This window comes from Pedobacter frigidisoli, assembly GCF_032678525.1.
In the GTDB taxonomy this organism is placed as follows: Bacteria; Bacteroidota; Bacteroidia; order Sphingobacteriales; family Sphingobacteriaceae; genus Pedobacter; species Pedobacter frigidisoli_A.
Window position 1 is genome coordinate 288358 of record NZ_JAVTSE010000005.1, and the last position, 57671, is coordinate 346028.

44 protein-coding genes and 2 tRNA genes (2 of these 46 only partly in view) are annotated in these 57671 nt (G+C 42.8%); 11 read left to right on the plus strand and 35 right to left on the minus strand.

Annotated elements, in window-relative coordinates; all coding sequences use genetic code 11:
- Window positions 1–173, minus strand: the 5' portion of a protein-coding gene (locus tag R2Q80_RS15785; protein WP_047800640.1) for an SDR family oxidoreductase. It extends 727 nt beyond the left edge of the window; only the first 173 of its 900 coding nucleotides appear in the window; it begins with the start codon at window positions 171–173; its stop codon lies off the left edge, out of view.
- Window positions 174–429: 256 nt separating this feature from the next.
- On the opposite strand from R2Q80_RS15785, the gene R2Q80_RS15790 reads away from it, so the two are divergent.
- Complete coding sequence (locus R2Q80_RS15790; protein ID WP_316800525.1) at window positions 430–1914, plus strand: alpha-amylase; 1485 nt, start codon at window positions 430–432, stop codon at window positions 1912–1914.
- A gap of 117 nt (window positions 1915–2031) precedes the next feature.
- Here R2Q80_RS15790 and R2Q80_RS15795 read toward each other — a convergent pair whose 3' ends face one another.
- The 3 genes from R2Q80_RS15795 to R2Q80_RS15805 all read right to left on the minus strand — a co-directional run bounded on the left by R2Q80_RS15795 (window position 2032) and on the right by R2Q80_RS15805 (window position 5807).
- Complete coding sequence (locus R2Q80_RS15795; RefSeq protein ID WP_316800526.1) at window positions 2032–4251, minus strand: peptidase domain-containing ABC transporter; 2220 nt, start codon at window positions 4249–4251, stop codon at window positions 2032–2034.
- Complete coding sequence (locus R2Q80_RS15800) at window positions 4248–5453, minus strand: HlyD family secretion protein (protein ID WP_316800527.1); 1206 nt, start codon at window positions 5451–5453, stop codon at window positions 4248–4250. Before R2Q80_RS15800 ends, R2Q80_RS15795 begins: the two co-directional genes overlap by 4 nt.
- A 120-nt stretch (window positions 5454–5573) precedes the next feature.
- Window positions 5574–5807, minus strand: a complete 234-nt coding sequence (locus R2Q80_RS15805; protein ID WP_316800528.1) for a hypothetical protein — start codon at window positions 5805–5807, stop codon at window positions 5574–5576.
- Window positions 5808–6144: 337 nt separating this feature from the next.
- Between R2Q80_RS15805 and R2Q80_RS15810 the strand changes: the two genes are divergently transcribed.
- Entirely contained in the window at window positions 6145–6747 is a 603-nt protein-coding gene (locus R2Q80_RS15810; RefSeq protein WP_316800529.1) for a Crp/Fnr family transcriptional regulator, read from the plus strand.
- Here the strand turns inward: R2Q80_RS15810 and R2Q80_RS15815 are convergent.
- The 12 genes from R2Q80_RS15815 to R2Q80_RS15870 form a co-directional block, all read right to left on the minus strand.
- A complete protein-coding gene (locus R2Q80_RS15815; protein WP_316800530.1) occupies window positions 6725–8098 on the minus strand; it encodes a PAS domain-containing protein in 1374 nt (457 codons plus the stop codon). The genes R2Q80_RS15810 and R2Q80_RS15815 overlap by 23 nt on opposite strands.
- Window positions 8099–8246: 148 nt before the next feature.
- On the minus strand, window positions 8247–9308 hold the full coding sequence (locus R2Q80_RS15820) for a phytase (protein WP_316800531.1): 1062 nt from the start codon (window positions 9306–9308) through the stop codon (window positions 8247–8249).
- 1 nt (window position 9309) lies between these two features.
- Window positions 9310–10572, minus strand: coding sequence for a right-handed parallel beta-helix repeat-containing protein (locus R2Q80_RS15825; protein WP_316800532.1), 1263 nt, complete (start codon window positions 10570–10572; stop codon window positions 9310–9312).
- Window positions 10573–10593: 21 nt separating this feature from the next.
- Window positions 10594–12732, minus strand: a complete 2139-nt coding sequence (locus tag R2Q80_RS15830; RefSeq protein ID WP_316800533.1) for a TonB-dependent receptor domain-containing protein — start codon at window positions 12730–12732, stop codon at window positions 10594–10596.
- Complete coding sequence (locus tag R2Q80_RS15835) at window positions 12711–13370, minus strand: carboxypeptidase-like regulatory domain-containing protein (protein WP_316800534.1); 660 nt, start codon at window positions 13368–13370, stop codon at window positions 12711–12713. Before R2Q80_RS15835 ends, R2Q80_RS15830 begins: the two co-directional genes overlap by 22 nt.
- Window positions 13371–13634: 264 nt before the next feature.
- A complete protein-coding gene (locus R2Q80_RS15840) occupies window positions 13635–15230 on the minus strand; it encodes a tetratricopeptide repeat protein (RefSeq protein WP_316800535.1) in 1596 nt (531 codons plus the stop codon).
- 109 nt (window positions 15231–15339) lie between these two features.
- Entirely contained in the window at window positions 15340–16695 is a 1356-nt protein-coding gene (locus R2Q80_RS15845) for an ectonucleotide pyrophosphatase/phosphodiesterase (protein ID WP_316800536.1), read from the minus strand.
- A gap of 137 nt (window positions 16696–16832) precedes the next feature.
- The gene (locus R2Q80_RS15850) at window positions 16833–17837 is read right to left on the minus strand and encodes a metallophosphoesterase (RefSeq protein ID WP_316800537.1); all 1005 of its coding nucleotides are present in this window, start codon (window positions 17835–17837) and stop codon (window positions 16833–16835) included.
- 1 nt (window position 17838) lies between these two features.
- Window positions 17839–19356, minus strand: coding sequence for a RagB/SusD family nutrient uptake outer membrane protein (locus tag R2Q80_RS15855; protein WP_316800538.1), 1518 nt, complete (start codon window positions 19354–19356; stop codon window positions 17839–17841).
- A gap of 20 nt (window positions 19357–19376) precedes the next feature.
- Window positions 19377–22316, minus strand: coding sequence for a SusC/RagA family TonB-linked outer membrane protein (locus R2Q80_RS15860; RefSeq protein WP_316800539.1), 2940 nt, complete (start codon window positions 22314–22316; stop codon window positions 19377–19379).
- Between the two features lie 75 nt (window positions 22317–22391).
- Window positions 22392–23408, minus strand: a complete 1017-nt coding sequence (locus R2Q80_RS15865; RefSeq protein ID WP_316800540.1) for a FecR family protein — start codon at window positions 23406–23408, stop codon at window positions 22392–22394.
- Window positions 23409–23466: 58 nt separating this feature from the next.
- Complete coding sequence (locus tag R2Q80_RS15870; RefSeq protein ID WP_316800541.1) at window positions 23467–23997, minus strand: RNA polymerase sigma factor; 531 nt, start codon at window positions 23995–23997, stop codon at window positions 23467–23469.
- A 484-nt stretch (window positions 23998–24481) separates the two neighbouring features.
- Between R2Q80_RS15870 and R2Q80_RS15875 the strand changes: the two genes are divergently transcribed.
- The 4 genes from R2Q80_RS15875 (at window position 24482) to R2Q80_RS15890 (ending at window position 28765) form a co-directional block, all read left to right on the plus strand.
- Entirely contained in the window at window positions 24482–24826 is a 345-nt protein-coding gene (locus tag R2Q80_RS15875) for a hypothetical protein (RefSeq protein ID WP_156166775.1), read from the plus strand.
- 110 nt (window positions 24827–24936) lie between these two features.
- Entirely contained in the window at window positions 24937–25941 is a 1005-nt protein-coding gene (locus R2Q80_RS15880) for an ABC transporter transmembrane domain-containing protein (RefSeq protein ID WP_316800542.1), read from the plus strand.
- Complete coding sequence (locus R2Q80_RS15885) at window positions 25934–27295, plus strand: HlyD family secretion protein (protein WP_047800657.1); 1362 nt, start codon at window positions 25934–25936, stop codon at window positions 27293–27295. Before R2Q80_RS15880 ends, R2Q80_RS15885 begins: the two co-directional genes overlap by 8 nt.
- Before the next feature lie 15 nt (window positions 27296–27310).
- A complete protein-coding gene (locus R2Q80_RS15890; RefSeq protein ID WP_316800543.1) occupies window positions 27311–28765 on the plus strand; it encodes a TolC family protein in 1455 nt (484 codons plus the stop codon).
- Window positions 28766–28822: 57 nt separating this feature from the next.
- Here the strand turns inward: R2Q80_RS15890 and R2Q80_RS15895 are convergent, their stop codons facing one another.
- The 12 genes from R2Q80_RS15895 to R2Q80_RS15945 form a co-directional block, all read right to left on the minus strand.
- Window positions 28823–30241 carry a hypothetical protein gene (locus R2Q80_RS15895; RefSeq protein WP_316800544.1) on the minus strand — a complete coding sequence of 473 codons (1419 nt, stop codon included), beginning with the start codon at window positions 30239–30241 and terminating at the stop codon, window positions 28823–28825.
- Between the two features lie 297 nt (window positions 30242–30538).
- Window positions 30539–30623, minus strand: a tRNA-Leu gene (locus R2Q80_RS15900).
- 67 nt (window positions 30624–30690) lie between these two features.
- Window positions 30691–30763: transfer RNA gene (locus tag R2Q80_RS15905), tRNA-Gly, on the minus strand.
- Between the two features lie 241 nt (window positions 30764–31004).
- The gene (locus R2Q80_RS15910) at window positions 31005–32753 is read right to left on the minus strand and encodes an ATP-binding protein (RefSeq protein ID WP_316800545.1); all 1749 of its coding nucleotides are present in this window, start codon (window positions 32751–32753) and stop codon (window positions 31005–31007) included.
- Between the two features lie 32 nt (window positions 32754–32785).
- Window positions 32786–33916 carry a sensor protein KdpD gene (locus tag R2Q80_RS15915; RefSeq protein ID WP_316800546.1) on the minus strand — a complete coding sequence of 377 codons (1131 nt, stop codon included), beginning with the start codon at window positions 33914–33916 and terminating at the stop codon, window positions 32786–32788.
- 66 nt (window positions 33917–33982) lie between these two features.
- Window positions 33983–35053, minus strand: a complete 1071-nt coding sequence (locus R2Q80_RS15920) for a porin (RefSeq protein WP_316800547.1) — start codon at window positions 35051–35053, stop codon at window positions 33983–33985.
- A 121-nt stretch (window positions 35054–35174) separates the two neighbouring features.
- A complete protein-coding gene (gene kdpC, locus R2Q80_RS15925) occupies window positions 35175–35735 on the minus strand; it encodes a potassium-transporting ATPase subunit KdpC (RefSeq protein ID WP_316800548.1) in 561 nt (186 codons plus the stop codon).
- Between the two features lie 20 nt (window positions 35736–35755).
- Window positions 35756–37783, minus strand: a complete 2028-nt coding sequence (gene kdpB / locus R2Q80_RS15930) for a potassium-transporting ATPase subunit KdpB (RefSeq protein WP_316800549.1) — start codon at window positions 37781–37783, stop codon at window positions 35756–35758.
- 8 nt (window positions 37784–37791) lie between these two features.
- The gene (gene kdpA / locus R2Q80_RS15935; protein ID WP_047800663.1) at window positions 37792–39510 is read right to left on the minus strand and encodes a potassium-transporting ATPase subunit KdpA; all 1719 of its coding nucleotides are present in this window, start codon (window positions 39508–39510) and stop codon (window positions 37792–37794) included.
- 35 nt (window positions 39511–39545) lie between these two features.
- Window positions 39546–39623, minus strand: a complete 78-nt coding sequence (gene kdpF, locus R2Q80_RS21930; protein WP_156166780.1) for a K(+)-transporting ATPase subunit F — start codon at window positions 39621–39623, stop codon at window positions 39546–39548.
- Window positions 39624–39920: 297 nt separating this feature from the next.
- Window positions 39921–41075: a M20/M25/M40 family metallo-hydrolase gene (locus R2Q80_RS15940; protein WP_316800550.1), complete on the minus strand. Its 1155-nt coding sequence runs from the start codon at window positions 41073–41075 to the stop codon at window positions 39921–39923.
- 10 nt (window positions 41076–41085) lie between these two features.
- Window positions 41086–41697 carry an N-acetyltransferase gene (locus tag R2Q80_RS15945; protein WP_316800551.1) on the minus strand — a complete coding sequence of 204 codons (612 nt, stop codon included), beginning with the start codon at window positions 41695–41697 and terminating at the stop codon, window positions 41086–41088.
- Between the two features lie 267 nt (window positions 41698–41964).
- Here R2Q80_RS15945 and R2Q80_RS15950 point away from each other — a divergent pair, with 267 nt between their 5' ends.
- On the plus strand, window positions 41965–42411 hold the full coding sequence (locus tag R2Q80_RS15950; RefSeq protein WP_316800552.1) for a hypothetical protein: 447 nt from the start codon (window positions 41965–41967) through the stop codon (window positions 42409–42411).
- Between the two features lie 286 nt (window positions 42412–42697).
- Here the strand turns inward: R2Q80_RS15950 and R2Q80_RS15955 are convergent, their stop codons facing one another.
- Window positions 42698–43468 (minus strand): glucose 1-dehydrogenase, encoded by a 771-nt coding sequence (locus R2Q80_RS15955; RefSeq protein WP_316800553.1) that lies wholly within the window; start codon window positions 43466–43468, stop codon window positions 42698–42700.
- A gap of 186 nt (window positions 43469–43654) precedes the next feature.
- Here R2Q80_RS15955 and R2Q80_RS15960 point away from each other — a divergent pair, with 186 nt between their 5' ends.
- The 4 genes from R2Q80_RS15960 to araA all read left to right on the plus strand — a co-directional run bounded on the left by R2Q80_RS15960 (window position 43655) and on the right by araA (window position 47972).
- Window positions 43655–43879, plus strand: a complete 225-nt coding sequence (locus R2Q80_RS15960) for a CDGSH iron-sulfur domain-containing protein (RefSeq protein ID WP_047800666.1) — start codon at window positions 43655–43657, stop codon at window positions 43877–43879.
- Window positions 43880–44051: 172 nt separating this feature from the next.
- Window positions 44052–45752, plus strand: coding sequence for a ribulokinase (locus R2Q80_RS15965; protein ID WP_316800554.1), 1701 nt, complete (start codon window positions 44052–44054; stop codon window positions 45750–45752).
- Window positions 45749–46447 carry an L-ribulose-5-phosphate 4-epimerase gene (locus R2Q80_RS15970; protein WP_316800555.1) on the plus strand — a complete coding sequence of 233 codons (699 nt, stop codon included), beginning with the start codon at window positions 45749–45751 and terminating at the stop codon, window positions 46445–46447. The genes R2Q80_RS15965 and R2Q80_RS15970 overlap by 4 nt, the downstream gene beginning before the upstream one ends.
- Before the next feature lie 34 nt (window positions 46448–46481).
- A complete protein-coding gene (araA, locus tag R2Q80_RS15975; RefSeq protein ID WP_316800556.1) occupies window positions 46482–47972 on the plus strand; it encodes an L-arabinose isomerase in 1491 nt (496 codons plus the stop codon).
- Between the two features lie 65 nt (window positions 47973–48037).
- Here araA and R2Q80_RS15980 read toward each other — a convergent pair whose 3' ends face one another.
- The 6 genes from R2Q80_RS15980 to R2Q80_RS16005 form a co-directional block, all read right to left on the minus strand.
- A complete protein-coding gene (locus tag R2Q80_RS15980) occupies window positions 48038–49057 on the minus strand; it encodes a zinc-binding alcohol dehydrogenase family protein (RefSeq protein ID WP_316800557.1) in 1020 nt (339 codons plus the stop codon).
- Between the two features lie 32 nt (window positions 49058–49089).
- Entirely contained in the window at window positions 49090–49878 is a 789-nt protein-coding gene (locus R2Q80_RS15985; protein ID WP_316800558.1) for an SDR family oxidoreductase, read from the minus strand.
- 67 nt (window positions 49879–49945) lie between these two features.
- Window positions 49946–52168, minus strand: coding sequence for a DUF5703 domain-containing protein (locus R2Q80_RS15990; RefSeq protein WP_316800559.1), 2223 nt, complete (start codon window positions 52166–52168; stop codon window positions 49946–49948).
- A 127-nt stretch (window positions 52169–52295) separates the two neighbouring features.
- Window positions 52296–53723 carry a sialate O-acetylesterase gene (locus R2Q80_RS15995; RefSeq protein WP_316800560.1) on the minus strand — a complete coding sequence of 476 codons (1428 nt, stop codon included), beginning with the start codon at window positions 53721–53723 and terminating at the stop codon, window positions 52296–52298.
- A 15-nt stretch (window positions 53724–53738) separates the two neighbouring features.
- Complete coding sequence (locus R2Q80_RS16000) at window positions 53739–55763, minus strand: glycoside hydrolase family 127 protein (RefSeq protein WP_316800561.1); 2025 nt, start codon at window positions 55761–55763, stop codon at window positions 53739–53741.
- 3 nt (window positions 55764–55766) lie between these two features.
- Window positions 55767–57671 carry the 3' portion of a glycosyl hydrolase gene (locus tag R2Q80_RS16005; RefSeq protein ID WP_316800562.1) on the minus strand. 1530 nt of this gene lie beyond the right edge of the window, so the window shows 1905 of its 3435 coding nt (coding positions 1531–3435); the start codon falls outside the window, past its right edge; the stop codon is at window positions 55767–55769.

The window sequence follows — 57671 nt, forward strand, 5'->3', positions numbered from 1 at the left end:
AATGCTTTTCTTCCGAGTAAACGGCCTGAACCGACATAACTCTGCTCCCCATGGTCGGGGATTGGTTCCATTTTAGAAGCCAGTCCGGGCACATTCTGAGGCTGACGTGGAAAAGGGGGAACGGGATACTTCTTGTTTGGATTTTCTAATGTTTTTCGCTGTTGTTCAATCATAGGTATAAAATTATGGCCACAAAGGTCGGCTACTGATCACCTGGCCGTGGTGATCAATCCGTACATCAGGGTTAAATTACCCCATATGATTTTAACAGCACTAAACGCTGATTTGTTCAGAAAATCTGACACCTTTACGTTTTTAACAATTTTTACGGCAAAAAAGTACCACTATCGTTGTTCATCTTTGAAACGCGAAAACTATTTCTGGCTGTTGTGGTTGTATGGTCTGTTAAACATGGCTTAAAACACAATAATGGAAAACTTTACTATGCTTCAATATTTTCAATGGTATTACCCCGCAGACGGGAGCCTTTGGAAGAAAATGGAACGGGAGGCTGAAGAACTTAAGACTTTTGGAATCGATACACTTTGGTTACCTCCAGCACACAAAGGTATGGATGGCGGCGTATCAACCGGTTATGATGTGTATGATCATTACGACCTTGGTGAGTTTGACCAGAAAGGGAGTGTAGCGACGAAATACGGCACCAGGGAAGAATTGCTGCGCGCAGTAAAAGCCGGACAAGCTGCAGGCTTGCAGGTTTATATGGATATTGTACTGAACCACCTCGGCGGTGGTGATGAAACCGAAACCATCACGGTAAGAAAGGTGAACCCGGAAAACCGTAACGAATTTACCTCCGAACCCTTTGAGATAGAAGCTTACACAAAATTTACTTTCCCTGGGCGCCAGGGAAAATATTCACCTTTTCAGTGGGATTTTCAGTGCTTTACCGGTGTTGATTACGACGAAAAAACTGGAGAATCAGCAATATACAGCATACAGAATCAGTATGGTGAAGGCTGGCAGGATGTTCTGGATACGGAAAACGGAAATTACGATTACCTGATGCTATCGGATATAGACTTCAGGAACCCCAGTGTAGTGGAAGAGCTTAAACGTTGGGGAGAGTGGTTTCATGAAACAGTGGGTTTCGATGGCTTCAGGCTTGATGCGATCAAACATATGCCTGCAACCTTCTACAACGAATGGCTTGATCATATGAGATCAGTTACCAGAAAGGAACTCTTTACCGTTGGTGAATACTGGTCGCCGGGAAAACTTGACGATATGTTGCGTTATATTGACGCTACAGAAGGACGGATGTCTTTGTTTGATGCGTGCCTTCAGGCTAACTTTTCAAATGCTTCCAAGCAGGGAAATGAATTTGACCTTGCAACAATCTTTTCAGGGACGCTGGTTGAGGCCAGACCTGAACTTGCGGTTACACTCGTAGAAAATCACGACACACAACCTTTACAATCCCTGGAGCAGACGGTCGACCTATGGTTTCGTCCTCTGGCCTACGCCATGATCCTATTGAGGGCTACAGGATATCCATGCATTTTTTATCCTGATCTTTATGGGGCAAAATACAGTGATGAGGGGAATGATGGTGAAAAACATGAAGTAACGCTGGAAGCGATTCCACAAATTCAAACGCTCCTGGGGCTTAGAAAAAACAATGTTTATGGCACACAACGTGATTATTTCGACCATCCTAATTGTATTGGCTGGACTGTAGATGGTGATGCTGACAGACCGGGTTCAGGTATTGCGGTGATCATCTCCAACGGTGATGCCGGATTTAAAGATATGGAAATGGGAAAAGAATTCGCAGGGCGGGTATTTCGTGACAGGCTAGGTAATATAGAACAGGAAGTGGTCATCAATGAGGATGGCTGGGGAACATTCCACTGCAATGGTGGAGGGGTTTCGGCCTATACGGCGGATTAGCGCAGACCTTAAAAAATAAAGCGGTTGCAGCCAATGATTTATAGGTTTGCAACCGCTTTCGGTTTTACCCGCATTTTAGCACGGGATAAACATTAACAAGCCATAACAGCTTGACTACTAAGCCTGTTCCAGCAGTGGAAATTGCTTTTTCCACATTTCCATATATGCACCTTTCTTTTTAAGCAGTGCCTGATGAGTACCTTCCTCAAGAAGTTCACCGCGCTTAAGTACTGCAATTTTATCGGCATTCACCACCGTACTTAACCGATGGGCAATCAAGATAATGGTTTTGCCCGCTTCGCGAAGTAGCGCCACAGCGTGATGAATGTATTCTTCGGAAGTCGAATCTAGAGAGGATGTTGCTTCATCCAGGATTAATATTTCAGGTTCCCTGTACAATGCCCTGGCAATAGCCAAGCGCTGACGTTGTCCACCAGAAAGATTTGTGGCATTTTCTCCCAGATATGTTTCAAACCCCTGCGGCAGATGTTCAATGAAATCGAGAATATGCAGCTGTCCGCAGATGCGGATAATTTTTTTCATATCAGGCTCCATATCGCCGATGGCAATGTTTTCGATTACATTTCCGGCAAAAAGGTGTACGTCTTGCGGCACTACTGCCACCAGTTTCCTAAGGCTAACGTTAGTGAGGTAATTGATATCATATTCCCCAATCATGATGTGACCCGATTGCAATGGATAGATATTTTGCAGTAGCGAAAGCAGCGTGGTTTTTCCGGAGCCACTTTCTCCAACAACGGCTGTGATTTTACCTTTAGGAACCTTTAAACTGAAATCTTCAAATACAGTAACGCGCGTACCATATCTGAAATTTACATTCCTGAATTCAATGTCGCCAATCATATCAGGGGTGAGCTCCGTACGGTTCTCAGTTTTTTCTCTCTCCAGATCCATGATTTCAAAGAGGCGGTCGGCGGCAATCCGGGCATCCTGGAATACTTTATTCATGCCGATAAGGCCAATTACAGGGCCTGTAAAATAGCCAATAATGGCGTAAAATGAAAGGAGTTCACCTGGGGTAATCAAATTTTGCAGCACAAAGCTGGCACCTGCCCACAACAAAATGACAGCAAAAATACTGGATACAAAACTACTGGCATTGCCCACCAGCAATGAGTTGGTCCCTGAAGTGTAAACGGTTTTCAGCAACTCAATAAAACGGATCTCTGTTTTGAGATTAGCAAAGTTTTCCAGCCCGAATCTTTTGATGGTACTCACTGAGTTTACTGATTCTACCAGCTGATTTTCCAGATCTGCGCTCTTCTCCATCAGTTTGCGCTGTGTACTACGGTTTAACCTGTTCGATACATAATATATGATGGCATACAGTGGGATCACAGTAAGCATAATCAGGGCGAGTTTCCAGTAGTAAGTAAACATCAGCGCAAAAGAAAAAATAAGGATAAATACATTTACCGCAAATCCAATCAGCACATCGTTGATGAAGGCCCTGATTTTAACAGCGTCATTCATCCTGGAAATAATCTCCCCCACCCTCATGGTGTCGAAAAACTGCTGGGGCAGATTGAGCAGATGTTTGTAGTAACCTAATATCAGCCGGGCATCTATTTGCTGACCGGTTTTTATGGTCAGTAGTGTTTTGGCATAATTGATAAAAATCTGCAGTAAAATGATGATGATCATCACTGTTCCCATGAGATTAAGCAAATTGGTATTTCCTTCAGGCAATACATTATCTACAATTTTTTGAAGAAAAATTGAAGTTGATAAACCCAGAATAGTATAAAATATTGCACCAATAAGTACCTGAATCAGCACAGAGCGGTGGGGCATCAGGAGGTATAAAAATCTTTTTTCGAGCGAGATTCGTTCCGTCCCGGCAGTAAAATCATCACCGGGCAATAACATCACCAATACCCCGCTCCACTGACGGCGAAAGTCGTCGTGGGATATCCGCAGCATCTCACCGAAAGCAGGATCCATTATCTCGATATAATCTGAATGGATGCCATAAATAACTACATAATGATGAATGTTATTCTGCACCACATGCGCAATTACGGGAAGGGGAATGCTGAACAGATTGTCATAGCCGGCCTTCACCCCCTTTGCAGAAAAACCCAGCCGGGAGGCAGCTTCAATCAAGCCCAGCACATTTGTTCCTTTTTTATCGGTAGAGGCATACTGCCTGATCCGGGCAATAGGAAGATCAAGTCCGTAATGAATACTGATGGAAGCCAGGCATGCGGCACCACAATCGGTTACATCATGTTGTTTCACTAACGTTCTTGCAGGCTTTTTGCCAGATGATAGTCTTCCAAATAATCGGCTAAACAAGTTGCGCTTCTTTGTCATAATTTGCTGATGGTAGTTTCCTGAGCTCCGGGTATTACATTCGGGTTGAGCCAATCGTCGGCTTTATCATATAATAATTGAAACAATGTTCTGCGGGTAACAAAAAATCTGGCTTGTAAAGTCATTCCTTTTTTGATTTTACCCACATAGCCATTTTTAAGATGGAGGCTGTTTTTATCGAGCAGGCAGCGAACCTTAAAAAAGGGTTGTGTACCACTTTGCATAAAGATGTCACTGGATATGGATACAATCTTTCCGGTGGCCATTCCCCATTCATTATAATTATAGGCATCGATCTGAAAGCGGGCTTTTGTACCGATTTTAAGGAGACCAATATCTTTTGGTGCCACATAGGTTTCGGCAATAAGACCTGAGTCTGGTGATATTTCTCCGAGGATTTCATTGGCAGAAATGGAGCTACCCGGCTGTATCCCTTTCAATTCCTGCACAGTACCTGTTAACGGTGCCTTTATGGTGTAGTATTCCTTTTCCTCATTATATTGTTTATCCTTAGTATCAAGCTGTTGGTTCTGGATATTCAACTGGTTTAATTCTGTTTGCCATTTACTTCCCTGATCCTCACCGATGAGCGACAATTCATTAAAAACATTGTCCTTTTTCAACTTTACCTCATCATATTCAAGTGCAGATACCGCCCTTTTTTTATAAAGATAAGCGTATCGCTCATAGTTTTTCAGCGCAAGCTGATAACGTGCCTTTGCTTCGGTTACCCTTTGCATAAAAAAACTATATTGTTGTCCGTAAACTCCTGATTTTAACGGCAGTTTTTTTGACCAGTCATTTCTGCGGTAGGCATTAATCAGTAAACCAAGGTCATGAAGCTGATCTGCGACATCCGTTTGCTGAAATTGATTGAGGGCATCCTGACTTTCAATATTCTCTTTTCTGATGGTAAGCAACACCTGCCCTGCTTTGACATGCATATTCTCTTTAATGTAAAGTGAGTCGATGCGCCCGGAAATCAGAGGTTTAATCTCATTGCGTTCTGCTGTTGGCCTGAACAATCCTGCACTCTTAACGTTTACATCTACCCTGATGAGGAACATGGCTACTAATGCGACTACTAACACCACCAGCAATACCTGATAAATGATTTTAGTGGCTGAGTGATGCGAATGGAAATGATATTCGGCCGTATTCTCGATAACTTCTTTCGGAAAAATGTATTTGTCGCTGTCCATATCTTAAAATATATACGCAAACAGACTTTTTTGGTTTTTGAAAAACCAAAAAGGACTGTTTTAAACTAAAAAGTCCCGCATTCGCGGGACTTTTTAATAATCGGAATTTTTAAATTCAAATTAGCTGGTTAAGCTTTGAAATAAACCTTCTAAGCTTCCACCGATGTTATTTCCTAAAGAGAACGAGGTTTTACTCGATTCATCTCCATCAGTAGTTTCATTTGAGAATGATAATAAATTACCAATTCCCAGTGAGCCACCTAATCCACCTGAATTTGATGAATCATTGCCACCTAATAAACCACCACCGTTGATTTCTTTCATTTCGTTTAAATTTAACTCTTGAAGTTTCATAACGTTCTAATTTTAATAATGCCTACTCTGTTTGAGGTTTTCGGCTACTCCTTTTATTTAATCACCACTTGCGCAGTGTTAATATAGAAACGAGGTTAGGGTCGATTAAGTTTTTTACTTTTGCCCTTTAAGGAGTACTCAAACGAATAAGTTAAACTTTTGAGTTGTGTCCTCAATTATACTAAGAAGCCTGCTAAACCGTTTAACGCGTGCGTACACGACTCAGCAGTATGATGGATTATCAATCAGAAAAGTTACCATATAAATACACTCATACGCACAACCTCAGGTTTTACCGGCATCATTTGTGCCGAGAATAATTAATCAAACCGCTGTCATGAACAAACAAACGCTAGACGAGAAAAGACAACTTATCAAATATTTTTCGGAATACTGCGACGTGCCCCTAGAAATGGAGAACCTGATTATAAAGGAAACCGCAATAAAGCATTTTAAGAAGCGTAAACACCTGATCGGCCCGTTGGATGACTTACCTGACATGTACTTTATTCTATCGGGGGCAGTGCGTGGCTTTGCGAAGGATGATGATGAAGAAGTAACTACCTGGTTAAGTACCGAAGGACGTATTGTAGGGTTAACATTGTATCCAAAACAGTTCAAAGAAAATAAACCGCAATTGATAGATGCCATTGAGGATACACGTACCATCCAGATTCCAAATGCCCTGATCAGAACGTTATTTGCCCTGTTTCCTGAGATGAGCATCATTGGCCGGAAACTACTTTGGCTACATTATCATGAAGCCGAAGAGCGCAATTTTTTAATCAGACTGGCTAAGGGAGAAAAAAGGCTTAAACGCCTGCTGGAAATCCAGCCTCATTTCTATTACCGGATACCGATCAAGCACCTGGCATCATACCTTGGTATGCGGACAGAAACTTTTAGCAGACTGAGGGCTAACTTAATGGCGGGTGAATAATTTTATTAAGCCCGATGATATGTGAAGCCCTGCCGTGAATATCATATCTTGGCTTGCCATAAGCCCGAATCCAATGCGTTGATCCGTCAGCCCATCTCACTTCATATTCAGCCTGATAAACGGTATCATTTTCTATTGCTTCCTGTACTGCCTGCTTGATTTTTTGTCTGTATTTGGGAAGCATGGCATCAAAAAGGTCTGAATAGTGAAATTCATCATCTGCAGCATAACCGTAATTATTTTTAAACTGTACGTTGGATATCATTTTCCCAGTCGAAAATTCCACAATAGTATATCCCATGCCTCCGGCATCGATGGCGCTGGTTAAAACAATATTCGCTTCTTCTACCATTTGCTTTGCAATAACCTGTTCAGTCACATCTGCCAGGATAAAGATCACGTTAGTGGTTTTATCTGTAAGGGCGTCGAGCGGTTGAAGCGAAACGTTTACATAAATGGTTTTCATGCGGTTTCCATCCCACACCTGCAGCTTAACTTCAGTATCCTGACTACCCTTCCCTGATTCATATACCAGGTCAATCATTTTCAGAAAAGTCTGACCTTCTACGTCCGGGATGAAGTCTACGAGCGGCTGCCCTGCAATGTCGGTATGGTCTGTCCAGATATTAACCAGGGCGGTATTAGCCCTTTGTATGATTTTAGCTGGAACTGAGCAAATTCCGATTGCAACAGGTGCCTGATCAAACAGGATTTCAAAATGTTCCTGTCTGTCTTCCAGCACTGAATTGGCCTGAGTAACCTGTTCCTGAAATTCGACAAGTTGATCGTTCTCAGCCACAATTTCATCTTTTGTGCTGAGCAGTTTAGCATGATCTTTTTTCAATTTTTGCTCATTCAGGGCGATGAGTCTAAGTTCTACCCTATCAAGCACTACTTTAGCAAGCCCTAGCAAGATCTGTTTCTTCTGCTCATCGAAATCTATAGTCTGATGATTAAGAACACATATTGCACCAATACGAAAACCATCAGCAGTAATCAGAGGAGCTCCTGCATAAAAACGAATTCCGAAGGGATTATCTTTAAAACGCGGAATACTGTGAATGTCTTCCACAATCGTTACCCCGTCATTCATCATGGCATTGGTGCAAATGCTCTCCGAGCGCAGTTCACCGGGATGCTGTCCCAAGCCAATATTTGCCTTGTAAAACACCTCTTCGGCACCAATAAATGATATCAGGCAAACCGGTAGATCAAAGATTTGACAAGCCAGCCTGGCCAGGTCGTCAAAAGCTTCTTCAGGCAATGTATTGAGAATTTTATATCGATAGAGCGCGTTCAATCTTGCAGCCTCATATGCTGCAGAAGTGCCTTTGTTTTGGTGTTGTTCCATTTGGGATGAACTATAGTCGAACAATATAACGTAAATTATACATAATGAGTTTTTATTTATCAAAAATTAACACTGACGGACACCTGATAACAAAAAAGCGTTACCGGTTTTGAACCAGTAACGCTTATCACACCAATACTTTTAAAAATTAAGGATTTACATCGAGTATTTTTCCGGCAATATCTTCCCACCGATAGAAATGAAAGGTTTTATCATCGCTCATTGCCACCAAAAGGCCATGTTTAAAATCTGAATTAAGTGGTACCGACACCACATCAATTCCATCTGTTTGGTTCGCCGAATATTTTATAGTCGCAATTAGCGGGTGTTTATCTCCTGTTCTGCCATACACTTTCAGCTGCTTTGCACCCTGGTCTGACACCAGCACATAACCTTTATTTCCGGCAGTCTTATAAATGGCAATCCCCTCATTATCGACCGCAAAATCACCTTCCCCAAATAAGGCCAGCTCTTCATTCCCTTTTGCCGGATCGGCGTAATATTTCCTTACGCCAAACTGCTCATCGCAATAGTATACATAACCGAGTTCATTATCAACAGCGATTGCTTCGATCTCTTTCTTACCACTATACTTTCCAAACTTCCTTACCAGATTGGCTCTCACAGCTCCCTTACCATTATCAGTCAGTTCGTATTGCCACAAATAGCTTCCTTCTTTTGGTCCTGTTTTGCGACCTACAATCGCATAAATCTTTCCCTGTGGATTGGTATACATGGAGATGCCCATTAAATCGCGGTATTCTACACCTGTTTCGCCTTCAAAAACGGGGATGCCGCCATTGTCGACAGGCTTCATATCCGGGAGTGAATAGATCCTGAGTTTATGGGTATAGCGCTCAGTTGTGATGGCAATATCGGTTTTTTTACCGCCGAGGTTTATACCATACGCGATATCTACATTGTCGGGTCTCTTCAATCCCCTGACAGTTTTAGTCGCGATAATCTTTCCCTTTAAGTCGAAAACATACAATCCGCCATTGGCATCTTTATCGGTACCGATTACCAGTGATTTTGCAGGATCGGATGGGTTGACCCAAATGGCCGGATCATCGGTATCAAAGTCTACAGGATCGGATATATACAAGGGTTTAACTGCGTTAGCATCCGTTTTTTGTGCCTGCCCATTACATGAAATTGTCAGGCCTAATATTGCAATCGCTGCAATGTTGATTATTCTATTGTGCTTCATTCTAATTCTTAATACCGTAAGCGCCCACATAAGTTGCTGGTGCTGGTGATGTATAGGTTATTCCGTTTTTCATTACAATACCGGCCTGATGATGACGCGTAAAAGTAGTAATTCCTTTTCCTAGTGCAGGCGAATTGCCTTGCAGGTGAAAATCCCAGCTGGTATTGAAGTCTGAATTGTTAACTGACGTGCTTACCGGATAATTAATAAACTTAGGATCATTTGCACCTGCAACGGTACTGATCACATCATTTTTGCCGCCTATTACATCGTTTGATCCAGGTTGAAACTGATTAACAGTAGTCTGATCAAAGCCATAATACCAGTTGTTGCCGTATGCCGACCGGCTGTCTTCGGGCTTTTTAGGATCGCGTTTGATACCGAAACGAGTATTGGCAAAAAGGTTATTGTACAATTCGGCACGTACCGTACTTTCTAACCATACTGATCCGCCTTTGGCAGTTGGCCTTCTCCAGCCCGTATTTACGAAGGTATTGTTATAGGCAATAATATAAGTTTGTGGTGTTTTGTCTCCTGTATTTGATAGTTTAAGCGCATTGGTATTTGTGCTGTAAACAAGATTATAGCCGATATCTGCCAAACATCCTGATTTAAAGTTCATGGCTTCACCACCGGTAACACCTGTTGTATAGAAGACATTATTGGCAAAAATAATTTTACCGCCTTCAATGTAGGTACAATCTTCCTGAAGGTTTCTGAATATGCTGTTTTGAACTACCAGTTTACCTTTTGCATTTGAGAACCAGAGTGCGGGAAGATTTTCGCCGGCAACTGCTTTGTATAATCCCATTTTTACCGATGTTGAAGCATCTGAAGTGGTTGAACCACCATATTCAATTATGGTATGATCAAGCACCAGTTCCTCACAGGTTGGCCCGGCCAGGATACCACCCCAAAGTTTTCCGAATTTCTTTTGGGCGGTTTTATATAAATCGCCAACGGTGAATTTAACCGGATTTTCTGCTGTACCTAAAGCATACAGGTTTCCTTTAACGATGATTTCAGGTTTTGCCAGTGTATCCATTAACACCGTTACCCCTTCTTCAATAGTCAGTGTTTTTCCTTCGGGGATAATAATGTCTCCTTTAATTACCTGGGTACTTCCTCTTGCCCAAACGCCCGAGACTTCGCCAATGGCGGCACCATCTACCGCAGCGGTATCTACATCGATATTCGCTTTTTCGCATCCGCTAAGTGCAAGCACAAAAAGGATGAGTAATGTAAAAAACTGATTCGTCTTCATGTTTTTCTTATTTATCATGTATTAATTAAACTTATATCTGAATCCCAGTAGGTAATTCTGTCCGTAATAATCGCTTCTTACCAAAGTGTGTCCATCTTTTACCAAATCTTCGGCAATTTTATTGTTCTCGGCATTGGTACCTTTGATGAAGAGTTTAGCTGGCGTATTTAGAATGTTGCTGGCTTTAATAAAAATACTGATTCCACCCTTAAATCGTTTTTCGGCTGAAGCATCCATTTGCACAAATCCTTCCTGCCATAAATCGTTATTTAAAAACTGCGAAACGGTATTGATCCTTGGTCCTGTATATGCGCCTGCCAGCTGTGCATCCCAACCCTTTTTAGCATCCTTGAATAAAAGGGATAAATTAGCTATATGTTCAGACTGGCCATAAAGCGGACGAGTCTGATCGACTGTTACGGCCTGAATATCGCCGGTAGCCGGGTTTATTATCCTTGTTGTTTTTGGTGTGGTTATTCTCGAGTGCGTATAGGTGTAATTAGCCTTCACACCTATTTTGCTGAAGTATTTAATATAATCTACTTCGGCACCATAGTTCTTTGCCGTGCCGAAATTCCCTGGAGTATAATAAATATCCTGTCCGCGTGTCGCATCAGCCTGAAAAGTGTATTCGATCGGATCTTTTATCTTTTTATAAAAAGCACCAACTAACAATTGTTCTGAAGCACCTGGAAAAAATTCGTAGCGTAAATCGTAATTATCGGCCAATGCCCGTTTAAGATTTGGATTGCCACGTTCCTGAAATTCTTCATTTACTACCTTTCCCGGTACGATTTCATAAAAACCCGGACGGTTCAGCGCTTTATAATAGGAAGCGTGTAACTGTGATTTCGGACTAAGAAAATACTTGGCAGTTAAACTGGGTAACACATCCGTGTAGACCTGCCCACCTTTGGGATAGCTCTCTCCGGCTGGAAAAAGCAGATTATAACCCTGATTGGTGTGCTCAACCCTTGCTCCTCCGGTTACTTCGATTTTCTTCGAAATATATTTAAACATACCATATCCTGCACCGATTTTCTCCGATGCATCGTAGGTTAATGAATTAGCTACCGCTCCGGTAGGATTGCTTACTACCAGGTTCAGATCGGTATAGTTCTGATAGTCTGTACCATAAACTTTACCTGCATCTGCTGCATTTGGTGCAAGGTTATAATTATTGAAGAAACTGCTACGTTGTTTATCGCGGTATAAACCACCTGCCATTACATCGATTTTATCATCACCAGCCTTAATGCTGTAGCTAAGATCAAGATATCCGGCAAGGTCCTCATCTGTATTGCGCTCCCATCTGCGGGTAACCGGATTGGTATTTACCAACGTTGTACGACGGCTCTGGAAATTTTGCTCCAAACCATTTAAACTGATACTGGTATTCTCGGGAACATCATTTTTAGCTGATGAATATACCGCCGACCATTGCACTTTAAACTGATCATTAAAAAATTTATGATCGCCATGTAAAGTACTGTTATAAATCTGCTGTTCAGTTAAGCGACTACGGGTGTTGTAAACCAATTCAGCATTTCCTGCTGTTGGATTATATACCCCGTTATAAGTAGTGGTTACCGCATCGCGGAGCTGCTCATTTTTTAAGTTTACATAGACATTGTATAAACTTAACTGATGGTTCTTGTTAAATATATAGTCTACCTTACCATGTAAGCCCAGCCGCTGCTGCTGTTCAGAAAACTCACGGTAGGTTTTACTGGTGATTACCGAATAGGCATCGGTTCCGTTAACAGCAGTATTGTAAAAATTACTGTTGCTACCACGATAGGTATTCTGATAACTGCCAGCGAGCACTACACCGAGTCTGTTATCCAGAAACCTTTGACTTAATGATAAACTGCCAATCAGGTTAGGTGCCGGATTTTTGTATTTATAATCCAGTGTTCCTTTGGTAAAGTCGTTTTGAGTAGCATTAAAAGTTTTACCATTGAGTTCGTAAGGCGATTTATAATTTATGCCTGATGAATTGAAACTGGCAAACTTACGGTCGAAAAATAACTGGCTGTATCCCGAAGAAAGGTTTGCATTCACCTGGAATTTGCCGGGTGCATTTTTCATGACCATATTGATTGCACCGCCTATGGCATCTCCTTCTAAATTTGGTGTTAAGGTTTTGTATACTTCCAAACGATCGAGTAAATCAGACGGAAAAAGATCAAGGGGACATAGCGGTACTTATTATCGGGACTCGGGATTTTTACACCGTTTACCAGCGTATAGTTATAGCGCTTGTCCATACCGCGTAGAATAGCATATTGCCCGTCGCCATTGCTGTTTCGTTCTATAGATACGCCGGAAACACGTTGCATAACATTGGCTACCGTTAAATCAGGTGAGATTTCTATAGCCCTTCCTGATACTATATTCATTACCTGTGTGGCGTTTTTCTCCAGCCTTCTGGCACCCTGATCGGTAGCACTTACTGCATTTGTTTTAATGGTTACATCATCCAGACTTTTCGAATCACTTTCTAAATAAAACTTCAGGTGATCGTTATCTTCTTTAAGTACCACAATACTTTTAGTGATGGTTTTGTAAGTGATGTAGCTTACACTGATTCTGGCGGGACCTGCCGCAACCCCTTTAAATTCAAACGTTCCATCCAAACCAGTATTGGTAATCCGCTTTGGATTTTCAAGCATAACAGTTGCACCCACGATGGCCTCGCCCGTTTGTTTATCGTAAACATGTCCTTTAATTTTTGTAGCACTGGCTGTGCCAGCACAAAATAAAAAGAGAAATAGCATTTGTAAAAGTTTGTTCATTGTGTTTAGTAATGTCATCTGTTTTTTATCGACAGCACAAAGGTGTTTACCTGCTGTGAAACGGAAAAATTTTTGGGGTTACATAAAGGCAACATCGTTACCGGCACCATATATCAAAAGGCAACAGCAAAATACAAACAACTCATTTACAACTATTTATTTAATCATAAATGCGCCGTTATGCTTTTATTACCGTTACATTAACAAATTGTTAAGCCATAAAATGAATAGAAAAATGGTACTATAATCAGGAGCTGTAACGCTTTAAAGGGCCTGTAAAAACGCTGTCAGATTATCACCTTGCTCAAGATTGAGTTTTTTCCGCAGCCTGTAACGGGAAACCCTGAGACTATCTGTTGAAATTCCCAGCAGTGTCGCAACATCTGATGAGTCCAGATTCATTTTCAAAAGTGTGATCAGGCGCATATCGGCAGAGGTAAGTTCATTACTGAACTTCTTCAGATTTTCGAGGAACTGATGGTGTACCTGTTCGAAAGCCAAAGTAAATTCCTTCCAGTTGCGTTCGTGATTAAAGCTCTGGTTAATTTCGGCAAGAATCTGGTTCATCTGCTTTTTCTGGTCCCGTTTATCATCCTTAACCATTGTCTGTAAGGTATTGCGCAGGTTTTCCAGAAACTGATTATGTTTGATCAGGTTAAGGGTATGGGTAGATAGTTCCCTGCTCTTTAATTCAAGTTGCTGCTTAAGCTGTTGCTCTTCCAACTGCAGGTTTTTGAGTTCGAGGCTGGTTAAATCATGTTCAATTTCTTTTTGCCGGGCAAGCATTTGCTGATCTCTTAACTTAAAACGTTGCCTGCTGAAAATTACGAAGCCTAAAACGACCAGCAGGATCAGTACAATTGTGGAGGACAGCGCGATGATTCTGTTCACTTTTTTATCGTTCTGAAGAGTGATTATTTCATCTGATTTCTTATTAATATCATATAACACCTGCAAAAAGGCTACCTGCCTTGCGCCATCTTCCGAATACAGATCTAATGTATGCTTGTAACCTAACTGTATGTAATGATAAGCACTGTCCATCTGATGCATCAATTCATAGGCTTTGCCGAGGTCTCTGCAACAGGAGGCCAGCTGATAACTATTACCCATTCTGGCAGCCAGGCGTAAAGCATTTTGTGTTTCATTAACGCTTTCCTTGTATCTGCCAGTTTTCCGCAGAATATCACCCAGGTTATTGATCACCTCGATACTTCCCAGATTGTTGTGATCTTGCTGGTATAATCCCAACGATTGCTTAAAATTAAGGTAAGCCAGATCATATTTTTCCAGATCCTCGTAAATGCTGCCTAGATTTTCGTAGATTTTGGCTGCTCCGCTTTTATCATTTATTTGTTTATTAATTTTTAATGCAAGGTTCTGATAGTAAAAAGCACTGTCATAGTGCTGACGTTTCTCGAAAAGTTGACCGATGTGCCCGAAAATAAGTGCTTCGCCTTTCTGGTTTTTCTCTTTCTGGTAAATATGGAGTGCCTGCTGATAATTCTTCATGGCTTTTTCGGGTTGTTTGATGTAGTAATACAGTACACCGATATCGCCCAGATTAGCAGCAAGCAGCAAAGTTTGATTGGTGGTGCTAAATATCTTTTCAGCCTTTAAATAAAACTCCAGTGATTGCCGGAAGTGACCCTGATTATAACACACCTTACCCATTTGCTGTAAGTACCGGCCTTCCTGGAGTAAATTGCCATCTTCTATGGCTTTGGCGTACATTTTTTTAAGTGTTGTGAGTGATTCGATCGCTTTGACGGAACCCACACCAAGGGCGGCTTCATCCTGTGCAAAACCAGCGAATGTGACAAGGAACAACGGCAGAAATGTAACGATATACTTTATCATTGATAATGGGAAATTTCGACAAAGAAAAGATCTTTAGGTTAAGTTAATGTTAACACAAAAAAGGCCGTCATCCGACAGCCCTTAATAAAACACATATCATAAATTAAATTTATTTCTTCGCTGGTGCCAGGAGGCCTGGATACAATACACCTTCGGTTTTTAAATTCAGGTTTAACAATTTTGCAATAAGTGGCGCGATGTCTTCCTGCCCCATCAGGGGAATAACCGTACCTGTTTTAATCCCTTTACCAAAAGCCACAAAACCGGTTTGTATTTCCTTAAAATCTGTAGGCAGGTATCCATGTGTACCTCCGCTTGCCGGAGCAAGCATTTCGCCAGTGGCGGCAGCGCCAAAACTGAAACCCTGGTTGGCAGCCAATGCTATAAACGCATTTGGATCACCCTGAGCTTTGGTTAGTGCTTCTTTATCCAGTACATGGAACATGTGCTGGATACCCTCGGGAAGTTCACTCAATCCCAGTTTTACTTTTTCAAGGCTTGCTTTATCTTTTGGGTCTTTAAGATGTAAGAATGATGAGCCACCGCTTTGCTGAAAATAGGCTTTCCAGTTTTCTTTGTTGGCATCATCATATAAACCCAGTTGGGCAAGCATTACATTTGGCTTAAACTGCGTATGGATGTCAACAAAACCATGATCGCCGGTGATGATAAAAGTAGTATTTTTGCTCATTCCTGCGGCTTCAACTGCATCGACAATGGTTTTTATCGCCACATCGGCACCTACAATTGCTGATCTTACCTTGTCGCCGTCGCGCCCCTGCTCATGTTCAAAATGATCGAGCAGTGCAATATGTAAGGCCAAAAAAGATGGCTTATACCTTTTAAGGATATACGCCGCCATTCTCGATTTATTCTGATCGCTGGTATAAAAGTCAATTGAAGCGCCGAATTCACCAAATTTACCAATAGCATTGTCTTCAATTTCTTTAAACAGTTCCTTTGGATTTGATTCCTGCGACATTGCTTTGATCTCATCCTTTTTTTCGCCCTTGTCTTTCGGAAGGATGACATATTCGGGCAGGTTATAATCGATAGGGGCGCCAACTGTTACCGGCCAGCTTACGCCCGCAGTTTTTAATCCGGCATCTTTTGCTGCTGTCCAGATGGTTGGCACTTTAATATCTTTGTAATACCAGAACCATTTGCCTGAAATCCCTAAAGGCTCAACGGGCGTATTGTAATAAATACCATGTTTAGCCGGAAGTACACCACTTACAATTGTGGTATGGGATGGGTAGGTAACGGTTGGAAAACTCCCCCTGACACCTTCAGCATATGAACCTTTTGCCATGCCCTGACGCACATTTACCATTCCCCATTGCGGGTCTAAATAAAACTCCGGGCGTAAACCGTCAATACTGATCAGTACAACATGCTGCTCCTGGGCAGATGCATATCCAAAAGAGAGATAAGCCAGGGCAAGGAAACAAAACTTCTTTATCATTAGTAATAATTTGTCGCGAAGTTATTCCTGTTATATGCCTTTTGTGTTTAGCGGGCATTAAGAAAATGTAAGGGGAGCATAACATATAGGTTACAAAAAAATGGTGTGCGGAAATCCGCACACCATCCTCTCCAAAATTATGCTTTCCGCAGGGTGGTTTCGTAAATGTTCTTTCCGGTATGATCGATAATCTTGGCGTTTAACCGGTTTTTATCGACAGAAAAGTACATAAATCCGTACTCAGACGCTTCGAATTTACTGTATGCGATACCAGAAGTTACCGGCGTAACTTCTGAACCGGCCCCAGATATAAACTGGTGCGTAACACCCGGTGTTGTGAGATGCTGCAATGAATGATCATGACCTGACAGGTAAACATCAACCTTGTTCTTTTCAAAAATATCAGCAAGAACCTTTCTTACTGCCAGGGTATCGTAGTTTTTAATCCTTGGCCCTACGGTGTAAATAGGGTGATGCCCAATGACCATTTTCCATTTTACGCTGGCATCTGCCTTCTTCAAGGTTTCATCCAGCCATTGAAGTTGCTTTTCAGGATGCTGGTCTTTTACCCAGGGGGCATATTGCTCACTCTGGTGAAATTCGGGAATAAGCGGGCATGTATCAATGAATACCATCAGCATTTTATCACCATTTTTTAAGGATACTTCCTTTGAGTAGTATCTCGATGGCATTTTCCACCGCCTGCTGATTTTACTGTAACGGACCTGTGCATCGGGATCGGAGATATAATCGTGGTTACCCAAAATCGGATACCAGTCCCACTGGAGGGAAAAGTCGGTGTAGATGTTCTCGAATGAATAATGCCACAGCGGATCGTGCTCACTGGTTACCCCTTTGGGATAAAAGTTATCGCCGAGAGAAAGGATAAAGTCGTTTGGGTTTTCGGTTGCCCACTTGCCCATCTGCTTAGCTACATGCAGTTGGTGATCGGCGCCTACACGGCCCCAATCGCCCACCGCCAGAAAATGCGTAGCGTAATCGTCATTAAGTTCGCTTCGAGGCGCTATATCCTCACTATCGAGATGGGTTGCCGGCGTTTCAGCAAGGCTTTGCAAAGGAGCAAGCACGCTTGCTCCTATTGCTGTAAAAGTGGTGGTTTTAACAAAGTCTCTTCTCTTCATATTAATAGCCTGTATTTTGTTTCAGGTTTTTGTTTAGTACCAGTTCTGTAGCAGGTATCGGGAATATATCGCGTGCAGCACCTTCATTTCCCGCCTTAAAGCCCCATTTACCCTGGTATTTACCAAAGCGGATCAGGTCGTTTCTGCGCCAGCCTTCCCACGCCAGCTCCCTGCCGCGTTCTTCTAAAATACCATCGAGCGTTATGGTGGTTACCAGTGGTGCCTTAACCCTTGTCCTTACCCTGTTTACCAGGCTTACGGCATCGGTTACTGATCCTCCGGTTCGCAATAAAGCTTCTGCTTTCAGCAAATATACATCTGCCAATCTAAAAATCGGCATATCATTGTTCTGAAAACGCGTACTGCTGTTGGTATTCGGATCGGGATAAAATTTGATTGACCTCACCCCTCTCGATACACCACCTACCTCGGCACCTACGTCCATCGTTTCGGTATTCGTAAGCACAATTTCGGGTGTAAAATCCAGCTGCGCAGAACCGTTCAGAATTGGGGTGGTACCATCAGCTAAAAACTGTTTACCCGCCAGCCAGGTAGTATTACGCACATCTCCGGTTAAATTAAAGGTATCGTAAAATTCCTTTAACGTACATTGTGCATTACTCGGACTAAAAGGAAGATTGTATTTAGCCCTTAAGGTACTGTGCAAGGTATAACGGGTAATGGCATTTCCTGCCGAGTAATTCGCATCGTAAATAGCGGCAAAAATGGTTTCGGAATTTGCGGCATTGGTTGGTGAGAACAAGGTATTGTAATCGCTTACCAGTGCCATTGAAGAAGCCATTATCTTATCAGCACAGGTAATAGATTCGGCATACATGGCCTTGCCGATGTATTGCTGGGCGTTCATGTATAATTTCTGTAATAAAGCATAAGCCATCCACTTGGTCGGGCGACCGTAATATTCTGTGGTCACCGTTGCAGGTGCAGACAACCCTTCAGAAATTGCCAGCAGTTCTTTTTCAATGTAGCTAAAAACTTCGGCTCTTGTTGATTGCTTCGGACTTTCATTGGTACCAAAAGTAGTAATGGGCACATTGCCGAACATATCCATGATGTAGAAATAATAGAGTGCACGCATTGCCCTGATTTCATTTAAAAACTGGGTTTTCGTAGAACTGTTCGGCGATTTATCCAGGATATCCAACACCCTGTTGCAATCGCTGATGCCTGCATATCCCCATTGCCATGCTGTAAGGACAATCGGATGATCGGGCAGCCAGTTGTGTTTGTGCAGAGTTTGATATCTCCCCTGGTCATAATATCCGCCATTTCGCGCGGTAATTATGGCTTCTTCGCTCGTTAACTCATACATCCGCCAGATATCTACCCCGAAACCAGAGTTAAATTTCTGGTAAACGGTTCCCGTTGCGGCCACAAAGGCATCTGGTGTAACGGGGAAGTTTTCACTGGTCAACTGCGATTCTACGTCAACATCCAGTTTGGTACAGCTTCCAAGCGATAGGGCCACAAGGGCTGCTGCTGCTAAATATTTTTTCATTGTATATCTTTTTAAGATGATTATAGGTTGAAGTTTAATCCGAAAATCGCCGAACGGGTTTTAGGATAGAAGTTACGGTAATCGATACCCGGCGTTTGTCCGGACATATTAATCTCAGGATCTACACCTTTATATTTGGTAATGATAAACAGGTTATTGCCCGAAGCATATACACGCAGGCTGGTTTTGCCTTTAAATTTAAAGGTATAACCCAGGGTTGCATTATCTAAGCGCAAATAAGAACCGCTTTCCAGATAACGGTCTGATACGAACTGCGCTTTATCATCGTTGATATTTTCAGTAAGTGTTTCTTTTGCGATATTGGTTTGCAGTGCATATATAGGGGCATTCATATCGGCTAAGGTTGCGTTCAGGATTTTGTTGCCGTAAACACCACGGATGAAGAAATTAAAATCGAACTGTTTGTACCTGAAAGTATTGTTCCATCCGTACAGTAATTTTGGCTGGGCCGATCCGGTTACCGTAAAGTTTTCGAAACCTGTATTGGCAGTTGAGGCATTGCCGTTTTTATCATAGAACATCGATTTGCCGTTAGCATCTTTACCTGCATATCTCAAGGTATAGAAAGTTCCCAGCGGCAAGCCTTCCTTAATTACCTGATAGCCCAAAGCACCCGATTGGCCCCTTCCCCCTACGTTTGCCGTATAAAATTCGTTCGCCTGAAACAGTTCGTTGGAAATAGAAGTAATCTCGTTTTTATTATGCGAAAGGTTAATGGCTGTATTCCAGCTGAAGCGATCGGTTTTAATTGGCGTGGTATTTAAACTAAACTCTATCCCCTTGTTGGTCATGGCACCAACATTAGCAGTAAGTACATTGAAAGGGTATTGTGTAGTCGACACGGAGTATGGCGCAATTAAATCTGTTGTCTTCTTGTTATACACATCAATTGATCCTGAAAGTTTGTTGTTGAACAGGCTGAAGTCTAAACCAATGTTAGCCGTTGCTGTACGTTCCCATTTCAGGTTTGGATTATCGTTCTGAATGGGCCCAACCGCGGTTAACCATTTACCATTTGAGTAAAAGTATGACCCGCTTTGCGCACCATAAACCAACCGGGCAGTATAGGCGTCAAAACCTACCGAATTACCCGAAACGCCATAACCGGCACGTAGTTTAAGGTTACTTACGAAAGATACATTTTCCATAAAATCTTCGCGGTCGATGTTCCACCCTGCTGATACCGACGGGAACATTCCCCACCTATTGTTGATACCAAAGGCCGATGAACCATCTCGGCGGATGGTGGCCTGCAACAGGTATTTTCCATCATAATCATAAATGGCTCTTCCGTAAAAGGAAATCAGGCGAAGCGTAGAAATATAAGTAGCACCGTAATTCACCACAGTCGATCCGTTTCCGTTACTTAAACCCAGGTTGTTCCACAACAGGTCGTCAGATACGAAATTCTGTGCCGAGGTTTGAAAGCCATCGCCATTTCTATTTTGTTGAAAGGAATAACCCGCCAGTAATTTCAATCCATGCTTGCCAAAGGTTTTATCGTAATTAAAATAAGCCTCGAATACCTTCTGCGTATTTTTTACCGACGAGCGTTCTGCATAACCGTTAAAACCCTGCTTTAGCATCGAAGCCCTGTTGTTGTACAGGTTTTCGGTAATCTGCTCATTTTGTACCGAAACCATGGCGTTGAAATCAAGTCCGCTTAAAATATTGGCCTTTACATTTCCGTTGATCAGATAAAGGTTTGTTTTGCCCTGATAGGTATTGTTTTCTAAGAGCGCTACGGGATTATAATAACCACCGGTTCCTGTGGTACGTGAAGGGTCTTCAGAAAAAGAGCCATCGGCTTTTCTTACCCCAACCGTTGGCAGGTAGGTAAACATATTGTTGTACACCTGACTGGCAATTCTGTCGTTCGTGGTATTGCTGTTGGTGAGGTTGAGGTTTATTTTCAAACGGTTATTCAGCAGCCTTTGTTCCATATTGGCCCTTGCGATGAAGCGCTCCATACCGGAGGTTTTAATAATCCCCTGGTTGTCAAAATAGTTTAAGCTTGCACCATAGGATGAATTTTCGCCACCGCCATTAAAATTCAGGTTGTGGTTATGCGAAATACCTGTGCGTGTTACTTCCTTTAACCAGTCGGTATTACTGCCGTCATCACTTATGGCATCGAGTTTTTTATTGTTGGCAGCAAGGTACGCTCGCAATTCATCACCACTGGCCATGGGTACGCTGTTCGAGATGGTTTCGGCAGCGGCATAAGCATTGTACGATAACTTGCCCAGCCCTTTACCGGCATTTTTGGTGTTGACCATTATTACACCGTTCGCCGCTCTCGAACCATAAATTGCCGTAGAGGAAGCATCCTTTAGAACTTCCATGCTGATGATATCATCAGGCGCAACAAGGTCGATCGAGGCACCGGGAACACCGTCTATTACATAAAAGGGTTCCTGTGCACCTTCCCTGAAACTTGATGGGCCACGCAGGATAACAGCGGGCTTTTCATTAGGGTTACCACTTCTGGTAATATTTAATCCCGCTACCTTACCTTGAAGCAACTGGCCGGGAGAGGCGATTACACCAGTGTTGAATTCATCGGGTCTTACCGAAGTAACGGCACCGGTGATCTGGCTCCGGGTGCTCTTACCATAACCTATAACCACTTCCTGCAGGTTATTGCTTTGTTCTTTCAGTTTCAAACTCAAGGCTATCTGCTTGCCTGCGGCAATGGTATAACCGGAAAGTGTGTCGCTTTGATAGCCAATTGAACTGAAAATGAAACGATAAGGGCCACCGGCGGCCAGATTTGAGAAGCTGAACAAGCCAACCCCTGATGAGGTGGTAACTACCGATTTCCGGGTGCTTTCGTTTTCGGCTTTTACCGTAACACCGGGAAGTCCTTGTCCTGAAACATCGAGGACAATGCCTTGTACCGGCACATCCTGTGCCATAACCGGACTAACCCACGCCATTATGCCTATGCATAACAAGCGCTTTAAGGTTTGTGATTTTTTTGAATACATGATAATTTGGGGATGCTGATTGGTTTATTGTTTTGTTTTTTCGATGTTGAACTCGATTTCATTTATTTTGGTAACTGTCATGTTGTTAATGAGGCAGATTAAACGGATTACGTCTTCGGCTTTTTCTTTGCTAACATCAATTTTGCCGGTATAGGTAATTTTATTGATCTCTTTCTGATCGACTGTGATGTGTACCTGGTAGGTTTCCTGTAGCAATCCGATCACTTTAGCCAGCGGAATATTTTTCATGGTGATTATATCACCGTTCCTTTGTAGCAAGGTAGTATTTGCGAGTGTTGGTGTAACCCGGCTGATCAGTTTAACTATCGCTGTAGCCGGATTATAAAGCAATGTTGTACCGGCTTTTGAAATATAGGTTGGCGATCGTTTTAGGCTGGTGTTGGCGACTACAATTCGCCCCGTGTGGAGTTTAACAGAGACGCGCTTATGTAACAGACCTGTATTGATGGTGAACGAGGTTCCGAGGGCAGTCGTTTTTAACCCGCCTGCAAATACACTAAAAGGTCGGGTCTTATCATGTGCTACTTTGAATGTTGCCTTTCCTTTTAAATACACGTTTCTTAATGTTTTACTAAATGCCTTTTCAAATTTGATACTGGATTTTGGATAAACGGTTACTACAGATGAATCCGGTAGCTGGTAGCTGATGGATTCATGACCAGCATTAACTATCTTTTTCCAGATGGATTTTGGAGCTGTATGGTATTGTGCTAATTGAGGTTGCGACGAAGGTAGAACGGTATTGATCTTCGCGTTGCCAAAATAGAATACTATCCCCGCCACGAGCACAATGACTGCTGCCGAGGCATACTTTGTAATGCGCAGGATTTTTAATTTCCGCAACTGCTTTTGAACATCATTCTCTGCAATGGCCCGGAAAATAAACTGACGCATTTCTTCAGTTTTCCCTTTAGGCAGATCATCGTCGGCAGGGAAACCCTCCCATTCCCGGTCGCTAAAATTCTGTTCAACAAGTTTCTTTCTGCCAGATTCGGTATGGCGCACATTTGTCGGCTTCATACAGGTATTACGTATGCCAGCAAGCTAGCCCCTACGGCTTAACAATTATTTAATGTGGTTACATCAAAATAGTGAACATATAACTTTTAAGGCGCGATAGGACCTTTCCTATATGTCCTTCAACGGTTTTAGTTGAAATACCCAGCATTTCGGCAATCTCTGCATAAGAGAGTCCGTTTTGCCTGCTGAGGTTGAAAACCATTTTGCGCATGGGTGGCATCGATTCAATTTCCCGTTCGAAGTGTTTAAGCATATCGCGGCTTTCGATCATTGCCATTAAATTATCGGTAAAGGGTGACTGGGAGGAGCCACTATTGTATTTTAAACGGGTAGCTTCCTTCCTCAATTCGTCGATCATCACCTGCCGTGCCATCCCAAAAAGTTGAATATTCAGGGCGGTATCTTCATTTAAGGTTTTGCGTTTCTCCCATAACCTGATAAAACAAAGTTGAACCACTTCGGTGGCAATGTATTCCGATTGTGTTTTTTTGAAGATAAACTGGTAAATCTGCTTATGATAAAGTGAATAAGCATGATTGAATGCCGTCAAATCATCAGCCATTATACCGGGTACTATTTCCTTATCCATTCAGCCGACAAAATTATCGGCTTTAACTACGGGGACCTTTAAATTAGTATTATGAAAATGTAAAGCTTTGGTTTCGAAGAAACATGATCATCGATCTGATGCTTGTTACAAGTAAATAAAAAAGGATAGCTATTCTCATAACTATCCTTTTAATTTAAAGCTTTCAGCCGAACAGGATTAAACAAGGTGGAATCATATTCTAACGGTAACCAAGGTTTCTCAGCTACCGCCACCTAAAAAATTAATCTCTTAAAGTGAAAGATCAATTGATAGTATAACCACAAATTGTTGAAAGTGTTTTGAATGATTTAACACAACGGCATTATTTTAGGTCGTCACATTTGGGCGCTCTAATCCCGTTCTAATGTTAGTATAACATTGATATTACACGAATCAATCTACCAATGAATTTGACTTTTGTATGAGCAAAAAATCCTGATCAGGCTGTTTTCTGGAAAAGGTTAAAACTATATTTGTAAACAGGATGATGAGGTTATTGAGAAACAAGTTATTGAGGAGTATTTTTGGCTTTGCCCTATTAGCGGTATTGGCGATCAAATTCTGCTCTTATTCCATTGCTTGTTTTTCTTCATCAGCCAATGCCTATTCGATTGAGAAAAGCGCTGAAGAAAATAAAGATAAAGAAGAAGAAGCTTTTGAGAAAGCCAAGAAGAAGATGCTTTTATACGAGGCATCCCTGATGGTTTTCGAACAAACTTTATCAGTAAATGATCAGCCTGAACGTATGGTTCCCTATCGTTTAAGAATTGGCCTCCCACCCCTTAAGGTTGTTCCTACCCCGCCCCCCGACTCCATTTCGAAAGTATAATCCGGTTTCGGCCAGATACCCTCAATTGCAAATGTCTGATATCTCGATGTCTTAAAGATTTAGCTATCGGAAACCATTAGTTTATCTATTCTTATTATTAAAAAATACAAATGAAGAATCATCATGTTGCCGGTGCATTAACACCCTGGCAAAGACTGGTACGCCTGCTTCATTACGAACGGGGAACCATTAATTACATATATGTATATGCCGTATTGATTGGTTTAATCGGACTTTCACTCCCGCTGGGAACGAGTGCGGTTTTCAATTTACTATCCAACGGTGCAATGTACAGTTCCACTTACATCCTGATAGCCGTTATTCTGGTGGGTATAGTTGTGGGCGGAGTGCTGCTGATTGGCCAGTTTACGCTGGTAGAATTTCTGGAGCAAAAGATATTTGCCAAGGCGGCCATTGAATTTGCCTACCGGCTGCCCCGCATTAAAAAGAAAGCTTTGGAAGGCGAAAACCCTGCGGAACTAGTTAACCGCTTTTTTGATATATTAACCATTCAAAAAGGCTTAACCAAATTATTGGTTGATATTGTGGCAGCTGCTGTACTCATCTTTTTTAGCGTGATTCTCCTGTCTTTTTATCATCCGGTATTCATGGCCTTTGGACTTTTTGTGTTGGCTGCCATCATTCTGATCCTGGTTTTGTACTATCGACGTGCGATTGAAACCAGTATTGAAGAATCAGGCTATAAATATGAGGTTGTGGCCTACCTGGAAGATGTGGCTGCAGATCTGGATACTTACCGTGAGAGTGAGAGCAAACGAAAAGAAATCATTAGCCGTACAGATGCCATTACATCAAATTATATTCAGGCAAGAAACGATCACTTTGGTATCCTTAAAAGATTTTTTTATAGTGCTGTTGCCATGCGCACAACCCTGATGGGCGCCTTACTCTTAATGGGTTCTTACTTTGTTGTGGAACGCGAAATGACTTTCGGTCAGTTTGTAGCAGCAGAAGTGATTATTGTACAAATCAGTTATGCCATTGAGAAGCTAATGACCAATTTAAATACGGTGTTTGATATGATTACGGGAAGTGAGAAACTGGCCGTTGTTACTGACCTTGAGTTAGAGGAAGGAGAACAGCACCATGGGTAAAACAAGTTTAGTAACGGCTCCGATCCAAAATTGGGAGGAACTTGGTACCAGGGCGAGCAGCAAAATTTTAGATGCGCAAGGGCCAAAACGTTTGGGTAGAATCCTGCTCTTTATTTTCGGATTTTTTGTTCTGCTGCTGTTTCTACCTTACCGCCAAACCATTCCGGGTCGGGGAACAGTGACGGCTTTACGTCCTGAAGACCGTCCACAAACCGTGCAAAACCAGATCGGCGGGCGCATTGAGCACTGGGCTGTACGCGAAGGACAGGAAGTGAAAAAAGGCGATACCATTCTGGTTATCTCTGAAACAACCCAGTCTTACTTTGATCCCGAACTTCCCGCACGTTTAAATGAACAGCTCGATGCAAAACGCGGTAGCGAAACCGCAGCGGTTCAAAAGATCGATGCAACCAAAGCGCAGATGAGGGCGATGAACGATGGTTTACACTACCAGATGAAAGCGGCAGAAAACAAAGTGCTGCAGGCAAAAAATTACGTGAGCATTGATAGCGCTGATTTATTGGCTGTACAGAAGTTTTATGAAACTACCAAAGCCCGTTTGGAACGTTATGAAACTGGTTATAAAAATGGGTTATTCTCATTAACCGACATTGAAACACGTCGTTTAAAATTACAGGAAGACAATGCAAAGGTGATTAGTCAGCGCAATAAACTGGATAATTCTCAACAGAATTTATACAATGCAACCATTGAACTCGACAACATCAGAGCCAAGTATCAGGAATCGATATCTAAGGCGCAGTCAGACATGAGCACGGCAGTTTCCAGTCGCGCCAGTGCACAGGGCGACATAGCGAAATTACGAAATGACATCTCTAATCTGAATGTCCGCCGCGGTTTGTACGTGGTAAGGGCCCCGCAAAGTGGATATGTGGTTAAAACTTTAAAAGCTGGTATTGGAGAAAACATAAAGGAAGGTGAATCAGTAGCTACCCTTCAACCTAAAACACCATTGGTTGCTGCCGAGCTGTATGTTAGTGCTATGGACGTGCCATTGATCCTTGATACCAGCGATGTGCGTTTGCAGTTTGAGGGATGGCCATCAGTGCAGTTTTCAGGTTGGCCCTCGGTTGCTGTGGGTACATTTGCCGGAAAAGTATTCTCTATTGACCGGGTAAGTAGTACCGGCGGAAAATACCGTGTTTTAATCAGTCAGACTAATCCGGTTCCCGAAAACGATGAGCCATGGCCACCACAGCTCCGTCAGGGATCGGGTGTTTACGGGCGTATTATATTAAGGTCCGTTCCACTTTGGTACGAAATCTGGCGGCAGTTAAATGGATTTCCACCCAGTTTAGACAAAGAACCTGCACCAATTAAAGACAAAATATAACGGGGAGGTAATCAGATGCATATAAAAGTAAAGCCGCTTTTCCTCTTGATGATGTTATTTGCGGTATTGAGGGCTAATGCGCAGAACAGTACACAGCAAAAACCAGATACGGCAAAAGTCTTTTCGTCCGATGATTTGCAGATGATGGTTTTCAAGTACCATCCCATGATCAAACAGGCTGCATTGCTGAGCGAATCGGCAAGGGCTGTTGTATTGCAATCGCTAGGTTATTTCGACCCGGCGCTTAAAGCTGGTTTCGACAGGAAACTTTTTGGTAATACCACTTATTACAACAAGTGGACCAGTGAACTTAAAATCCCATTATGGTTGGCCGGTGCCGATTTAAAAGTCGGTTATGACCGTAACGTTGGCACCTACGTAAACCCCGAAAGCCGTACCAACAACGAGGGCTTAACGGCCGTTGGCATTAGTATACCTCTTGGACAAGGTTTGATTATCGATGCCCGACGGAATACTTTACGCCAGGCGAAAATTATGGTTCAGTATGCTGAAGCAGATAGATTAAAGGAAATCAATACCGCATGGTATGGTATTGCCAAAGACTACTGGGCATGGTACTATGCTTACAGGCAGCATGTGCTCGTGACCGAAGGACTTGATCTCGCGCAGCGCAGGTTTGAGGCATTGAGCCGTCAAACCTTGCTGGGAGACAAACCCAGTATCGACTCGGTAGAGGCTTATATTACCGTTCAGGAACGGCAGATACAGAAGGCAAAAACGGCCATCGAGCTGCAGAATGCAAAGCTGATTCTGTCCAACCACTTATGGAGTGAAGAAGGTAGCCCTTTAGAGCTTCCTGAAGATGCTGTGCCGCAGGCCATGCCTACAGATTTTGTAAAACCCAATCCGCAATTGTTGGATACGTTAATCGGTCAGGCAGCCGACCGCCATCCTGAACTGTTAAAACTGCGCAGCAAAGGTGCGCAGCTGGCCATAGAAAAAACCTATCGCCAGGAAATGCTCAAACCCAAGCTTAACCTCATGGGAAATCTCATTTCAGGCAGAACCGGTTTTAACAGTGATATTCCCGGTTATTACGATTTCAACTGGAGCAATTACAAGATAGGCGTAGAATTTTCGTTCCCTTTGTTTCTGCGTAGCGAAAGGGGAAAACTCCGTGAGGTAAAAATCAAGCAGCTGGAAAACGACCTCGATTTGCAGCAATCGGGAAGAACCATCAGAAATGGTGTAATGGCTGCTTATAACGACTTGAATGCTTACTCAGCACAGCTCACCGTGCAGATTAAGAGTGTAGAAAACCAGCAGAAACTTGTTACTGGCGAAAATCAGAAATTTAGTTTGGGGGAAAGCACCCTGTTCCTGATCAATAGCAGGGAATCAAAACTGATAGACATGAAGATTAAACAAGAGAGCATGGTCGCAAGCTATCAGAAAACACTTGCAGAGTTGTTTTACAAGGCCGGTACACGGCAGGGCTTCGGGGGTTAGGATGATATAGGAGGCTGCCACGCCTTTACATAGTAAACGGTAGCAGCCTCTTTTTTTCTACAATTCAATCACTTTAATTGATGAAGCCTTATCGTTGAATTTAGAAACATAAGAACTACCGGCAGTGAGCGTTGTACTGCTGCCGGTAAAGTTATCGCCATCATACATGATTACTTTAACACCGAATCCAAAGGAAACTGAAGAGACATCATTATCTCTGATTCCTAAAGCCAGCAAGTTAGCGGTAGTATATTCTCCGGGAGGAAGTGAGACCCCGTAACCCCCATAATTTGCATTTTGATAAAACTTAGCTGACTTGTCTAAACCAATCTGTGGAGTTCCTCCCAAAAAATCAAAATGATAGGATTGAACAACTACGCTGCCGTTTTTCAACAATAATTTTGCCTCCAATTCATAAGATTCATTGTTTTTGTAATACAGCTCATTTAAAGGGATTGTTCCGGAAATCGTATTGCCGGCACCTGGGCTAAAGCGCCAGGCAACCGCATTATAGTTGGTATTGCTGCCAAATCCTTCACCATTTGCATCAGGATCCATATAAAACAAAATATCGCTAACATCTTTATTACTTGTAAAGGTTCCGCTTAAATTGATGGCTTGAGCAGTGCTATTGTAAGCGGCGCTCAAACTGATACCTGCAGTTGCACTTTCATAGGCCGCACCAGACGGTATAGTGTTCTGAAAAACCTCGTTCTGGTTTAATATTGCAGCATCAACTTCGGATAAGAACGTAGGCTGGCCCTTGCTGAAACTGACATTCCCAGAGCCCATTAATGACGTACCCAAAGATGGTTCTTCAGATGCATATTTAGCATGATTATGTGGCAGGTTTAATCCATGGCCCAATTCATGCAGCATTCCGCCGATATAATTGGAACTGGCGTTAGGGATTTTATCAACTGTCATATTTGCGTTGTCGAGTGCAAAACAGTTTTTTCCTGAACCATAAAACGGCTGCCCACCGCCATCAGTTCGTTCAGGAAGCAAAATCAGCGTATGTGAAGAAGCTGAAAATTCTGCTGGATGAGCAGCTTTATAAGTATTAATTTCAGCTAATATCTTACTACCCGAACCGTATGGGTAATCGGATTGCGGCCCGGCAGCAGGAATTTCGACGAACCTGACCAAACCTGTTGAATCTACCTTTGAAAGTCCGAGGTATTTATCATATCCATAGCGTAACATTTCGGTATGTAACCAGCTTTGAAAATGGACAAACAGGGATGTTAATCTGGTTTTGTAATCAGGCAGTGCAGGATTATCGGTTGGCACGAACATTACAATGTTCAGATTTTTAGGATTTGTAACAAAGCTTGATGTCGTCCTTGAAGTAATTTCAGATTTTGCCTGTAGTTTTGGTAGTTCTTCTGTTACTACTGTTGCTTTTTTGCATGAGAGATAGGGTAAAATAATTAAGGCTGCTGGTATCAAAGCTACTAATGTCCTTTTTTTCATGTTTTTCATACTTTTAATTTCTAAAGTTGGTTGACTGATTTCATTATAAAATAATGCGCGGTAGTACGCATTGTTCAAAATTGAAATTTGTAGCAGAAAAAAAAGGGTGAAAATTCTAACGAAAAAGGTATAAAATCCTATTTATTATCCAATAATTGATTTTCTTTAGCGTATTTTGATATTGTATCCGATGTTTTTACAATAGATAACTGGTGAATAGAAGACCATCAGTGTCACGAAAATCCATAACAAAAAAAAAATCCCCTCATAAATGAAGGGATTATAACTCGATTTGCGTACTCAGAGCGGGAATCGAACCCGCACGCCTGTTAAGGGCACAGGATTTTAAGTCCTGCGTGTCTACCAGTTCCACCATCTGAGCATTTGGTTATTTCCGAAACCGGAGGCCAAACTTAAAAATAAATGCCTCCTGGTAGGAAGGCATTTAGAGCGAAAGACGAGATTCGAACTCGCGACCCCGACCTTGGCAAGGTCGTGCTCTACCAACTGAGCTACTTTCGCATGATTAACACAATCGCTGTGTTCCCTTCGGGGTTGCAAATATAGGAATATAAATTTCTCTTACGCAAATAATTTTTAAAATATTTTTAAGCGATTTTTTCAGCCCTTATTAAAACACAAACCACCAGTTTATAACCCGCTGGAAATCTATAATTTGCAATACAAACCTGTTTTAAACAGCAATGCGTCGTGTGTTTTGATGCTTCTACAAGCCACGAATCAACAAAATTTTCAAATCATCTTAAGCCAGCGGGAGCGTAAACAAAAACAAACTTCCCTCTCCTATTGCACTTTCAACCCAGATCTTCCCCTTTTCAGCTTCAATAAAATCTTTCGAAATTGCCAATCCCAATCCCGAACCTGATTTATTCTGACCATCGGTAGGCACTTGAAAATACCTTTCGAAGAGTCTTTTCTGATATTTCTCATCAATACCTTTCCCAAAATCGCGCACCGAAAATTGAATTGATGAAGACAGCCGAACCACATCGAGTACTACTTTCGATTTTTCGGAGCTGTAACGAAGCGCATTCGAAAGGAAATTCACCAACACCCAGGCTGTTTTCTGGATATCTGCATTTACTTCAGGTAACTGCTGATCACAGTTGACTTCCAGCGTAATGTTTTTTTGCTCCGCCTGAAAGCGCACTGCATCCAGTGCATAACTTACGATTGCAAAGGGCTTCACCTGCGCAAAATTAAGTTTAAGATTTCCGGTCTCCGCCTGCGAAAGATCCAGTAGTTCACTTGTAATCTTAAGCAACCTGTCAGAATCCTCGCTGATGTGATGTATCAATTCTTTCTGCTCCGGATTCATTCCACCCACCCGAACATCATCCAGCAGTTTAAGACTCATTTTAATGGAAGAGAGCGGTGTTTTCAGTTCATGTGATACCGTTGCAATAAAATGGGTCCTGGCCTCATCCAGTTCCTTAAATTGGGTAATATTTTTCAGTACATACACACTTCCTGCCGATCTTGAAGATTCAATCAGCGTATCTTCCTGCCCCGCCTCAAAATTCGGAATCACAATTTCCCGGTTTTCCAGCTGGAAATAGGACTCTTTGTCGTCGGCATAAATTTTCAGTGGTTTACGGTCCGGGTCGGGCGCCAATATGCGTTTAAGGAGTTCGCTTTTCTTCACCAGATCATTTACATTCTGGCCAATAGCGCTTTTCTCATCCACATTGATTAGTTTAGAGGCAAGTGCATTCATGAACAACACCTCACCTTTTTCATTCAAACCAATAATCGCATCCTGCATCTGGGCAATGATCGCTTCTATGCGGAGCTTTTCGCTCTTTAACTTTGAAAGATTACTGTTCTCCCATTCGTTAAGCTTGGCAGCCATACTGTTGAAAGATATCGCAAGCGCACTAAATTCGTCATCGTTGTCGAAATGAAGCCGCTGTTTATAGTTTTTATTGGCAATCTGTCTGATGGCCGCGCTAAACTCTGCCAGTGGATTGGCTACAAAACCCGGAAAGTTTATAATAAAGGTAAAGAGAATTAAAAAACAGGTTGTTGCCGATAGGGCAATATAGAGGTTAGCCCTACCCGATGTTTCGTTTGCCCGCTCATTTTTATTGAAAATTGCTTTCATATTGAGCGTTTCAACTTTTTGCAAGGCCATCCGTAAACCTTTAAGATAAAATAACCGATCACTGTCTGTGAGCGATTCCGCCAGTCTTTTGTAGCTAAGCTCAAGTTCCTTAACGGCATCCGCTTCACCAGGCTCTGTAATATTTGCGCCTTCGAGAATCAGGCTTGCTTCAAACTTATCTTTTGCAGTTCTTGTTAATGGAATGCTATTTTCATCCAGTACCGAACGCATGGCTGCTACATATTTCAGGCTCTCATAATTGTCTTTCAAAATCACTTTCGATTTGTCAGAAAGCTCATTAAGAAAGAACAATGCGATCAGTCCGAAGGAAAGAACAATCAGGAAAAGGAAGCCGAAGCCAAGGCGCAGTTTTGTTTTTATTTTCATGTTGGCTGTTATTTTAAAACTCGTATGCGAACTTAAGAAAGTATCACCAGATCAATATCTTTTGAAGCGAGGTTTTTAAGCAGTCCGTTAAAAATAGCTGTCCTTAAAATCACCTGAAAAATATTCAGATGTGGTTTTCCTATGCAAATCGTGGTGACTTCCTTTTGTGATGCCGTATCGATGATGGTTTGGGTAATGTGATTGCTTTTTATCTTAACAAGTTCGGCACCTAATTCGGTGGCTAGCTTGAAGTGGTTAATGAGATGGCGTTGTTTATCCAGCTTAATGCGTTCCATACTTTCGCTGTCACTTTGCACATACAACACCATCCAGGGCGAACGATAGTACGATGCGAGCCTGGCCGTTTTACGGATTACCACCCCCGCTGTTTCCGGATTGGATGAAATACAGGCAAGAAACTTTTCTGGCCGCAACTTGATGGACTTTGGAATCTCACTCAGTATCTTTCGTTCCACCTGATGCACGACTTCTTTCAGCGCCAGTTCGCGCAGCTGGAGAATTTTATCCGACTGAAAAAAGTTCCCCAATGCCCTTTCAATTTTGCTCTGATCGTAAATTTTACCTTCCTTTAAACGGGTGATCAGTTCATCCGCCGTAAGGTCAATGTTGACAATTTCGTCCGCGGCTTCCAAAATCTTGTCTGGTATGCGTTCGGTAGCCGCGATACCTGTGATGGCTTGTACCTCTTCATTGATGCTTTCAAGATGCTGGATGTTAACAGCGGAGATGACACTGATGCCTGCTTCGAGAAGGTCTAAAACATCCTGCCAGCGTTTGCCATTTTTACTACCTTCTGCATTCGTATGCGCAAGTTCGTCGACAATGACCACTTCAGGATGGCGGTTCAGGATCGCTTTGAGGTCCATCTCTTCGATCTCTTTACCCCTGTAGTAAATACTTTTCCTTGGAACAAGGGGAATGGTATTTAAAAGCGCATGTGTTTCGGCACGGTTGTGTGTTTCGACGTAACCAATACAAATATCTACGCCGTTGCGCAGGAGCGCCTGGCTCTCCTGCAACATGCGGTACGTTTTACCTACACCAGCGCTCATACCGATATAGATCTTCAGCTTACCCCTTCTCGATTTCTTGATAAGCTCCAGAAAATGCCTGACGGATGTTTCTTTATTTTCTTCTTCCATTGCAATTCCATCCTTTAAAATCAATAACGCCCGGGATAAAATACCCGGGCGATGTAATGTGTTTAATTAAAATGAGACAGCAATACTGGCAGTAAGCGTAGTGTTGGCATTTACAGCCCCGGTATTTCTGATGAATATTTTGTCTTCGCTGTCGTAGGTTTTTCCTTCTAAACGTAGAACTGCATTTGATACCGGCGAATAGTCGATATTGAGCGAATAGCCTTTCGTTTTAAAACCATTTTGAGTTCCGGTGGCGATGAAAATACCATTCTGATCTTCATAATACTCAAACCGTCCGGCAAGCGCCCATTTAGGGGCAAATTTATATTGCATAATAGCCACCGGCGACAGCACTTTGTTTTTGCTAGTACTGCCTTTCGATACCTGTTGGGTACCATAATCAAATCCCAGCGTTACACCAAACTGGTCTGTTACCTGCAATATGCCATAAACGTTATGGTAAAAACGGTTCACCCTTACCGAGTCGGCACCTTCCGTGCCGATATAATTGCTATAATTTAAGGTAACGGCTGAAGTAGGTTTCCAGGTAAGCTGCACACCACCAGCAGGTTTGTCGTTTCCATTCTGTCTGGTAATTCTCTGCCATCCGTTAAGATAAAATCCCGCAACTGTGAACTTGCCATCTGCTGTACCGTAGGTAATTTTTGCTCCCGACTCGTAATACGGGGTATTTTCCGAAGAAATATTTCTCGTAAGTACCCAGCAGTCTTTTGAAACGGCACTTTCAAAACCAATGTGGGAGGAAAAAATACCGGCATCAATCCAAAGGTTTTGCGTTTTGGAAAGTTTTACTCCAGCATTGGCCTCAAATATATTTTTTAATACACCGGGTTCTGCGGCAAGATTGGCATTAGCATAGGTTCCGGCCATTACAGCCAGGTTTGCACGGATGTTGCCGTTATCATATGCCGCCTTGATCATCCCTAAATTCAAGTTCATTTCATTTGCGCGGTTATGCGAATAAATGAACGCCGGGCGGTTATGATCTGCGGGTTGATTAAAGTCGTAACCATAATAAGCTTCCAGATAGCCAGAAATTTTGATTTTTGATTCTTCCTGTGCTTTTGTTAAAAAACCGGCGGTTAAGGCTGCGGCTAACAATAATATTTTTTTCATATCGTAATCTTCATTCAGGCAGGGCTTAGCCTGCTTACATTGTTTGTTGTTAATTATTCACCTCGTGGCTGCCCGTCCCTTTGTTGTGGCAAACGCGCATAAACGGGCAGCTAAAAGGCATTTAAAGTTTGTCCAGGTCCAGGTTAAGTTTAAGTACATTTACTGATGAGGGACCAAAAAGGCCTAGAAAAGGTTTCAGCGTATTCATGGCTACCAGGTCTTTCACTTTTTGCTCATCTACGTTTCTGGCTTTTGCTACCCTGGCCACCTGAATGGCTGCCCCTTGCTCGGAGATATTTGGATCAAGCCCGCTACCAGAGGCCGTTACCATATCCGCGGGAATATCCGATGTTTTAATCCCCGGATTATATTTAATCAGCGTATCAATCCTCGCCTGTACTTCTTTCAGATAATCGGGATTTGATGGCCCCTTATTTGACCCTGCCGAACCTGCGGCATTGTAAGCTACAGCCGAAGGCCTGCCCCAGAAATATTCCGGACGGCTAAAGGATTGGCCAAGCAGTGCATAGCCAACGGTTTTACCATTTCTGATTATTTTTTCACCACCGCCGTTGCCTTTAGCCATTTTACCGATAAAAGCTACACTGATGGGGTAAACGATGCATAACAGTACCAGTAGTACTACTGTTAAACGGATGGATTGAATGATGTACTTTTTCATTTTTATATTTTTTAAAAGCCTTAAACAAAAAGGCCAACCAATAAATCAATTAATTTAATGCCGATAAAGGGTGCTACAACACCTCCAATTCCGTAAATAAACAGGTTTCTACGCAAAAGTGCTGTTGCACCTATTGGCTTGTATGCTACTCCTTTCAGCGCCAGCGGAATCAGGATCGGAATAATAATCGCGTTAAATATCACGGCCGAAAGTATTGCAGATTCAGGGCTGTTCAGTCCCATAATGTTCAGGCTTTGAAGCGCCGGGATAGAAGCAATGAATAAGGCCGGAACAATGGCGAAATATTTTGCCACATCATTGGCTATTGAAAAGGTAGTTAACGTACCACGCGTAATCAGTAGCTGTTTTCCAATTTCCACAATTTCAATCAGTTTGGTTGGGTCGTTATCGAGATCAACCATATTCCCTGCTTCTTTTGCAGCCTGTGTACCGCTGTTCATGGCTACCCCAACATCTGCCTGGGCCAATGCAGGCGCGTCATTGGTGCCATCGCCCATCATCGCCACCAGTTTTCCAAGTGCCTGCTCATCTTTGATGTAGTTCATCTTATCCTCTGGTTTAGCTTCAGCAATGAAATCATCAACACCAGCTTTCTCCGCAATGTATCTTGCGGTGAGGGGATTGTCTCCGGTAACCATCACTGTTTTTACGCCCATTTTTCTCAGGCGTTCAAAACGTTCACTAATTCCCGGTTTGATGATGTCCTGAAGTTCAATTACACCCATTGCTTTTTCGTTTTCAGCAACCACCAGCGGCGTCCCCCCATTGGTAGCGATGGCTTTTACGTGATTTTCGATATCCGATGGAAATATATTTCCAGCCTTCTCTACAATATTGCGGATAGAATCGAAAGCGCCTTTTCTGATGCGTCTGCCCTCGGCCGTATCCAGTCCGCTCGACCGCGTTTCTGCAGTAAACTTGATAAAGGCCGACCCTGTTGGTGTGTCCATAACTTTAAAACCCTGTTCGCCTGCAAGTTCGATAATTGATTTCCCCTCAGGCGTTTCATCGGCCAGCGAGCTTAAAATACAGGCATCTGCGAACGTTTTGGGGTCCACACCTTCTGTAGGATAAAAATTGGTTGCCTTCCGGTTGCCGATGGTGATGGTACCGGTTTTATCCAGTAAAAGCACATCTATATCGCCTGCAGTCTCTACCGCTTTGCCCGATTTGGTGATCACATTGGCCCGTAATGCCCTATCCATACCAGCAATACCAATTGCCGAAAGCAAGCCTCCAATGGTCGTCGGAATCAGGCATACAAACAGGGAAATCAATGCAGCAATGGTGATCGGTGTATTGGCGTAATCAGCAAAAGGCTTCAGCGTGACGCAAACGATAATAAACACTAATGTAAAACTGGCAAGTAGTATCGTTAAAGCAATCTCATTTGGCGTTTTCTGACGTGAAGCACCTTCCACCAATGCAATCATTTTGTCTAAAAAGCTCTCGCCCGGAGCGGTGCTTACCTGAACTTTAATCTCATCGGATAACACTTTGGTACCGCCCGTTACCGATGATTTATCGCCTCCTGACTCCCTGATTACAGGAGCAGATTCTCCTGTAATGGCCGATTCATCGATCGTGGCAATACCTTCGATAATCTCACCATCGGTAGGGATCGTATCACCCGCTTCACAAACAAACACATCGCCTTTCTGCAACTGGTTAGATGAACGGATTTCGATTTTTCCTCCGGTTAGCAGTACTTTAGCCGGTGTTTCCTCTCTGGTTTTACGCAAACTATCGGCCTGTGCCTTGCCCCGGGCTTCTGCTATTGCTTCGGCGAAGTTTGCAAACAGTACGGTAAGCAGCAGGATCAAAAAGATGAAGAAGTTGTATATCGGAGCACCCTGTCCGGTATGGCTCACCGAATATATGGTAACATAAGCCATTACCAGGGTACCGATTTCCACCGTGAACATCACCGGGTTGCGAACCATCACCCTTGGATCTAGCTTGATGAATGACTGTTTTAGTGCGGTCTGTACTAAGGCAGGCTCGAACAATTTATTATTGGGTTTCATTGATATGTCTATTTAAGCATGGTAAAATATTCCGCCAACGGACCTAAGGCGAGGGCGGGGAAATATGAAAGTGCATTGAGTACCAGGATAACGGCAAAAGTCATCAGGGCAAAGGTTTTGGTATCTGTTTTAAGGGTACCAGCAGACTCAGGAATAAACTTCTTTGCTGCCAGTAATCCTGCAATCGCTACCGGGCCAATAATCGGAAGAAAGCGACCTAGAAATATAATTACACCGGTTAGCACGTTCCAGAATACGTTATTGTCGCCAAGGCCCTCGAAACCCGAACCATTGTTGGCATTGGAAGAGGTTACCTCATAAAGCATTTCAGAAAATCCGTGAAAGCCGGGATTGTTAAGCCAGTTTTTAGGCTGAACTGCCCATTCAGCTGCGCCATGGTCCGTAAATACAAAACTAGATATTGCGGTACCCGCAAGGATCAAAAACGGGCTCAACAAGGTAATAATCGCGGCAATTTTTATTTCCCTTGCTTCCACCTTGTGTCCAAGAAATTCAGGCGTTCTACCTACCATCAGCCCAGATATGAATACGGCTACGATCAGGTAAATAAAATAGTTCAGCAACCCTACACCGCATCCACCATAAAATGAGTTGATCATCATGGCGAGCAGTTGCCATAGTCCGGTGAGAGGCATCGTGCTATCGTGCATACCATTTACCGAGCCGGTAGAAATCACGGTGGTTAGTGTGCTCCAATAGGCAGTTGCGGCAGGCCCTAAACGCACTTCCTTCCCTTCCATTGCGCCACTCGCCTGTGAAATACCCATTTTGGCCAGTTCAGGATTCCCCCCGAGCTCTGAATTTAGAGTAGGTACGAGCAGCATGAAAAGTCCGATGGTCATTACGCCAAAAATTGTCCATGCCAGTTTCTTTCTGCGGATGAAATATCCAAAAGCAATCAACATAGCCAGGGGGATAATGGTTTGCGAAACTACTTCTACTGTATTGGTGATGTAGTTTGGATTTTCAAATGGATGTGCGGAGTTGGCGCCAAAATAGCCGCCGCCGTTTGTTCCCAAATGTTTAATGGCTATAAATTGTGCTGCCGGGCCCCTGGACACATTCACGGTGTCTCCCTGAACGGATATGAACTGATCCTTGGAATCATAACTTGCAGGCGTACCGTTAAACGTTAATATTAAAGCTACAACTATTGCCAGGGGCAACAGCAAACGGGTAATTGATTTCACGAAAAACTCCCAGAAGTTACCCAGCTGGGTGGAGGTTTTATCTTTGAAAGCTTTAAATAAAACTACTGCAGCAGCTATACCCGTGGCGGCACTTACGAACTGCAGAAACATCAGCACAAACTGCTGGGTCAGGTAACTTACACCACTCTCTCCCGAGTAATGTTGCAGGTTGCAATTGGCCACAAAACTGATAATGGTATTAAAAGCCAGATCTGGCGTCATACCCGGATTTCCGTCTGGATTAAAAGGAAGCTTATCCTGGAAAATCAGAACGAAAAATCCATAGACCAGCCATAACAGGTTAATGGTCATCAGCGCTTTCATTTGCTGTTTCCAGTTCATTTGTTCCCTGATGTCAATTCCTGAAAGCTTAAAGATTCCAGATTCGAGGGGTTTCAAAAAGTCTGTCCAGACTTTTTCTCCTGCGAACACTTTGGCCAGGTACTTTCCAAGTGGAATAGCGATGATCAGTGTAAGCAGGAAGGTGGCAATAATGCCGGTTAATTCAGTGTTCATTTTTTAATTTGTTAATGCCTTTAAAGAAGGCAGGACTAAAATTTTTCTGGTTTAATCAGCACGTAAATCATATAGATGAATACGGCTACAGCGATGATGAATAATGTGATCATGATATTAGATTTTTTCGAACCAATCAATTGATTTGTAACTTGCGCCGCAGAGCAGCAGGAGGATGATTAAGAGTAGTACGGTCATAATTTGTTGCTTTTTACAGGGCTTAATCCATTGGTGTACCATAAAAGACATACACCACATAACTTATTATAAATCAGTTAAATAAATTGACATACTTTATTCCGGGGAAAGTAATCAGTTAAAAAACCCTTCCATTTTGGTATGGTGATTTCCATTTTGAAATGGTGAGTATCTGGGCTATCGTATCCTTCAAAATAAAGGGCATCCGCCTTTTAGCCATGATAAACCGCCGGAATTGGAAATCCCGTTAGATCAGTTTGCTCTTCAGGCAACTGAAGAGACGCTAACATGTTAATATAGATGTTAATTCCCTCCTCAATCTCATCAATACCAATATATTCATTGGCTGTGTGAGACCGGGCAGAATTTCCCGGTCCCATTTTTACAGATGGCATATCCAGCCAGCCCTGATCTGAACTGGTAGGCGAGAAATAAGTAGTACGTCCTAATGAAAGTCCGGCTCTCACAATGGGATGTGTTAAATCGATATGAGATGGCTTTAATACATTAGGGCGGATCTTGAAATAACTGGAAGTATGATTAATAATGGCATTGATAATTTCCTTCTCTGTATAATTATGGTCAAAACGGATGTCAACCGTAAAATGGCATTCTGCAGGTACAATATTATGCTGAATACCGCCCCCAATCTCCGTTACGCTCATTTTGACAGGCACAGGCGCTCCATCCATGATTGGAAATTGATATGTTTTAAACCATTCAATATCTTTAAGCGCATGGTAAATCGCATTGTCGCCCTCTTCTCTTGCTGCGTGGCCAGCTCTTCCTTTTGCACTGCAGTCGATCACCATTGATCCTTTTTCCGCAATGGCCATTTGCATTCCGGTTGGTTCACCCACTATTGCAAAATCGATCGGCTTAAGATCTTTTAAAATGCTGCGTATGCCATTCTCACCTGAAGTTTCCTCCTCTGCGGTAGCGGCCAGGCATAAGTTGAATGGCAGGCCCTCCATAGGATAGTAATGAAGAAAAGTAGCGATTAAACCAACCAGAGATCCTCCGGCATCATTACTACCCAGGCCAAAAATTTTGTCATCTATCACCTGTGGAAGGAAAGGGTCCATAGTGTATTGGTTATTATCACGAACCGTATCGTGATGAGAGTTTAATAGAATAGTTGGTTTTGAAAGATCCAGGTGCCGGTTGTAACACCATACGTTATTGTATTTTCTAATGGTATTTACACCCCGGGCATTTAGAAATGAGGTGATGATTTCTGCAGTTGCATCTTCTGCTCCGCTAAACGATGGTGTAGCAATCAGGTTTGCAAGCAGATCAATAGATTGCTGGTAAAGGGAATTCAGGTCGGGAACTCCCGCTGCTGTTTTAATCCGGTTATTATTCATTGTGTGGCTATTAGTTATTTGAAAATGTTGTTTGTTTGTATTTCCCGGATTCCAGGGAAACCGGTGTTGGATTATGAAGGGAATATGCCGGATCGAAAAGCATAGCTGTACAGAGACAGTTGCACTTTCCTTTGCGCTCCAGGATATCATAATTTATACATGATTTGCAACCCTCCCAGAAAAGGTAGTCGTGAGTAATCTCGGAAAAGGCCACTGGCAGGAAGCCAAGTTTAGCATTCATGCGCATCACTGCTGAACCGGAAGTGATACTGAATATTTTTGCATTGGGATACAATCGTCGGGAAAGTTTGAATACCTTGTTTTTAATAGCTGCTGCAACACCTGAATTCCTGAATCGCGGCGCTACGATAAGTCCGGAATTGGAAACAAACCGGTCGTCTTCCCAGGTTTCAAAATAGGAAAAACCTACCCATTCTCCACCACTGGTAACCGCTATTACTGCTTTGCCAGCGGCTATCTTTTCAGCTACTGCAGCAAAGGTCCGCCTCGCAATTCCGGTTTTCCTGGCAATCGCACTGAGATAGGTCTCCTCAATAATTTCGTCAACGTACTTCGTATCGCATTCGTCGGCGATACGGATAAAAATAATCTGGTTATCCATGATCTTTAAATTTCATGGTACCAGCATTACAATTCAGATGCCCGGGTAAAAAAAAATACCAAAACATCAGCGTTGGGATACTTAAAAGCCTATAATTATTATTTCAAAAAAATGAACAGTTATCCTACCCTATCATAATGATATGGTTCTTTGCCATTTTGATAGGATAGAACAGAGTGGGGGAAAATTAAAAAATTGATCAAAGGGTATATTTTCTTTAATATTATACACGCATCAATAAGGGATATTTAAAAATGATAGAGGGCAATGAATAAAATAATAGTTAAGTTCTGGCTGATTAATTTAGTGATCAGTATATTATTGTTTCTCGCGTTCAGGGTTTTGATCGATCAAACACCATCGTCACAACAAAATCTGTTCGAAAAATTCTGGGACATTTTAGAGTTGATATTGAATTTAGGTATCTCGTTTATATACCTCATATTAATGCTGATTTCATCGCTCACCTTTTTCCTGAATCTGAACAGCAAAATCAGGAACAATTTCTATTTATCACTATTAAGCTTCCCGGGACCGGCACTTGCGCTGGTCACTTACCTGTCCCCTGTTTTGGTAACTGATTACCAGGCTGCCCACGCAAGTGTGTTGACCAATCTGGTCTATTTTCCTATCGCTTACCTACTCATAACCACCATAGAATTTCTGCTATTCAGGAGAATTCTTAGAAAATCAGGACTTGCCAATAGCATCTGATCAACTGCATTAAAAAAGCAATAATTCTTCGAAACTTGTTGGATGAGGACAGATAAAGTGACGGATTTGCTATGCGGCAGGCATTTACCGCTCAAAAAAGGCCTTATTACCAATCTGAAAGTGGTTTTCTAGTGGTTTATGGCTAGCAGACCACTACCAGACCACTAGCAAACCACTAGGATACCGCTAGCTGTATTAGGTTGCTGTGCCTTAATGGTACCGCAATCCTGGAAGTTAAGGTTGGAAAACCTATCCCAAGATTTCCGTAAAATAATAACTCAAAAAGCTACTGTTCTTCATAATGATATGTTAATCCACCATCTACAAAGTAGGTAGAGCCGGTTACATATGCAGCATCATCTGAAGCCAGAAATGCAACAACACCGGCCACGTCTTCTACTCTGCCCATTCTGCGTAAAGGGATATTGCTGATCACTCGTTCCAATTCCTCTTTATTGTTTAGCAAGTCCTGGTTAATTGGCGTAGAAACAGCTCCCGGCGCAACATTATTTACCCTGATATTGAAAGGGGCAAGTTCAGTTGCCAGGTTTCGGGTAAGCATTTTTAAGCCACCTTTGCTTGCGCAATAAGCTGCGAAATGCGGGAATACTGTTTCCTCGTGTACCGAACTCATATTGATCACCGCTCCTTCAACACTGTTCTTCCTGCAATACTTTACAAAAGACTGAATGCCGAAGAATACACCTTTAAGATTGGTGTTCATGACCAGATCGTAATCCTCTTCAGTAACTTCCCAGAAATCCGCATTCTTTTCCACACCGGCATTGTTAACCAGAATATCGAGCCTGCCAAATTGATTTACAGCCTCTTCAACCATACGGATAGCCTCATTTGCCTGACTTAAATCTGCTACTACAAATGCCGCCTTACGTCCCATCTCGTTTATTTTAGCAATAAGCTTTTCTCCCCTTTCATCAAATTTATGGCCGTTCAATACGATGTCACAGCCATCTTTAGCTAATCTCAATGCGCATGCTGCACCAATGCCCTGACTGCTACCTGTAATTAGGGCTACTTTATTTTCGAAACGACTCATCCTGTATAATTTTTCCTATAGGATAAATGCGATTTCAGCCAAAATGTTTGAAAGAACTGAAATTGGGGATATCTGAGGTTGAGCTTGTAGAGAGGAGATGCGAGATTGAGAACGTTTCTAAACTACAATCAAAGGATCAATATGTAATTTTTAAGGCTTAATTTTGCTTCATACAAACAAAACATAATGTCAAAAACAAAACTTACAATCAATAACAACGGGTCGGTAAAAATCGAGGGGGATTTCGAAATTGTAGATAAAAACGGAAACACTTACGGTTTACAAGGAAGAGATGTATTATCGATTTGCCGTTGTGGTTTATCACAAAACAAACCATTTTGCGATGGTGCACATAAAGGTCATTTCGAGCATGAAGCTATTGCATTTGATTTGCCTCCAAAGAAAGTATAACCGGGTTTAAACTGATATTTTGAGAAGCCACGTTTTAAGACGTGGCTTTTTTTTGTGACCACGAAAAATTTCACCGGGCTGTTTGAGTTCTTTAAACATCTGTGGATTAAAATTTTTATATAAATTTTGCATTTCGGATAAATAAACGTTAATTAGACGATTATTTACTGTTATGAGCAAAGCAAACTATGTAATTGGTATCGATTACGGAACGGATTCAGTGCGATCTGTTTTGGTTGACACTACCGACGGCAAAGAGATCTCCTCTTCCGTTTTCCTTTATCCAAGATGGCAGAAAGGGCTATATTGTAAACCATCCATCAATCAATTCAGACAACATCCCTTAGATTATATTGAAGGATTGACCCATACCATAAAAGATTGTTTAGCAAAGGCCGGCGGATCAGAAATTGCAGCCTCGGTTAAAGGAATCTCAGTCGATACCACGGGATCAAGTCCTGTTGCGGTTGATGCTTCAGGTACTCCTCTTGCGTTAACTCCGGGCTTTGAGGAAAATCCAAATGCCATGTTTGTACTTTGGAAAGACCATACCGCAGTAAAGGAAGCCGCAGAAATCAATGAGCATGCGACCAAATTTAAAACGAATTATCTGAAGTATGTTGGTGGAATCTATTCATCAGAATGGTTCTGGTCTAAACTACTGCGGATTTTAAGAATAGATTCATCTATAAAAGCAGGAGCACAATCGTGGGTGGAGCATTGCGACTGGATACCTTTTCTGCTTTGTGGCGGCAAAGATGTAGCAGCAATGAAACGCAGTCGTTGTGCGGCCGGGCACAAAGCACTTTGGGCAGAGGAATTTAACGGATTACCTCCGGAGGATTTCTTTAGCAGCCTTGACCCGCTTTTAGCTGGTTTTAGGGATAAATTATTTGCAGATACTTATACTTCAGATGTTTCTGCGGGCACTTTGAGTGAAGAATGGGCTGATAAACTTGGCTTATCTACTGATGTTGTAATCGGTGTTGGCGCTTTCGATGCCCACATGGGTGCCGTTGGCGGTCAGATTGAGCCATATTACCTGAGTAAAGTAATGGGCACCAGTACCTGTGATATTCTTGTTGCCCCTAATCAGGATTTACATGGAAAACTAATCAGCGGCATTTGTGGACAGGTAAATGGATCGGTTATTCCGGGTATGGCGGGTTTAGAAGCAGGGCAATCTGCTTTTGGTGATGTGTATGCCTGGTTTAAAAATCTGATCAGCTGGCCTTTAAATCATTTACTTACCGAATCAAATCTCATTGATGAGGCAACAGCCATGGCTTTAAAGGATGAACTGGAAAGCATAATCATTGCTAACCTTAGTAAACAGGCGGAAGCGCTGGAAGATGAAGACTATGCCGAGCTGGCCATTGATTGGCTGAACGGCAGGAGAACGCCAGACGCCAACCAGGAACTTAAAGGTGCGATTACCGGTTTAGGATTAGGCACCGATGCCCCTCGTTTTTTCCGTGCACTGGCGGCAGCAACCTGTTTTGGAGCCAAAGCTATTGTAGACCGCTTTAAAGAACAGGGCGTTCCGGTAAAAGGAATTATTGGTATTGGTGGTGTAGCTAAAAAATCAGCCTATATCATGCAAATGATGTCGGATGTTTTAGAAATGCCCATTAGGATACACCGTTTTGAACACACCTGTGCTTTAGGTGCCGCTATGTTTGCCGCAGTTGCAGCGGGTATTTACCCAACAATTGAAGAGGCTATGGCAGCAATGGGAACAGGATTTGAGAAGGAATACAAACCAAATATTAAAAAGCAGAAAATGTACAGAATGCATTATCAGCAATACCTTGGTTTAGGCCGTTACCTGGAGCGCTACAACAAGAAAGACGTTAAACCTTATCTATCATGAGCAACTATCAGGATATAAAAGAACAGGCCTACCTGGCCAATATGCAGTTACCCAAACTAGGCCTGGTGCTTTTCACTTTTGGTAACGTAAGTGCGGCCGACCGCGCTAAAGGTGTTTTTGCCATCAAACCCAGTGGTGTACCTTATGAAAATTTATCACCGGAGAAAATGGTGATTGTTGATTTTGAGGGCATCTCGGTTGAAGGCGATTTACGTCCATCATCCGACACAAAAACCCATGCAGTATTATACAAGCACTGGGAAGATATTGGCGGTGTTGTGCATACGCACTCTACCTACGGTACGGCCTGGGCGCAGGCGCAAAGAGCAATTCCTATTTTCGGAACCACTCATGCAGACCATTTAACAGTTGATATTCCTTGCGCACCACCTATGGAGGATGCTATGATTAAAGGAAACTATGAATATGAAACCGGCTTCCAGATCATGAATCATTTTGAAAGCCTGGGTTTGAGTTACAAAGAGGTTGAAATGATTTTAGTAGGCAACCATGCCCCTTTTACCTGGGGTAAGACCGCTGAAAAAGCCGTTTACAACAGTGCCGTTCTGGAAGCAGTGGCGCAGATGGCTTTGTTAACGGAGCAGATCAATCCGCAGGCACCAAAGCTGAAGGAATCATTGGTTCAAAAGCATTATGAGCGTAAACATGGTGCCGGAGCCTATTACGGACAATAACAAATAAGAAGTTAAGCAATTAAACAAATAAAAAATGATTGATTTAAAAAAATTAGAAGTTTGGTTTATTACTGGTACGCAACATTTGTACGGGGAAGAAACCTTAAAACAAGTGGCTGATCACGCGCAGCAGGTTGCTGATTCATTAAACCAGAATGGCAGCATCTCGGTATCGGTAGTATATAAACCCATCGTAAAAACTACTGAGGAGATTTTTGAGACCTTACAGCAAGCTAACACCGATAAAAACTGCATCGGGGTAATGACCTGGATGCATACATTCTCTCCTGCTAAAATGTGGATCAGAGGATTGAATGTATTACAGAAACCTTTACTGCACCTGCATACTCAATTCAACCGCGATATTCCATGGAACACGATTGACATGGATTTCATGAACCTGAACCAGAGTGCCCATGGCGACCGTGAGTTTGGATTCATCGTTTCGCGTATGCGCAAAGACCGCAAAGTAGTGGTGGGCCACTGGCAGGATGAAGAGGTAGCAAAACAAATTGATACCTGGGCGAGGGCCGCAGCTGGATGGAACGACTGGCAAGGAGCAAAATTTGTTCGTTTTGGCGATAATATGCGTTTCGTAGCCGTTACAGATGGTGATAAAGTAGAAGCAGAAATGAAGTTTGGTTTCTCGGTAAATACTTATGGCATCGGTGACCTGGTTGCCGTAATCAATGGCATTAGTGAGGAATCAATTCAGGGTTTACTACACGAATATGAAGAAAGCTACGATATGGCTGATGATTTAAAAGCTGGTGGTGCCAGACATCAATCGGTTTACGATGCGGCAAAAATCGAATTAGGTTTAAGAAAATTCCTGGAAGATGGTGGCTTTAAAGGCTTCTCAGATACTTTTGAAGATCTGCATGGCATGATTCAATTACCTGGAATTGCGGCACAAAGATTAATGGCCGATGGCTATGGTTTTGCTGGTGAAGGCGACTGGAAAACAGCTGCTTTAGTACGTGCATGTAAAGTAATGGGTGCTGGTTTACCTGGTGGAAATGCTTTTATGGAAGATTATACTTACCACTTCGACCCTTCAAATTCGATGGTTTTGGGATCGCACATGCTCGAAGTTGATGCTTCACTAGCTCAGGGCAAAGCAAGCCTTGAGGTACATCCTTTAGGTATTGGTGGTAAAGCTGATCCTGCACGTTTGGTGTTTAATGTGGGTAGTGGCGATGCATTAAATGCTTCATTAATTGATATGGGAAATCGTTTCCGTTTACTGGTAAATGAAGTAACGGCAGTAGAAGCTGAGCATGACTTGCCAAACCTGCCGGTTGCCCGCGTGCTATGGAAGCCACTTCCAGATATGAAAACCGGTTGTGCTGCATGGATTTATGCTGGTGGTGCGCACCATACGGCGTATAGTCAGAATTTAACTACAGAACATTTATCAGACTTTGCAAATATTGCAGGTTTGGAATACATCAATATCGGTGCAGATACCAAAATCAATCAGTTCAGAAATGAATTGCATTGGAACGAAGTATTCTACAAATAATATTACATACGCGCTCAAATACCCTAAAGCCGATAAATTTATTTATCGGCTTTTATTTTATAAAACTAATCGGGCATACTCACCATCGCTTTGATCACTCCGTTTTTCGGATCAAGCCAGCTTTCAAACTCGGATTTAACTTCTTCAAAGGTAACCTGATGGGTAATGTAAGTGGTTGGTTTTACCAAACCAGCTTTCATTGATTTAATCACATGTTCAAAATCTTCAATATTAGCATTCCTGCTGCTCATCAAGGTGGATTCACGTTTATGAAATTCGGGATGATTGAAAATCAGATCACCTTTTTGCAGGCCAATTAAAACGAACCTTGCACCATGTGCCATGTAATTTATTGCATTGTTTATCGCCTTTTGATTTCCGGTTGCGTCGATAACCACTGTTGGCATATCGCCATTGGTAATGTCGCTAAGTTGCTGAAGCACATCAGGAGAAAGCGCATTGATGACATGCGCAACACCTAGTTTTTCTTTACAGAAGGCGAGTCGGTCGTCGTTAATATCGAACGCAATCACATTACCTCCGGCAATGCGGGCAAATTCCATAGTTCCCAAACCAATCGGGCCTGCGCCGATAACCAATACAAATTCGCCGGGTTGCACATCAGCTCTGCGAACACCATGAGCACCAATAGCCAGGGGCTCCACCAGAGCCAGTTCATCATAACTCAAACCTTCCCCGTGTAAAAGCGTACGCGATGGAACCTGTAAATATTCACGCATCCCCCCGTCTACATGCACACCACAAACCTGCATTTTTACACAGCAATTGGGTTTGTTCATCCGGCATGCAATACATTCGCCACAATTGAAATAGGGAATAAAGGTTACGGCCTCTCCGATATTGAAACCTGAGGCACCATCAGCCTCTACCAGTTCTCCCGAAAGCTCGTGACCTAAAACACGCGGATAGTTGAAAAAGGGCTGAGTACCTTCAAAAGCGTGTAAATCAGTACCACAAATACCGATTCGTTTAATTTTTATGATGGCATGGTCTTTTTTCAGTTCAGGTTTTTCTGTTTCTGAATATTCGAAAGTTCCGGGCGTTGTACAGGTAAGGGTTTTCATATGTTAATGAGTGGGTGTTGAATGAGTGAATTTTATGCATTTGCCAAAGCTCTGTCTAAATGCACATACCCGCCGTCAACGTGAATAATCTGGCCGGTGGTATGGCTTGATTTTTCAGACATCAGAAAGGCTGTCATATTGGCGATCTCCTCAGCAGTGGTCATTCTGTTTTCCAATGGGATTTTAGCAGTAATTTCGTCGAGTTTTGCCTGCGCATCCGGTAACGTATCTATCCAGGTTTCATAAGCAGGTGTCCAGCATTCGGCAACCACAACTGCATTTACACGAATACCATATTTCAGCAACTCCACTGCCCATTCGCGTGTTAAGGCGTTTCTACCTCCATTTGCAGCAGCATAGGCTGAGGTATTTCCCTGCCCTGTTTCAGCCGTTTTAGAAGTAATGTTTACAATTGCACCCTTGCTTTTTATTAATTCCGGCAAGGCGTGATGAGCCATCAGGTAGTAGTGAACCACATTTTTGTGCAATGAGGCCATAAAATCCTTATAGTTTCCATTTTCCAGGCCAACGCCATCATTTACACCCGCATTGTTCACCAGGCCGTCAATGCGTCCGAACTTAGCCACAATCTCTGCAACTACTTTTTCACAATCTTCGGGGTTTGATAATTCGGCTACGAACTGAGCAGCCTGACCACCTTGCCCTGCAATTGCGTCAACCACTTTCTGGTTATCTTCTGCTTTTCTGCCAACAATTACCGCGATTGCATTTTCTTTCGCGAATACGTCTGCAATGCTGCGACCAATACCTTTTGCGGCACCGGTAATGATAATCACTTTTTCTTTTAACTGTAAATCCATAGTTTTTTAATTAGTGAATGAGGGATTAATAGAAGGAGTAAATTACTACTCAATCATTCAAACCCACTCATTCGATCATTATTTTTATATCTGCTTTTCTTGATTCTGGTAATACCTTCAAATCTATTAATTTTCCATTTTTTAAGGTTCCTTCTACCGTTGTTTGATAAGGCGCGTGAAGTTTGAAGTGAACGTCCCAATCTTTTGGCCAGGCCGGAAACAAATAAATATGCTTCCCATCAACCTGCATCAGCATTTCCTGTAAACCGATCATTCCAGATCCACCCCAGTTATGATCTGGTGCCCAATCAAATCCCGGCCCCCAAAAAGCCGGAAACCTTCTTCCTGAATCTTTTAGTTTGGCCGCGGTTAACTTTGCAGCATCATCAGTCAAACCGAGTCTTGCTGCGAAAATATTATCCTGCTTCCAGCCTATATAACTGCGGAATTTCAGTACATCAGGATCATACCTGAAGGTGTTGATTGCGGTGTCCAAACCAGCTTTACCAATCCCATATATTCCCCAGGGATAAACCGGATACAACTGCGGGCTTTCGGTATTGTTGATTCGTTCCCAGAGTTTTGCAGGAGCAATTGTTTTATGACCATTAATCTCGCGAAAAGTGATCGCAGGAATGGTTTTCAGCATTTCTTCCCAGTATGTTTTTTGTTGATCAGACAAGCCAGGATGGGCAAGCAAACTTTGCAGAACCGTTTTCAAAGCAGCAACGGTTGAGGTCGAATTATAGGCCATTTTATACGTTTCCGCTCCCGAACCCGGATACAGAACCAGATGACCATTTGCATCCAGCGTTTTGGCGCCTCTCTCTTTAGCCAGAAAAGTATAATGTTCCTTAAAAAAGCGAAGTGAACTTTCAATTAGCGGCAAATACTTTTCGATTCGGGCACCGCTGTATTTTTCCGTTTCCAGAATCATCAGGCAGAATTCCAGTACCGTATCCCATTCGTATTCCAGCCAGGCATTGTATTCCATACCTTTATTAAAACCAGTGGGACGTTTCCAGCCATATTCGGCGGGATTTGGTAAACCAAAATTCTCTAACTGCTCGGTAAAACTTGCACCCTGGTGCCCCCATGCAGCTTGCGTTCTGATCTCTGCATTCTTCAATAAATTGAGATAGAAATCGAACTGTGGTTTCATGAGGTCGCCGTCACCGCTTTTCAGCATCGGCCAGTACACCAGCCGCTGGTTCTGCGCAGTATGGGTACCTCCACCCCAATTCCTGAAATCAGGTGTGTATTTTAGGGTCGTATCAGTTAACTGAGGGTCAAAAGTAAATAAGCCCCCATTAAATTTAGTCGGGTATTTTCCAAAGGCATTACAGCCAAGCATATATCGGAACAGCTGATAATTTCTGCCCGTTTGGTTGGCCTCATCGTTTTTGGCATTGATATAAATGAAGCTCTTTTCCCAGTACTCGTTCCACCAGTTTTTGCTGGCAGTTTGATTGTTTTCAGTATTGGTTTCAGTTATACTCCTCTCCCATTCCTGAAAGGATTCAGTGGTTAAGGTATTTAGAGCGATGGTTAGATTTACAGCCTTTGCAGGCTTATTGCTTTTTAGCTTCCAGGATTTGTATGGTGTATTTAAATATCGCCCGCTATCAATTCCTGCCGGAATCATGTTATCGCCCTTGAGCAATCCGCCAAAAATCACATTTTTTAGCGGATTGTATAATTCTGATTTTCTATCTTCCAGTCCCTGTTGTTTTACCGCAACATCAAAAACAGTTTGAGCCTTGTTTTGATGGTAGAACTGAACAGCATTATCCTTGAAACCAATTTGATCTTTAAAAGTTTTCACTTCGCCCTGAGGCGCCCATTTGTATGAATTCTGATTATTTTCCTTGCCTTTGGTTACCCTGTCTTCGTATCGCCAGCTTTCGTAACTGGCTAAGGCAGTAATCTTTTTATTCGCTTTGATATCCAGATGAACGACCGGATTGAAAACATCTGCCCATACGCTAATTTGCGCATTCAGATTACGATTTGCAGCCTCGATGCGTGCATAACCATCTTTGAGGATCAGCTCCTGCTTGAACGTTTGCCCCTCAAAGGGGTTGGGACTCAACCTGAGTTTGATGCGCCCGAGCTTCAGTAGCGTATTGTTTTCATCGAAAGTGCCGCTTTTAGCAAGATAGAGGTAAACATCACCTTTTTCTACCCAAAGATTTAAACCGATATCGCCACCACCAACAGGCATCGATTCTGATGCGTTTTTGCTTTCAGATGTCCAGGTCAGGTTTTCCTGGGCGGTCGCCCTTTGCATGAACCAACAGGACAAAAATAACACGAAGAAAAGGTGAAGGTTCAGTCTCCACAGATGTCTTCCAGGAGAACTTAAGTTCCCAGTGAACATACGTTGTAATCCTTTTCTCTGTGCGATTAAAAACATATTAGTTATCCCAATCATCAGTACGGAAAGAGGAAACAGGTAAACCATCATTTCCAAATAAGTCGCCGGTAACAAAATCTTTAAATGCATAACGAACAGCAACCGGTATTTTCACCTGCTCTGCTGAAACGCTTATGCTGCTGCCATTGATTACCGCTTTTGCAGGATAAAATTTCTTGTCCGATCCTGCCACTTCAAATAAGTTTAATTCTTTTCCGAATGAAGTTAAGCCATTGGGTACATTCTGAAACTTAATTACCGCTTTATTTTTATCAATACTTAATGATTCGTAGGTTGGACTGTAGGCGCCAAAGCCTTTTATGCCATAGGTTTGTGCCAGGGCGAGGTATGCCAGACGTTCCCCTCCTTGCTTTTTATTAGCCGGATGTATTGATTTTTCTTCACCGATATCAAGGAGAACGGCCATTCCGGAGTTCGGAATTTTTGCTAATGATTTCCGTTGTGCATCCCTTAAAAACGCGGAATTAAATTTACCTCCAATATGGTTTGGTGGCAACTGTGCATAATTGTAAGGGGCAATCTGCGCATAATAAAAAGGGAATTCGCCATTGTCCCAGTTTTTGCGCCATGAAGAAACCATTGCCGGAAACAAATCTTCATACCGATCGGGACGTTCATAGTTAGATTCGCCCTGGTACCAGATGGCACCTTTAATGCCGTAGCCGATAACCGGAAAAAGCATGCCGTTATAAAGCGTTGTAGGTGTTCTGCTTACCTCTTTGATGCTATCGCCCTTTGATGGAATTTTAATCTCCGAATAAGGTTTTAAGTCTTCTGGCGACATCCAGGCTTCAATGGTTGAACCGCCATAGCTGTCGTTGATTACGCCGATGGGCACATTTAGCATTTCGCTCAGCAGCCTTGCAAAGTACCAGGCGGTTGCACTGAAATTTGAAACGGTTTCCGGCGCTGCTGCTTTCCATTGTGCAGGTTTACTGTTCTCCTGACGTTCAGTAATTGAAGACCGCGGAACGGTATACAGCCGGATATTCTGATTAGCAGACTTCAGTATTGCTTCATTAGAGCCTATAATAGGCTGCCCTTTAAAGCCTTTAAGGGGCATTTCCATGTTAGACTGCCCGCTACAGAACCATACCTCTCCAATCAATATATCCGTTAAAACGAGTTTTTCTCCATCGTTGAATTCCATGTTATAGGGGCCGCCAGCTACAGGAGTAGACACTTTAACTTTCCATTTCCCATCCTGTCCGGATGTTACCGTATAGCTTTCTTTGTTCCAGGACGTGGTAATTTTTACCTTGTTGGATGGCTTTGCCCAACCCCAAATGGCAACATTACTTTGCTGCTGTAAAACCATGTGATCGGTAAAGATTGATGCCGGTTTTATGGTTGCGGATGCGATAACGCAGCAGGCAATGTTTAAAAGTATTATCAGTTTTAGTTTCATTTTTATCTTCTTTATCTATCTACTCACCGGCAACCATACTGACATTTCTGAATGGCCACGGTTTCCCCATGCAAAATAAGGTATCAGTTTTATTTCCTGTGTTACATTCTTGTTATCAACAGGCCTGTACAATATGTTTTTCCAATTGTTTGGCGCTACTATTTTGGCCTGTCCAACCAGGCTCATCATTTCAGCACCATCAATATGAATCGGTTTAGCTTCGAACCTGGTTGAAGTGGGTACAAAGGCATTGAAAATACTTTTTCCGGGCAAATCAGTCGATTCCAGGCAATATACTATTGGTCCGCGTTTTACGGCAATCTGATTCCGGTTTTCCTCTACCAGTGGATTCGCCTCTATCAACGTTGCATCCATAGGCAGATTCAGTTCGATTACATCACCTTTTTTCCACAACCGGTTTATTTCCGCATAGCTTCCGGGGTTGACTTTGATTTGCGCTAATTTTCCATTAATGCTGATTTGTGCGTCGTGGGTCCATGATGGGATCCTTAGAAACACAGAATAGGATTTAGCTGCTGTTTCCTTTAGGCTGATCCTGATCCGCCCATCCCAGGGATAGTTGGTTTCCTGGGCAAGCGTAACCCCGGTTCCGTCTGCGAGCTTAGTGCTCAGATTATTGCCGCCATATAGATTAAACCACAGTCCCTTATCAGAGACGCTATACGCGTAATCACTTACCTCTGCAATGGTTCGTACCACGTTCGGCGGGCAGCAGTTTGATAAAGCAATGTAGGGAACCCTGTCCTTACTCCAGCGTTGTTTAAAGGGTAAGTCATCTGATTGTGCAAGTGGATTGGTGTACAAAAAGTTTTTACCATCCAGGCTGATTCCCGATAAAACGCTATTGTGTAACGCAAGCTCCATGACATCTGCGTATTTGGCATCCCCGGTAATCTGAAGCATGCGCCAGTTCCATAGCAGGTTACCAATATTGGCGCAGGTTTCGTTGTGTGCAGTAAAATTCGGCAACTGATAATCGCGGCCAAAAGCCTGGTGAATTTTCTGAACATCAGCAGGGTTGTATGAAGTTCCATCAGGAGATGTTCCGTCATACAGCGAACCACAGCCACCAGTGATGTACATTTTATGCTGATTTACATCATCCCACATGAGGTTTAACGTATTCAGCAGCGAATCTTTACCCGTTTCGGCATACAGATCGGCTACGCCGGCGTAGAGGTAGTTCGCCCGTACCGCATGCCCCATGGCTTTGGTTTGCTGAAGAAAGGGTATCCTGTCCTGGTTATCGTCAGTGCCATCATCAATTTTTCCTTTGATCGCAATCAGGTGGTTCGCGAGTTCAAGATAGCGGGGATCTTTAGTGGTGCGGTACATTTCCACTACCCCCATATAATGCGAGGGGCAAATGGCATTTCTGGCTAGTGTTGGTGATGCAGATTTATAGAAATTGTACAGATAATCGGTTGCCTTTTTAGCAATGTTGAGCAAAGTGGTTTTGCCGGTAGCGCGGTAATGGATGCAGCCTGCAGTCATCAGGTGGCCAATATTGTAAGACTCAAAGCTTAGCCGGTCCTGGAACTGATTTTTAGAACCCGTTTTTCGCTGTTCAATCATCGCTTTGGTGTAGATATAGCCATCTTCACGTTGCGATTTTCCAATCACCACAATGGCCTGATCCATCATGTCGCTAAGTTTTGGATTTTTCGTTGACGCATAAAGTACAGCCACAGCTTCCAGCGTTTTATAGAAATCACCATCATGGAACGAGGGTCCTGCATGTGACCCTGTATCAAGTCCGGCAGCGATTTCGAAGTTTTTGAAGGCATGGCTGATTTTAGGATCATTGTAAATTGCCCACATATTGGGTACCATGGTTTCAGTAGCGACCTTAAAACGATCGGCCCAAAAGCCTTTTGTCCAGCTCACATCAGTCATATTAATGCTGTGCAATTTGGCGTAAGGTGATTTTGAATTGTTCACCAAGGCTTTATCCTGCGCCTTTGCAAAAAGCGAAAGGGTAGCCAGGGCAATTGTTAAATAAATGTTGAATGCGCGCATATCTTATTTCTCCTCCACTTGTATCACTACCGGACCTAACAATCCCGCAGGATTTAAAGGTTTACCTTCCAGACGGAAGGGGGCAGTTGTTTTTGTAATTCTTATATTTTCGGGCAGCTTACTATCGCCGGTTAAGCGGTTGGCCCAGGTATTTACAACCTCTACTGTAATAATATTTTTTCCTTTTTTGATTGCTTTACTGATGTCCAGCCGGTAAGGTGGCGTCCACAAGGTGCCGCAGGATATACCATTGATCTGTACATTTGCCATGCTGGAAAAATCCCCTAAATCTACCCATGTATTTTTGGTATTGCCGCTATAGGTAAAGTTTCGGGTATAAGTTGCCGTGCCCGAGTAGAATTTAACTGTGCTATCCGGATGTTTTGTCCAATCTGTTAATTGTTTAAACGGGACAGGTTTCGAAGGACCTCCGTATGCGGGGTCGAATTTCACGTCCCAGGATGTTGAAATGTCCTGAATGGATTTGAAATTGTTTTCTTTAGCAGTATTAAATTGCTGCCCCGTATTTTGAGGACGAACAAAAGTTGTATCCAGTATGATGAAAACTGATTGATTTGGATACAGGGTTAAGTCTACATTGGTTCCGGAAACCCCACGGTTAACCGCAAGGGGGGCTGACCATGTATTGTTTACCGGATCATAGATCTGAGCTGAATTTCCGGTATTTCTGAAGTTGAGCTGAAGGCTGCGCATCTTATCCTCCTGGTTGGAAATGAAATAAATATTCTTTTTTCCATCTATTCTATGCGAATAGCCGACACCTTTTGCATAGGCATCGCCCTGCTTAACATCTCCTTTATCCTGAACATCAATATCCCTTTCCAAACCTAATGCATCAAAAGTTTCTGCATAAAAGGGTGCCTGGAAAACCCTTCCGGCACCTAATTTCTTCTGATAAAGCGGATGGCCATTGCTTTTATACGACTCAAAATTGCCATCCCAGATTTCAGCGGCTAGCTTATCAAATTCAGTCTGACGCTCTTGGTTAATTCCATTTTGATAGAGCGGTTTTTCTGAAACAACCACCTTCGCCCCTTCTTTAATCAACTCTGAAAGTTTCTTCAGGATTTCATAGCTCATGTAGCGGCTATCCGGATTCATTTTCATGGCCCCGGGAAATACCAGAATTTTATAGCTGGCTCCGCTTTCAAAAACTACATTGCCATTTTTTACCGTCGCCGAAGCCAATACGTCGGGATTAAAGCTATCATAGGCATAGCCCCTCAAGGGATTTACCCAGTTTTGAGGATCGGCCATATTTGCGGAGTGAGTTACCCCTGCCGGAATCTGACGGAGCGGCTCTCCCACATTAGCCAAACGTTTCTTTTCTTTTTCGACTACCTCATTTCCAAAAATCCCGGGTAAAGTTTCCACCAGCCTATCGGGCAAAACCGAACGACGGGGAAAATCTTCGCCCGTAAAAACGGCTATATCAACGACTGGTTTACCCTGCTGCAGCAATTCCTGTGTCCTTTCGGCATAATCTACCCAGGCTTTTCCCATCTTCCACCAGGTTTGATCACGTTGAAAGTATAAGCCTACGCCATCAAGGGTTACCCCAGGTTTTAAACTGGTATCCGGGTTTTGAACAAAAACGTGGTAAACCATTCTGTTTACACCCAACGCATAATTCCTGTCCTGCAGGGTTTTCATGTTTGCAGGGCTTTCGTTCCAGTCCATTCTTACTGTTGTAAATGCCTCAGCCTGGATAATATTCTTACCGTAGATATGTCCGCCTGAAATCGCATCAAGCATATCATTCGGTTTATCATGCGTAGGGCTGTTCAACCAGAATTCGCCCATGGGCACATCGACGGTTTTGTAATGTAATAAACCATCGCTCATCATTGTCGGCGCGATACTTTCTGCTGTAAAGGTGACTCCTTT

What these genes read in the sequence shown, in the direction of transcription:
- R2Q80_RS15790 (WP_316800525.1), top strand. Translation starts at nt 430, where the DNA reads ATGGAAAACTTTACTATGCTTCAATATTTTCAATGGTATTACCCCGCA.
- R2Q80_RS15795 (WP_316800526.1), bottom strand. Translation starts at nt 4,251, where the DNA reads ATGACAAAGAAGCGCAACTTGTTTAGCCGATTATTTGGAAGACTATCA.
- R2Q80_RS15800 (WP_316800527.1), bottom strand. Translation starts at nt 5,453, where the DNA reads ATGGACAGCGACAAATACATTTTTCCGAAAGAAGTTATCGAGAATACG.
- R2Q80_RS15805 (WP_316800528.1), bottom strand. Translation starts at nt 5,807, where the DNA reads ATGAAACTTCAAGAGTTAAATTTAAACGAAATGAAAGAAATCAACGGT.
- R2Q80_RS15810 (WP_316800529.1), top strand. Translation starts at nt 6,145, where the DNA reads ATGAACAAACAAACGCTAGACGAGAAAAGACAACTTATCAAATATTTT.
- R2Q80_RS15815 (WP_316800530.1), bottom strand. Translation starts at nt 8,098, where the DNA reads ATGGAACAACACCAAAACAAAGGCACTTCTGCAGCATATGAGGCTGCA.
- R2Q80_RS15820 (WP_316800531.1), bottom strand. Translation starts at nt 9,308, where the DNA reads ATGAAGCACAATAGAATAATCAACATTGCAGCGATTGCAATATTAGGC.
- R2Q80_RS15825 (WP_316800532.1), bottom strand. Translation starts at nt 10,572, where the DNA reads ATGAAGACGAATCAGTTTTTTACATTACTCATCCTTTTTGTGCTTGCA.
- R2Q80_RS15835 (WP_316800534.1), bottom strand. Translation starts at nt 13,370, where the DNA reads ATGAACAAACTTTTACAAATGCTATTTCTCTTTTTATTTTGTGCTGGC.
- R2Q80_RS15840 (WP_316800535.1), bottom strand. Translation starts at nt 15,230, where the DNA reads ATGATAAAGTATATCGTTACATTTCTGCCGTTGTTCCTTGTCACATTC.
- R2Q80_RS15845 (WP_316800536.1), bottom strand. Translation starts at nt 16,695, where the DNA reads ATGATAAAGAAGTTTTGTTTCCTTGCCCTGGCTTATCTCTCTTTTGGA.
- R2Q80_RS15850 (WP_316800537.1), bottom strand. Translation starts at nt 17,837, where the DNA reads ATGAAGAGAAGAGACTTTGTTAAAACCACCACTTTTACAGCAATAGGA.
- R2Q80_RS15855 (WP_316800538.1), bottom strand. Translation starts at nt 19,356, where the DNA reads ATGAAAAAATATTTAGCAGCAGCAGCCCTTGTGGCCCTATCGCTTGGA.
- R2Q80_RS15860 (WP_316800539.1), bottom strand. Translation starts at nt 22,316, where the DNA reads ATGGCGTGGGTTAGTCCGGTTATGGCACAGGATGTGCCGGTACAAGGC.
- R2Q80_RS15865 (WP_316800540.1), bottom strand. Translation starts at nt 23,408, where the DNA reads ATGAAGCCGACAAATGTGCGCCATACCGAATCTGGCAGAAAGAAACTT.
- R2Q80_RS15870 (WP_316800541.1), bottom strand. Translation starts at nt 23,997, where the DNA reads ATGGATAAGGAAATAGTACCCGGTATAATGGCTGATGATTTGACGGCA.
- R2Q80_RS15875 (WP_156166775.1), top strand. Translation starts at nt 24,482, where the DNA reads ATGATGAGGTTATTGAGAAACAAGTTATTGAGGAGTATTTTTGGCTTT.
- R2Q80_RS15880 (WP_316800542.1), top strand. Translation starts at nt 24,937, where the DNA reads ATGAAGAATCATCATGTTGCCGGTGCATTAACACCCTGGCAAAGACTG.
- R2Q80_RS15885 (WP_047800657.1), top strand. Translation starts at nt 25,934, where the DNA reads ATGGGTAAAACAAGTTTAGTAACGGCTCCGATCCAAAATTGGGAGGAA.
- R2Q80_RS15890 (WP_316800543.1), top strand. Translation starts at nt 27,311, where the DNA reads ATGCATATAAAAGTAAAGCCGCTTTTCCTCTTGATGATGTTATTTGCG.
- R2Q80_RS15895 (WP_316800544.1), bottom strand. Translation starts at nt 30,241, where the DNA reads ATGAAAAAAAGGACATTAGTAGCTTTGATACCAGCAGCCTTAATTATT.
- R2Q80_RS15910 (WP_316800545.1), bottom strand. Translation starts at nt 32,753, where the DNA reads ATGAAAATAAAAACAAAACTGCGCCTTGGCTTCGGCTTCCTTTTCCTG.
- R2Q80_RS15915 (WP_316800546.1), bottom strand. Translation starts at nt 33,916, where the DNA reads ATGGAAGAAGAAAATAAAGAAACATCCGTCAGGCATTTTCTGGAGCTT.
- R2Q80_RS15920 (WP_316800547.1), bottom strand. Translation starts at nt 35,053, where the DNA reads ATGAAAAAAATATTATTGTTAGCCGCAGCCTTAACCGCCGGTTTTTTA.
- kdpC (WP_316800548.1), bottom strand. Translation starts at nt 35,735, where the DNA reads ATGAAAAAGTACATCATTCAATCCATCCGTTTAACAGTAGTACTACTG.
- kdpB (WP_316800549.1), bottom strand. Translation starts at nt 37,783, where the DNA reads ATGAAACCCAATAATAAATTGTTCGAGCCTGCCTTAGTACAGACCGCA.
- kdpA (WP_047800663.1), bottom strand. Translation starts at nt 39,510, where the DNA reads ATGAACACTGAATTAACCGGCATTATTGCCACCTTCCTGCTTACACTG.
- kdpF (WP_156166780.1), bottom strand. Translation starts at nt 39,623, where the DNA reads ATGATCACATTATTCATCATCGCTGTAGCCGTATTCATCTATATGATT.
- R2Q80_RS15940 (WP_316800550.1), bottom strand. Translation starts at nt 41,075, where the DNA reads ATGAATAATAACCGGATTAAAACAGCAGCGGGAGTTCCCGACCTGAAT.
- R2Q80_RS15945 (WP_316800551.1), bottom strand. Translation starts at nt 41,697, where the DNA reads ATGGATAACCAGATTATTTTTATCCGTATCGCCGACGAATGCGATACG.
- R2Q80_RS15950 (WP_316800552.1), top strand. Translation starts at nt 41,965, where the DNA reads ATGAATAAAATAATAGTTAAGTTCTGGCTGATTAATTTAGTGATCAGT.
- R2Q80_RS15955 (WP_316800553.1), bottom strand. Translation starts at nt 43,468, where the DNA reads ATGAGTCGTTTCGAAAATAAAGTAGCCCTAATTACAGGTAGCAGTCAG.
- R2Q80_RS15960 (WP_047800666.1), top strand. Translation starts at nt 43,655, where the DNA reads ATGTCAAAAACAAAACTTACAATCAATAACAACGGGTCGGTAAAAATC.
- R2Q80_RS15965 (WP_316800554.1), top strand. Translation starts at nt 44,052, where the DNA reads ATGAGCAAAGCAAACTATGTAATTGGTATCGATTACGGAACGGATTCA.
- R2Q80_RS15970 (WP_316800555.1), top strand. Translation starts at nt 45,749, where the DNA reads ATGAGCAACTATCAGGATATAAAAGAACAGGCCTACCTGGCCAATATG.
- araA (WP_316800556.1), top strand. Translation starts at nt 46,482, where the DNA reads ATGATTGATTTAAAAAAATTAGAAGTTTGGTTTATTACTGGTACGCAA.
- R2Q80_RS15980 (WP_316800557.1), bottom strand. Translation starts at nt 49,057, where the DNA reads ATGAAAACCCTTACCTGTACAACGCCCGGAACTTTCGAATATTCAGAA.
- R2Q80_RS15985 (WP_316800558.1), bottom strand. Translation starts at nt 49,878, where the DNA reads ATGGATTTACAGTTAAAAGAAAAAGTGATTATCATTACCGGTGCCGCA.
- R2Q80_RS15990 (WP_316800559.1), bottom strand. Translation starts at nt 52,168, where the DNA reads ATGCAAAGGGCGACCGCCCAGGAAAACCTGACCTGGACATCTGAAAGC.
- R2Q80_RS15995 (WP_316800560.1), bottom strand. Translation starts at nt 53,723, where the DNA reads ATGAAACTAAAACTGATAATACTTTTAAACATTGCCTGCTGCGTTATC.
- R2Q80_RS16000 (WP_316800561.1), bottom strand. Translation starts at nt 55,763, where the DNA reads ATGCGCGCATTCAACATTTATTTAACAATTGCCCTGGCTACCCTTTCG.